The following is a 57,539-nucleotide window of genomic DNA, read 5'->3' as shown; positions in this document are numbered from 1 at the left end:
ACTATTCAGACATAATTACACTGTCAACATTTTACTGTCTTCGGACGCAGCAGCTAAAATCGGCCACAGCTTGACCAACAAACAAGAAAACGAGGGGCGATCTCTTTATAGTTGAGATCGCCCTAAAGCTAGGATTCTACTGTGAGGAGAGAAAAAACCGCTGCCCGACTCCATTAATCGTCATAAACGCGACACTCGGCCGCATCGGGATTATCATCACAATACTTTTCGAAGTAGGTTTTTTGGGGGTGGTCTTGACGTTGGTGAGCTGCTTCTGCTTGTAATTCTTCCACCGCATCCCAAGCGGCGGCACATTCACCAGAGGTAGCACCTTCCGTACTACAGACGGCTCTGGCATTTTCTAGCTCTTCTTGAATTTTGTCTTGGATATTGCTCATGATTCCTCTGGAATTGATCTATTGACACTCTAACAATTATACAGTCACCTTCTCAAGCCACAGGATCGGTTATCCCACTCGATCGCCTTTCCTGTGCTATGAAGCCGATCCTAGCGCAATTTTTGGGGAATTTAACATCAAGATTTCCTGACCGGGCCAATTTTTAGCCTACATTCCGCACTGGAGAAACGCCACAGGGATTTCTCCCCGGCATAGACAGCGAGCAGAACCATATATCGACTTATTTAGGCCGTCTTAGCGGTCTCGATGCTTCCTTAGACAGGGTGGCGCAGATCGAATAAGTTATTCTAGGGACTAGGGGAAAAAGACTGTTTTGCTGGCAATAGTCAGCATTCCTGTCACCAAAATGCCGACAATGCTAAGGAATCCAATGGTGGTAATGTTGACTCGTGCGTTGAGATCGTCAACCCGCTTTTCTAGTCGCGTAACTTTGGCATCTAAGGCCTTAATATCCCCTTTAATTTCTCCTAAACTGTTTTTGATCGCCTTCTGTCCATTTTCTAGGTTTGTCAGTCGGGACTCGATCGCTGTCAGTCGGGATTCGATCGCTTTCTGTCCGCTAACGATTAAATCTTCTAACCTTTTCAGATCATTCTCGGTAACTGCTGTCATCAGTGACAATCCTCTTAAAGTTGAATTTTTCCCAGTCTCCTATCAATACTCTATCAATATTTTCTCGGTCGAGCATTTCTACTCTAGAATAAAAGATATTGCAATCCCTGTTAGGGAATTTATTAGAAACTTGAGGTATGTAAATGTGACATAATCACAGTATGGAATAAGTACCTAAGCAAAATTAATTACACATATCTAACCACCTCTTGCCTCTTGCCTCTTGCCTCTTGCCTCTTGCCTATCTTCACTAGGAAATTAATTTTGCACGACTACTTATGAATATCATTGACGCTTTAAATCTCAAAAACCCCCAAGATTACCCTTCTAGAGAAGCTTATCAGCAAGACGTTGTCAAAGCGGTACAGGTATTGATGCGTCTAGGTATTATGGATAGTCCCTCGGCCGATTTAACCGCTTCCCTAGACTCTATCCTTGAGAAATTACAAGAGGATGAACTGGCTATCTACGGTAGAAAACGCAGTAAACAAGAAATTATCGCCGATTTAAAGCAAGTTAATAGTGAAATTGTTGAACTCGAGCGAGAAATAGCCGACTTAGAATGGCAAATTGCCCTCAAAAAAGCTGAAATATCTGTTAATGAGGCATCTTAGGGTTTTTTATCTTGATTCTGGTTCGGTTTCTCCAAACTGAGCGTAATAATCATCCGCACTAATAAACTTCATCGTGAGTCCCAATTGACTCCAAAAGAATTGCCTGTTTCTGCTCATATTCAACGAATTTAAAGACAATTCTTAAATCATAGCCCATACTACAAGCATAAGAGTCTTTAAGCTCCCCTTTTAATTTGTGTGTTCTTAATCGAGGTTGAAATGGATCTACGGATAATAAAGCTAAAGTTTCTTGGATATTTTGAACTAAAAAAGCCTGTTTTTTCACAACTTTTCGAGCATTTATAATAAGTATATTCGAGCGTAATAAAACAAAATTCACGAAAGGATTTCCTCCATGATTTGTTCAGGTGTCATGGGTTGACATTGACCTTGTGCAAATTCTTGTTGAGCTTCTTGAACATCTCTAAACAACTCTGTTCTTTTTTGATCTCGAAGACGATTCTGTAAAATATGAATGAGATTTTCTTGATCTTCAAGGGGAAGTTGCTCGGCTGCTTCTAGAATCTCTGCAAAGGTTGTTTGTATTGCCATTTTCTTAAGGGGCGATCGCTTAAACTATCTAGAATTTACAATCAAGGCTAAAAATGATGTTGGGTTTCGTTGCGAGTACCCAACCCGGGAGATTGGTGATCGCACTAAGTTAAATTAGGTTGAGGTCTATTGAATTGTTTGCTCAACTTCAACAATATCAAAAGCTGGAGCCACATAATAATCTATGTGTCCAGGCTTAACATCAAACCAAACAGATAAAGTTAAAATTTGTTTCCCATTGGGAGAAATAAAGGTAGCACTACATAATCTGTTTCCACAAATAATTTCAGGCCAACCTGGTACATAATCTGGAACAATACTTGGTTTTGGCTTCCAACCTAAATTGAGAATTTCTTGACGATATTCACCATAGGGAGATAAACCCTTAGTGGGGACTAGCTGTGCCTTAACCGCCTCTCCCCACAAGAAAACCCCAAAAAATAATATCCCGATATTTAACTTAATACTCATTATCCTTATTCAGCGAGAGTTACCGCATAACCATTCATTATATGGACATTTTTTGTCTAGTCAACTATTTATAACTAACTATATTATGCCCAAGCTTATATATACAATCAATATATACATAACCTATATGTATAATACATACATAACGAACGCCTGTTCCCCAGTTTTAAGAAGTGCCTAGGAGACAATTCATACTCTTTCAAGTCAGGAGATAGGAGATGGGGGAATGGGGAGATAGGGAAGTGGGGAAATTTCAACTAATACTCCAAAACCCCAAAACCTCAAAACCCCAAAACCTCAACTATCTGTTTTTTTACTTTATTACTTCCCTCAAATGTCCTTGTTCAATTTTCCAGTGACGGTCAGCAATAGGCAATAATTCCCCAGCATCGTGACTAACTACTAATAAAGTCCAGTGTTGTTTGAGACTAGCGAGAAGTTTAGCCAATTGACGACGCATAGACCAATCTAAACCGGCCGTAGGTTCATCGAGAAGTAACAGATTAGGCTGCCGGATTAACTGGACAGCGAGGGATAAACGACGCTGTTGACCACCACTAAGATTGTGGGGAGAAGTATCCAGGGGAATGTTTTCTAATCCTACCTCCTTTAAGGCCGCCGTCAGGCGATCGCTTTTAATCTCCGGATGACCGAGACGCAACTCCTCAAGGATGGTTTTACCGCAAAAATGACGTTCAGGAAACTGAAAAACGATTCCTCCTAATTGTTGCAGGTGCAGCACCGTTAATTCTTGGTCGCGCCAGTGAATCGTCCCTGCCGTTTTATCGGCAAAGCCTGCTAAAATTTCCAAAAGAGTCGTTTTTCCGGAACCACTGGGCCCGACAATCAGACCTAATTCTTGGGATGCTAATTCGAGATTAATCCCCTGTAAAATGGGATTGAGGGCAGCGGGAGGATGATAAACCACATCTTTGAGATAAAGCATTGACAGGAAAATAACTGGAAATTAAGTCTAGAAACCCGTTTCTATTGTGACAGATTTTTTCATTCGCTCAAGGAGACTTTTGACCATGGTGCTGAGGTTAGGTTTAACGAAAAAAATGGCGATCGGTGCTTCGCTGGCTGTTATGGTAGTGGTTAACTGGATTAGTCCAGGGTTAGCTGGAGATCCTTTCCGCAAAACCAATCCCCGACCGATTGGTGATAAGACCGAGGCCGCTTTTAACGCTATTTTTAAACAAGGTAATTATCTAGAGGCAAAAAAATTAATTGTTGAGGCCACAGAAAAGGAACCCCAAGAACCTTTGTCCCATGCTATGCGTGCCTCTCTTGCTTTTACCGACCAGGATTGGAACACCCTCAAAACCTACTCCGAGAAAACTAAGGCAGCGGCCAAACAAATGCAGGACAGTGACCCTTTAAGGGGAAATTTGTATCTCGCGGTGGGGAGTTTTTTGGAGGGAACCTACGTTTTTCAAACCGAAGGAGCAGTATCGGCCATCCCCAGATTACAACAGGTGTTTCAGTATTTGGAAACCGCAGAAAAGGTTAATCCTACGGATCCGGAATTGAACCTGTTAAAGGGTTATATGGATTTGATTTTAGCGGTTAATTTGCCCTTTTCTAGTCCTCAAGAGGCAATTCAACGGCTAGAAACCTATGGGAGTCCTGATTACTTGGTCGATCGAGGTATCGCTCTAGCTTACCGGGATTTAAAGCAGTATGATCAGGCTTTGCGGTTTATCGATAACGCTCTGAAAGCGACCCCCGAGAATCCGGAATTAATGTATCTGAAGGGTCAAATCCTGAGAATTCAAGGCAATACGGATAAAAATACTGGCTCTTTGAAACTGGCACTAGATTACTTTAATAATGCCCTGAAAAAACAGGAACAACTCCCCGAATCGGTCAAAAAACAGTTAAATCGCGAACACCGTAAGGTACAGGAGGAGATTAAATCCCTAGAAAACACAGCTAGTCGTTAAAAAACGTCTAAAAATAGTCAATATTTGGGCTTTTTATCGGTTATCAGCTTCTGAAGGCAAAAGGCAAGAGGCAAAAGGCAAATTTTGCCAAAACAGAAAATCCCCTCTTATGTTATATAAAGTAAAGGATTATTAAGCTTCGCGGAAGTTTATTAATTAAAGTTAAAAATATATTGACAAAAAAATTGGCTTGTGGTATAGAGCAGAATTTGGCTAAACCTCCTAGCTGATTTATTGTCAAGGGTTCACCTAAGTGTAATTGGAGATTTCATGACGGCAACGACGGATAAATTGCATGGGGAGTTGATCACCTCGATCGAGCCAGACTTTAAACTGAAAGATATTATTCAAAGCATTCCCAAAGAATATTTCCAGAAAGACCCGCTTAAAGCTTGGTTTGGTGTAATTACGAATATTTTGGCGGTCATTGCCGGTTATGCAATGCTAGTTTATTCTCCCTGGTATTTACTGCCTTTAGCTTGGATTTTCACGGGTACAGCTTTAACGGGATTCTTTGTGATCGCCCATGATGGCGGTCATCGGTCTTTTTCTAATCGACCCTGGGTTAATGATCTTGTCGGTCATATTTTCCTCTTACCCCTTATCTATCCCTTCCACTGCTGGCGTTTCCTCCATGATCGCCATCATGCTAAAACTAACATGGTAACGATAGATAATGCTTGGGATCCGTGGGAATTAGAAGCTTTTAACTCGGCCAATCCCCTAGTGCGTCTCTTTTATCGCGGCATTCGCGGACGTTTCTGGTGGCTCGGTTCGATCGCCCACTGGGCTATTCTACACTTCAATATCGAACAATTCAAGGAGAACGAACGGGAAAAAGCCCGCTTTTCGATGATTGTCGTCCTAGTTTTTGCCGCTATTTTTTTCCCAACCCTCATTTTCTACACTGGTGTCTGGGGATTGGTTAAATTTTGGGTGGTACCTTGGTTTGTCTATCATTTTTGGATGAGTACCTTTACCCTTGTCCATCACACGGACCCCGATATTCAATTTTTCCATCCTGAAGACTGGAATCAAGCTTTAGCGCAACTAGAAGGAACAGTTCACTGTAGCTATCCCCGTTGGGTAGAAATTCTCTGTCACGATATTAATGTCCATATCCCCCATCATATCTCGACGGCGATTCCTTCCTATAACCTCCGCAAAGTTCACGCTAGTCTCCAAGAAAATTGGGGTAGTCACCTGAAAGAAACCCAGTTTTCTTGGGCATTAATGAAGCGAATCGTTGATTATTGCCATATTTTCGACTCCGAAACCGCCTACAAAACCTTTAAGGAAAGCCGCGGTTAAATCAGTGATCAGTGATCAGTTATCAGTGGGTAAGTTATCAGCTATCAGATTTGAGTTTTAAGTGACAGTATTAAATCGAAGTTTCCTTGTCTTTTTACTGATTGCTGATTATTGATCACTGAAAAAAGATTACCAGCAACCGCGTTTACCATTGGGCATAACTGTTAACCAATTGGTTTTTGCCATAGCGATTTGTTCTCGAGTTACTTGGGCATCAGAGAGATTAGCCCCGCAAAGATTAGCATCTTTGAGATTAGCGTGGCGAAGACGGGCGCAGGTGAGATTAGCCCCGCGTAAATCGGACTCTTCCAGGTCTGCATAACCGAGATAGGCATTATCTAAATTGGTATTTTTGAGAATCGCTTGACTGAGATTGGCCCGGCCCAGATCCGCATGGGACAGATCCGCCCCTTGTAAATTAGTTCCTGTTAATTTGCATTGAAAGAAATTTACCCGCAAAAGTTGTACTTTAGACAGATTGAGATTCGATAATTCCTCCTGGGCGAAATTGCGCCGGCCGTTATTGTAAGCATAGAGAATCGCTTTTTCATCTAAGCGGCGTTTTCTCTTCGGTGAGGTTATATCTGGGCTGCTGTGGTCTTTGTTTTTAGATGGTATATTTGTATTAGTTATTGAAAAGGCCATCTGCGCCCCCGGCAGATTATCTGGAGAGGTCTCTGGATTTTTATTTTTGGAGCGAAATTTAGAGTTGAGAGAGCTAGAAACGGAAGAAGTGGCTATTTGACCTGAATCTTGTGGTAGTTTCGGGGAAGTAACCATTGGAGCCGCGATTAAACTTTGGGCTAGACTATCGGCATAAGCGGTCATGTCTAAAGCATCCATTACCTCTTGGGCGGATTTGTAGCGATGACGGATGGAGACTTGCAGCATTGTTTTCAGGACTTTAGCAAACTGAGGACTCACCTTGACTAATTTTTCCCAGAGTAATTCACCTGTATTGACATCAACTTCGATAGTCTTAGAAGATATGCCCGTGAGTAGATAGATACAGGTAACTCCCACGGCATAGATATCACTGGCATAGACCGGACGCATGGCCATCTGTTCGGGAGGGGCATAACCTTGGGTACCCACGGCAAAATTAGTCAAAGCGTCTTGAGAATTGACATTGGCAATAACAGTGTTAACTTGATTTTTGACAGCCCCAAAGTCAATCAGAACCAATTTTCGATCCGTTTCCCGAAGAATTAGGTTAGCGGGTTTGATATCCCGATGAATTACCTTTTGTTTGTGGATATATTTCAAAATCGGCAACAGTTCACTTAAAAACTGTTTGACTCCCGCTTCGCTAAACGGTCCGCGTTTTTTTACCTCTTGGTGCAGGTTATGACCTTTAACGTATTCTTGAACTAGATAAAACTGTTGATTATCTTCAAAATAGTCCAATAATCGGGGAACCTGCGGATGAACCCCCAGTTTTCCTAGGGTTTCCGCTTCTCGCTCAAAAAGTTCCCTGGCCATCTGAAAAACATTAGGATCGTCAGTGGAAGGTCGCAGTTGTTTAACCACACATAGGGGGGTACCTGGTAGAGACAAATCCGATGAGACAAAGGTTGCCCCAAACCCTCCTTTTCCCAAAATGCCTAGGATCTGATAGCGGTTGTGGAGAAGAAGTTTTGAACCGCAACTCTCGCAGATTAACGCTGTTGCGGCGTTTTTCGGTTGAGGACAGTCGGGATTAAGACAGTAGGTCATATAGAGTCACCAGTTGACCGATACTTTTTTGCTAAGACAGTTCAACAATGCACCCTCAGAGATTCTCCTCAAGAGGAGGTATCTCCGAAAGTCCAAAACCAGAGATATGAGACATTCAAAGCGCCTGTAACGCTTTTTTGTGTCATTGCTTAGTTAACGCAGGGGCAACTTATCAAGATGGCGTTTGCTTGTTAACTGGGATTTTTTCCTTAACTCTTTTAGCTTACCACAGATTTTAAAATTGGCTACCTCTGCTAATTGTCAACTAATCTTAGCTTTTCTTGATAATTCAACACCCCTAATCACTTTTTCCCTTTCATCAAAGCAGCCCGGGCCTGTTCGCGGTCATCGAAATGGATTTTTTCCGTCCCCAAAATTTGATAATCTTCGTGACCTTTACCCGCAATAATTACTCCGTCTCCCGGTTGTGCTGCTTGAATAGCCGTGTCAATGGCCAAAGCGCGATCGCTAATTACCTGAACAGTAATTTCTGGGGGAATGCCAGCGATAATATCCTCAAGGATTCGTTCGGGAGCTTCTGTGCGGGGATTATCGGAGGTAACTATGGCTAAATCTGCTAATTCTGCCGCTATTTTCCCCATTAACGGCCGTTTTGTCCGATCTCGATCGCCGCCACAACCAAAAACACAAATCATCCGACCAGAAATAAAGGGACGTGTTGCTTTTAAAACATTCTCTAAACTGTCGGGAGTATGGGCATAATCGACAATGACGCTGATATCTTGGTCGGGAGCGATGCTAACCCGTTCCATCCGCCCCGGTACTCCTGAAAACTGGGGAATTTGACCGATTACTGTCTCTAAATCTACACCACATTCTAACACTGCCGCCACCGCCGCTAAGAGGTTAGCTAGATTATATTGACCCACCAGAGGAGAAGCAAAGGCTATTTCCCCTTGGGGAGTCACCATCACCCCTTCCACTCCCGTGGGTTGATAGTGTAAATCCTTAGTATAAAAATCGGCACGAGCATCGCACACACTATAGGTTAAAACCTGTTGAGGAGAGAGGGAGGCCGCTAAACGTTGACCGTAGGCATCATCAAGGTTAATAATCGCCTTACCTTGCAGATAATCGGGACTAAATAATTTAGCTTTAGCGGCAAAATAATCCTCCATGTCGAGGTGATAATCGAGATGGTCCCGGGTGAGATTGGTAAACACCGTCACAGGAAAAGTACAACCCTGTACCCGTCCCTGATCCAGTGCATGGGAACTAACTTCCATGACGGCGATTTCATTGCCGGCGCTCACTGCTTTGGCTAAACTCGCTTGTAACTCGTTAGCGAAAGGGGTGGTATGATTAGCAGTTTCTTGGAATCCTTGCCAACGGGTATAAAGAGTCCCGAATAACGCGGTGGGAATCCCTGCTTGGCTGAGAAAATATTCAATTAGATGGGTGGTGGTGGTTTTGCCGTTGGTTCCCGTCACACCGATTAATTTTAGGGTAAGGGCCGGATAATGATAGAATTTAGCAGCGATCGCGGCAGTGGCAGTAACTAAATCTGCCACAACGATTACGCAAGCATCCTCCGGGGGGGGAAATTTAGCTGCGGCTGCTGGGGAGATAAGCGCCGCTAGGGCCCCGCTTTCCAAAGCGGAACGCCAAAATTCCCCCCCATCGACGCGAGTACCGGGTAAACCGATAAATAAATCTCCCGGTTGACAAGCATGGGAATTAGTAGAAATTCCTGTAATCTCGGTAATAGAAGCGATAGGAGAAGAAATCGGGGAAACCAGAGGGATAGTTGTTAAAAGCTCTTGTAGTTTCATAGTCAGGATTGAATCTAGGGATTGCTGCTTTTAGATTAGCCGATTATCAAAGAGGTTCCTAGGCCGAAGTGGGGGTGTGGGGTGTGGGGTGTGGGGTGTGGGGTGTGGGGTGTGGGGTGTGGGGTGTGGGGTGTGGGGAGAATAAAGCTGCCCTTTGCCTTTTGCCTATTGCCTTTTGCCTTTTGCCTTTTGCCTCCTGATATCTGCGATAAGCTAAAAAAAACAAGGCTATAGCTTGTCAACTATTGAAGATTTTCTGCTGACTATTTTCGGGATATTTATATGCAATTCGTCGATTTTCTGGCTCTCATTCATCCTGTCCTAGCGATAGTGGTCGTTTTCCCCATTATCGGCCTCGTAGTTAACTTTGCTTGGCAAACCCGTCAACGTCGCTTAGAAACCGCTGCAGGAAATAAAAGTAAAATTCCGCCAGTGGTCGGGCCAGAACATCTACGCTTAGGCCGCTGGTTAACGGGTACAGTGGTAGGGGTTAACCTGTTAGCACTAGCTTACTCGGTCGTTTACGGTTTTAATGGTTTTGTCGATAAACAAAAAGACGGAAAATTAGACTCCTTTCAGGCCTTTTTTGTGATTTTGATGTTTTTTGTCACCATTGCCTCTTTGGTCTGTCTCTACCGCGCTAGACAAGCTCTCTGGCGCGGAATTTTTGCCACCTTGACCGGCATCGGTTTAATTATTATCGGTTCTCAGGATGGGGTCTGGCGACTCTCGGCCCAATGGTACTGGTCCCACTACTATATCGGCATGGCCGCATCATTACTGATGATTTTCTCTCTGGCCATTGTTGAAGATATCTATAAAGACCGTTCCCATCGTTGGCGCATCGCCCATACAATTCTCAATTGTATCGCTCTGGCTCTCTTTCTGGGACAAGCCATGACCGGTTCGAGGGATTTGCTGGAAATTCCCCTCAGTTGGCAAAAACCGGCAATTTATCGCTGTGATTTCACCAATAAAACCTGTCCTGAACCGAAATCCTCAACCCCCCTCATCAACCCGATAAGTTAAACTTTTTTAGGGACTGGGAGAGGGAGAGGGTGAAGGAGTTGGGAAAGTGGGTACACACTTAGATGGCTCCGTGGGGGTATCACCATCGTCCGGTATGGGTTCCTCACACCAATTGGCAATCTTACCAAGTTGGGGCAAATACCTCGCCGCTTCATCTAAGTCACTGTCATCGGGTTTCAGGTTTGTGATTAATTCAGTCCATTCTACCCCTTGGGTTACAGCAACAGCATTGTTACCTGAGACACAGCCTGAATTTTTGCCCCAATTTTTACCCCAGGCAGCACCGACGAAAGCACCGTTACCGCTTTTACCGAGGGAATAGTCAGGAGCAAAGATAAACGCTTCTAGTCTTTGGTTTGGACCGACTCTTAGACAAACTTGCGGCGCGGTGGAACCTGAGCCATCGGCATAAATTTGTAGATTGCCCGGTTTACAAACCGTAGGTGGGATAACGCCGCTGCAGTCGTGTTCGATCGCACCATCAATATTACCTTTAACATAGAAAACTACCCGTTGCCCTGGAGTAATGGTAATCCTCTGGCTACTACCCAATTCGATCTTATCAACGATATACTCGTACACTCCGTTAGGAGATGGGGTGTCTCCCAGTCGGGGAAAAGTTTCAGAACTGGTAAGTGCCAGGTTTTGCTGACCAAGGGGAGGGGGAGGGCTGGTGGGAGGCTCCGGTAAATTGGGGAAAGGCACAATAGTGTTATCAATAAATTGCGCTTTGTAGGGGGGATTGAGTGCAGGGGTGGGCTGTTTAATGTCATTCCTCTTAACATCACATTCTAGGTTCACCACATCCCCTTGAAAGTCAGCACTATCTTCGCCACTTACCATGGCTCCCTCGCTCACCCACAAAGCGGGAACCGTGGTACGAGTGAATGCGAGGGGACGGGAAGGCAGAATCGGGATAGTTACCACCACGCGGTTACGCGAGGCGGCATTATCGCCACTATCTCTATCGATATCAGTATTAGTTAGGTCTGTTTCGGCACTGGTGCGAGAACGTCCTTCTAGGGTGAGAACTCCCCAACCCAAAATATTGGGGTCAGAGCTTGGGGTAAAATTGTATCCAACCACGCGATCCACGCGATAATAACGATTATTACCGAGATCAAACCATTGACCACTAGCCAAATCGCTTAATCCTGGATTTACTGCTCGTTGTTCTGTGGGTGCGAGGATTTTGTTCTCAATTTCGTTATTACGACTGGGATCAGCACAGGTGGTAGCAATGTCTAATTCTTTTAAATCTCTTTGTAAATTGGGACTGAGATTAGTAACCACTTCGGCCCTCTCCCAACAATCGCCGGAATCACAATTACTATCAACCGTTGCCATAACTCGAACGCTATTAAGTAAATCCTGCACCCGCGTTACCCCAGCTTCGGAACTTCTTAAAGCATCAGCCCGGGCTTTTTGGGCAATTACTTTCGATTGGTCTCCTTGGGCGCGCATCATCATAGTTATTCCTGTCACCATGAGGATAAGTCCAATCAACACGGCAAGAGGCAAGGCAAACCCTTTTTCCCTATTAGCCATCAGGTGAAGGTATAAACGATTTTTCATAAGCCAGTCCATCTAAGAATGGTTACTTTTATTATAATAACAAGTAGCTGGTTATAATTAAATTGAAGATGGACCCCCCCTGCCCCCCTTGATAAGGGGGGGGGCAGATTCTCCCTTATTAAGGGGTGTATCTGACATTTTTTAACACCTAACTACTAATCAATTTTTGGTCAAGTGACAACTGTGATAATACAGGGATAGCACTGTGAGTAAAATCACAGACAAAGACCAGTTGATAGGATAGTCAGCCAATAGTTTTTTGATAATTATTTTCGACTTTTGACTTAACTAAAGGGCTGTTTTTTCATTCAAAAATGCCCGCCAAATCAAGCTTATACCCCGACAAAAGCTGATAATTAACAACCAAAGGGATTGTAATTCTCCTGCCGTATTTTTCGGTTGCCAGCGCTGGGGACGACAGAATAAAAAAGTAATTAGCTTTCTCTGCTCTGATAGGGTAAGTGGCTGGAATTTAAGGGCTGCTTGCCAGATTTTGCCTCGTTTTTCTAGATTGACTAGATGAGCATATAGACGCAAATCTTCGCCTAAAATATCTAGGAGTAACTTTTCTGAGTAGATGGGTTCCCTTAGGTTAATTTCTGCTCCTATTTCCGAAAGTTTTTTCAGATTGCCCTGTATAATTATATCCGATTCTGTTATCAATTTAACAGGAGATTCCAGCACTTGGTATTCAGTTTCTAGGGTGAGGGGAGCTTCCAATAAAGCCACCAGAGCAGTCATGATAATAACCACGTTATATATAGCCAAAATTAAGCCAAAATTTAGGGGACTTTCTTGATAATTATGATGGTGTAAATTAAAGAAAATACTAATTAAGGTAATGGTGAGAAAAAACAGCAATGGGTAAGATAAGTGCCAATTATATTGATAATTTTGGCGAGCAATTCCCTTGGGTGTCACCTGAAATCCTTTGTCAAAGGGTTTCCAAAGAACATGGAGAACTGTTAGGGATGTAGGTACACAAATAATCATCGATAGTACCTCAGAAAAAACAATTGAGCGCGAGCGAGAATTTAACCAGTGATAAGTGGCTAACTGCAGCATCATGTAGGGTAAAAAGATATATATTGTCTCATTGATGGTAATGTTCAAAGGTACGATATATCCAAAGATATAAAGGAGAGGAATAAGCAAAGAAAATAAACGAGCTAAGGGAGAAAACCAAAATAATATTCCTTCTAAGTGTGCCAATCTTTGAGGTAGAGTTAATCCCGCAATTTTTAGGGGATTAGCTTTGATAAAAAATGCCTGTAAAGTTCCCCTTGCCCAGCGCAATCTTTGCAGTAAATAAGCTGATAAACTTTCAGCAGATAAACCAGCACTGAGTTTTTCATTTAAGTAAATAACTTCATAACCTTTGGCAGAGATAGCAATCCCAGTGAAATAGTCTTCACTAATAGATTCTATATTAAAATATCCCACTTCCTCTAAGGCTTTTCTTCTGACAATAAAAGAAGTGCCAGCACAAACAGGACTACCCACACCATCTTTAGCTGGTTGGATATGACGATAAAATAATTCTTCGTCGGGAGTAACGATATTTTCTAAACCTAAGTTATGGGCGATAGGATCGGTATTATAAAAGCTTTGAGGAGTTTGCACTAAGGCAATTTTGGGGTTTTGAAACCAGCCAACAGTTCTTTCTAGAAAGTTCTGACAAGGAATAAAATCTGCATCAAAAACCACCACTAATTCCCCTTGGGTTTGTTTGAGAGCATGGTTTAAATTACCTGCTTTAGCATTTTTTCTATCCTCACGAGTCAGATAATGACAATTTAATTTTTCTGCTAATTCATAAATTTCTGATCTCTGGGTATCATCGAGAATATAAATATTTTTATGAGGATAATTAAGGGCTTGACAACCGATAATAGTTCTTTTTAAGATAAAGGCTGGCTCATTATAGGTGGGAATCAGAATATCTACCGTGGGCAAATACTGTTTATTGATCACTGCTTGGCTATAAAAATCAGCTTCTTTGCGTCTATCCTTCGTGGTTAAGACTAAAACTAACTGAATTATGCTACTACTTAAAACTATCATCTCAATACCTAAAAGCAGTAAACTAAAAAAGCCATTGAGAGGAGTAGAAAGATTTAAGGTTTCCAGAATCCTCCAGAGTAGATAGCGCAGGGTGATAGCGAGAGTGATAGAAATAATGACTAATCTTGACCAAACTTGCGGATGCGGAGACAAGAACATGATTAACTGCGTAAAAATTAGCAGAATAACCGTGGGTAATAATAATTGATAGCTATGAGCAACCGTGGGAACTTTAATCCAAGCAAAGGGATTAAAAAAATCTTCTACTAAACCAAGGAGTAATCGATAAATATTGTGTTCTGGCCAAGATAATGATAAACTGATCATCATTAGTCCGCCGATCACTGCTAACATAATTAAGATAACTGATATTATCGCTAAAATCGACTTGAATGGGGAGGAATACACTGGTTTTTGAGGGAATGGAAAAATCGATTCTTGGTTAGACATGAATCCTCTTCTGATCAAATAAATCTAACTACATTTTACAATTCTTAACAAAAAACCGGGCATTTTTGGCAATGACAGGAGCGCTCTCCACCAAAATGCTAAATTTTGTATCAAACCCAAGATGAAACTAGCCAGAAAAAGTCTGGAAATAGTATAATTCGGTTAACCGTGAGGAAAAATTAGTCTATGATAGCCGTCAAAATCGCCGTTGTTAGCGCTCTCGTTTTGGTTGTGGTCAAATTCGTCGCTTCTGTTCTAGGCAAAGGCAATATACCCCTACTTAATCAGGCTGTCACTGTGATTTTAAGCCTTTTTATCGGTTTTGAGTTGATTCAACTAGGACAAACGGTGATTGAAAAGATTAACTAAGAGCTAAACGGGCCAGATAGAAGCTAGTAATAGTTTTAGCATCGATCGATTCTCCCCTGGCGATCGCTGATTCCATTTCCTCAAAACTCATAAAAACCACTTCTATATCCTCATCGGCATCTTGAGCGGGGGGCAAGCTTAATTTTTCCAGATCTTGCGCCAGAAAAGCATAGATATATTCATCGGAATAACCCGGTGCCAGGGCAAATTTACCCAGAGATTGCCAATTATGGGCCCGATAGCCTGCTTCTTCCTCTAATTCTCGTTTTACCGTCGTAGCGGGGTCTTCTCCTTCATCAATCGTTCCGGCGGGAAATTCCAGAATTCGAGCTTGCAAACTAAATCGATACTGACGTACTAAAACTAATTGACCTTCCTTGGTGATTGGAACTGCTAAAGCACCCCCTGGATGACGCACACATTCCCATTCTCCCTCGACACCGTTAGGTAAACGCAGTTTCGAGACTTCAAATTGAAAGACCCGACCTTGATAAAAAAGACGTTGTTGGAGCAATTGAGGCGATTCAGACATAGAAAATTTTCAACTAGGACTTTCAGAATTAATATCAACAAATGTCACCTTTGTCACCGGTGTTTCAGGTTATAATAGGAAATGCTGTCTTTACAGGTTAAATCTTTTTCGAGAAACCCCATGGCAAAAAAATCGATGGTAGAACGCGAGAAAAAACGCGCTCGTCTCAGACAAAAATACGAAGCTAAAAGAGCGGAACTAAAAGAACAATTCCGCACCGCCGAAGATTTTGAAGAAAAACTGGCAATTCACCAAAAATTACAGGAATTACCCCGCAATAGCGCTCCTAGTCGTCACCGTAACCGTTGTTTAACGACCGGCAGACCTAGAGGATACTATCGCGATTTTGGTTTATCCCGCAACGTTTTACGCGAATGGGCCCACCAAGGTCTTTTACCCGGTGTGGTCAAGTCTAGCTGGTAGTCAGAAACAATATCTAGGGAAAATACCGGGATAGAGGCGTGGTTTTTGCGTCTCTATTGCCGTTTTTAGGCAATTTTTTCGATAAAAAAAACTCTCGATCGAGCGATCGAGAGTTAACCATGAACAAAAAATTCACCTAGACTACAGTAGCAGCCTTACGGGCAGCAGCGGCCTCATCGGGATGAATACCGAGACGAGTGAGATTGAGACGACCTTTACTATCGATCTCGCGTACCTTGACTAACACCTCATCCCCCACGGCCACTTCATCTTCGACCTTACCGACGCGTCCCTCGGCCAATTGGGAAATATGGATCATTCCCTCTTTCCCCGGCAAAACTTCCACAAAAGCGCCGATTTGGATAATGCGAGTCACGCGACCGAGATAGACCTCACCCTCATTGAGTTTGCGGGTCATATTGTAGATCAGTCGTTTAGCTTTTTCGGCCTGTTCCCCATCGGTGGAGGAAATAGTCACAGTCCCATCGTCATCGATATCGATTTTCGTGCCGGTCTGTTCAGTAATCCCTTTAACCGTCTTACCACCTGGCCCGATGACTAACCCGATCAGATCCGGATCGATCTTGATCGTCAATAACCGGGGTGCGTGGGGAGATAATTCCGTGCGGGGTTTTTCTAGGGTCGCTAACATCTTCTCGAGGATATGTTTGCGGGCCGGTAAAGCTTGTTCGATCGCCTTGGCCACCACTTCCATGGTTAAACCGGGGATTTTCATATCCATCTGGAGAGCGGTGATGCCAGAATCAGTACCAGCCACCTTAAAGTCCATATCTCCCAGAAAATCCTCAATACCCTGAATATCGGTCAAAATCCGCACTTCTTCCCCTTCTTTAATTAAACCCATGGCCGCACCGCTAACGGGTTTTTTCAGGGGAACACCGGCATCCATCAGCGCTAGGGTGGAACCGCACACGGAACCCATGGAGGTGGAACCATTAGAAGAGAGGACTTCCGACACCACCCGCAGCACATAGGGAAATTCCTCCTGGGGGGGAAGGACAGGCACGATCGCCCTTTCCGCTAAAGCACCGTGACCGATTTCTCGACGGCCGGGAGAACGCATGGGACGGGTTTCACCGACGGAAAAGGGTGGGAAATTGTAGTGATGAAGATAGCGTTTTTCATCTTCGGGATGGAGATCGTCCCCCAAATCCTGAGCATCACCGGGGGTGCCAAGGGTGGCGATCGAAAGCACCTGGGTTAAACCGCGATTAAACAAACCGCTACCGTGAACCCGACGGGGTAAAACTCCCACCCGGCAAGAAATCGGCCGTACTTCGTCCAGTTTGCGACCATCAACCCGCACCCCATCCTCGATAATTTGGGCACGCATCAGTTTTTTGGTCAGATCCTTAAAGAGATTACCGATTAACTTCGGCTCTTCCAGAGTTGGAGCTTTTAAGGTATCTTCGTCGGGGAGAGCGGTTATAGTTTCCTTGATCCGATTTTCGATCGCCTCTAATTTCTCATCCCGTTCGGTTTTGCTGAGGGTAAACTGACAGAGAATCTGTTTAATTTCCTCTTTAGCTTGTTCTCTCAGGAAATTCTGCACGGTTTCGTTTACTACTGGTGCTTCTCGGGTGACGAGGGGAATACCCAACTGATCGATCAATTCCCGTTGAGCGGTGATCAGGTCGCGCACTGCTTCATAACCAAAATCGATCGCCTCAATAATATCCCGTTCCGGTAACTGATTGGCTCCCGCTTCGATCATCACCACCCCTTCAGGACTACCGGCCACCACTAAATCCAATTCTCCGTTATGGATTTCTTTGTAGGTGGGATTGATGATAAATTCATCCCCCAGTAAACCGACGCGCACCGCTGCCATCGGTCCTTGGAAGGGAATACCTGCCAACAAAACCGCCACAGAAGCCCCGGTAACGGCCAAAACATCCGGGGGTACCTCCTCATCCATTGAGAGGGTCGTAGCGACCACCTGAATATCATCCCGCATCCAATTGGGGAAGAGGGGCCGCAGGGGGCGATCAATCAAACGACCGGTCAGAATTGCTTTTTCCGGGGGACGACCTTCACGACGCAAAAATCCTCCCGGGATGCGCCCGGCGGCGTATAATCTTTCTTCGTAATCAACGGTTAAGGGCAGGAAATCTACTCCTTCTCTGGCTTTGGCTGTGGTTGCTGTCACTAAAACCGCCGTTTCTCCCGATTGGATCAGAACACTACCGCCAGCTTGGGGGGCTAAAAGCCCTATTTTTAGTCGAATATCCCTGCCATCAAAGGATATTGACTTGTCAAACTCTTCCATGTAAAGCTATATTCCTTTCTTTCACTTTTCTCTGTGCTGTCGCCATCCTAGCATTTTTTGTCCCCCTTTCCGACAGGTTTAGTATTCAGTGATCAGTTATCAGTGATCAGTTATCAGTGATCAGTTATCAGTTATCAGTGATCAGTTATCAGTTATCAGCTTTTTTCTCCCTGCTTCCATCTCCGATCTCCCCACTTCCCCAATTTCCCACACCCCACACCCTACTCCCCACACCCCACTTCCCCAATTTCCCACACCCCACACCCCAATTCCCCACCTTTAAACAGAATTTAAGATTACTTGCTCAAAACGGCCAAAAAATGATAGCTTCAGATATAGGAATAATCTGGTTAAGAAAAAAATGTCTTCCCTTGCCGCTTGCTGGCCTAAAAATATTTCTAAGTATTAGCAAAACTGACTTACTGTCAGCAGTTGAGCGGGATTTTTCCTAGCTCGAAGAACTCCAGACAAAGAAAATTAAGAAAATTAAAAGGATTGTGTCTCTATTATCTCTCAGACGCTTCTAATCCAAAGAATTTGCGGGTTATCTTCAAATTAACCCCGTTTAACCCTATTTGTGGCTATCGATTATGGCTGAAAGTTATTTACTCAACAAACTGCAATCTGTAGAACAGACCTACACAGAATTAACCCGTCGTCTAGCGGATCCCGATGTCACCAGTAATCCGGGTGAATTGCATCGTCTGGCCAAATCCCGCGCTTCCCTAGAGGAAACGGTCAACACCTACGAAATTTGGCAAAAAAGTCAAGAGGATTTAATCGGTGCGAAACAAATCTTCAAAGAATCCGCCAGCGATCCCGAATTACGCGAAATGGCCGCCCTAGAAGTGGCAGCATTAGAGGCAAAAATCGCCACTTTGGAAGACCAATTAACAATTCTGCTGCTGCCCCGGGATCCCCTCGATGAAAAGAATATCATGCTGGAAATTCGCGCCGGGACCGGAGGTGATGAGGCCAGTATTTGGGCGGGGGATTTAGTTCGCTTGTACTCAAAATATGCCGAAACTCAAAAATGGAAAGTTAGCCTTTTGAGTGAATCTCCGGCGGATATGGGGGGATTTAAAGAGGCAATTTTAGAGATTAAAGGCGATAACGTCTATAGTAAGCTGAAATTTGAGGCGGGAGTCCATCGGGTGCAGCGGGTTCCTCTGACGGAAGCAAGTGGTCGCGTCCACACTTCCACTGCTACCGTGGCAATTATGCCAGAAGTGGACGATGTGGAAGTGCATATCGATCCCAAGGATATTGAGTTAACCACGGCTAGATCTGGGGGAGCAGGCGGTCAAAATGTCAATAAAGTGGAAACTGCCGTCGATTTAATCCATAAACCCACGGGAATCCGGGTTTTCTGCACCGAAGAGCGATCGCAATTGCAAAACCGGGAACGAGCTATGCAGATTCTCCGGGCGAAATTGTACGATATAAAGTTACAGGAACAACAGGAAGCAGTCAGTTCCATGCGGCGCTCTCAGGTGGGAACCGGTTCCCGTTCGGAAAAAATTCGCACCTATAACTATAAGGATAATCGTCTCACCGATCATCGCTTAAATGAGAATTTTTCCCTCGATCGCATTTTAGATGGCGATATCGAAGAGGTGATTCAATCCTGTATCGCCAAGGATCAACAGGGAAAACTGGAGGAATTAGCCGCTGCCCAAGAGACAGCTTAATCAGTGATCAGTGATCAGTTACCAGTGAACAGTAAAAAGCTCCCCACTTCCGGCACTTTCCCCACTGGTGGGGGTGAGTGCGGGTGGGGACTGATGCCGGTTCCTTCAACTCACAACTAATTCTAAGCTTCCACTAAACGAAAAGCCGCACCCAAACCGACAGCGATCTCATCGGGAGAAATTTTCCCATCATGGTTAATATCGATCGCATCGAATACCGCATCGGTTCCCGCCCATTCTTCCCGGGTGATGAAACCATCCCCATCATGATCATAGACTCGGAAAATATCTTCGGCGGCGTGTTCTAGGGTTGACTGACCTTCCAACTGGGTTAAACGTTGAATCAGCAATTGTTCCAATAATTCTAAAGCTTTGGTAAAACCTTGAATACCTTCCGCTAGTTTTTCAGAAGCCATGGCATCTTCGGCGTGCATTTTCTCAAAAGTCGCTTGATCCATGGCAATTTTGACAATATCAAGGGTTGCAGCCTGATCTGGATCGAGCTTACGGGGTAAATCGGCTTCTGTCTCTTGCAATTGTTCGAGAAGTTTCGGAGAAATGGTTAAAAGATCACAGCCGGCTAACTCGCAAATTTCACCGATATTGCGGAAACTTGCCCCCATAACTTCGGTTTTATAACCAAACTTTTTATAGTAGTTATAGATCTGGGTAACGGATTGGACTCCGGGATCTTCAGCACCAACGTAGTCTTTACCGGTTTCTTTTTTATACCAATCGAGAATCCGACCGACAAAGGGAGAAATTAAGGTTACTCCCGCTTCCGCACAGGCGATCGCCTGGTGAAAACCGAATAATAGGGTTAAATTACAGTGAATTCCCTCTTTTTCGAGGACTTCTGCGGCTTTAATCCCTTCCCAAGTCGAAGCAATTTTAATTAAGACTCTTTCTCTAGAGATACCTGCTTGTTCATACTGAGAAATGAGATAACGGGCCTTGTCGATAGTAGCTTGGGTATCGTAGGAAAGACGAGCATCTACTTCGGTGGAGACGCGGCCGGGGACGATTTGCAGGATTTGCAGACCAAAACCGATCGCTAGGCGATCAAAAGCTAATTTGGCCACATCTTCTGGGGTGGCCTGCTCTCCTAATTCTTTTCTGGCCGCTTGTAGGGTTTGATCGACAATCGGCTGATATTGGGGCATTTGGGCCGCGGCCGTGATCAGGGAGGGGTTAGTGGTGGTATCTTGGGGGGTAAAAGCTTCGATCGCTTGGATATCGCCGGTATCGGCAACAACCACTGTAAATTGGCGTAATTGTTCTAGTAGGGTTTTAGCCATAACTTCTCCAGATGCGTGTTAACGCGAGACATTATCTGGATCTTAGCGATTCGATCAAGAGGCAGGGGAAAATTCCCGATTGATTTAATTCCCAAGCACAGACCTGGCCAAAGTAAGGATGAGCCGGGGAATCTTTTGGCCACTCCTTGCCTAAAGTCCTCTATTTGTGATAGTATTAGTGATTGTGTCGATTTAATAAAAGGGAGTTTATGCCCAAGCTAAAAACGCGAAAGGCGGCGGCCAAACGATTCGAGGCCACGGGAAGCGGCAAAAAAATCAAACGTCGCAAAGCCTTCAAAAATCACCTACTCGATCATAAAAGTGCCGAACGCAAGCGCCGTCGTTTGTCCCAGATTACCCTGGTAAACGAGCGCGACGAGAAGGAAGTGCGCTTAATGTTGCCCTATTTGTAAGTTTTCCAGAAAAATTGTCTAAAGGATTATCATGTCTAGAGTAAAACGGGGGAATGTCGCCCGCAAGCGACGCAAAAAAGTTCTCAAATTAGCCAAAGGTTTTCGCGGTTCCCACTCGCGCTTATTCCGTACCGCTAACCAACAGGTAATGAAGGCCTTGCGGAATGCCTATAGAGACCGTCGCAAACGGAAACGCGATTTTCGTCGTCTTTGGATTACCCGCATTAACGCGGCTGCTCGTCAACAGGGCATCAGTTACAGCCAACTGACCGGACAATTAAAGAAAGCTAATATCCTCCTCAATCGGAAAATGTTGGCCCAATTAGCCGTCCTCGATCCCGTCGCTTTTGCTAAAGTGGTAGAAACAGCCAAAGGATAATTTAGCCCCAAGCATGACGGAAACTTGGCAAACGATTCAATTCCCCAGTTCAGAAAGTGCGATCGCTTTAGCGGGTCATCAAGAAGCTAACCTCAAATTGATAGCCAGGCAAACTGGGGCGAATTTAGTCCTCAGAGGCCTGGAATTGCGGATTGCGGGACAACCAACCCCGGTGGAGCGTGCCACAGCGATTGTACGCTCCTTAAGTATTTTATGGCAAGAGGCCAAGTTAATCGCCGAAGCCGATATTATGACCGCTATCCATGCCCTCGATACGGGGCGTTCTAGCGAGTATAAAGAACTACAGCAGGATATTCTCGCTCGTACCCGTCGCGGGGAGCTAATTCGGGCAAAAACCTTCCGTCAGCGTCAATATATCCAAGCGATTCAAAGTCACGATATCACCTTTTGTATTGGACCTGCTGGCACGGGGAAAACCTTTTTAGCCGCCGTTTTAGCCGTACAAGCTCTATTAGAAGATAAAGTAGAACGGATTATCCTCACCCGGCCGGCCGTGGAAGCGGGGGAAAAATTAGGTTTTCTCCCAGGGGATTTACAGCAAAAAGTCGATCCTTTTTTGCGTCCCCTCTACGATGCTTTATACGAATTTATCGAAGCGGCCAAAATTCCCGACCTGATGGAACGGGGTAAAATCGAAATCGCTCCCTTAGCTTATATGCGGGGACGAACCCTAGCTAATGCTTTTGTTATCGTTGATGAAGCCCAAAATACCACCCCAGCACAGTTAAAAATGGTCTTAACTCGCTTGGGATTCGGTTCGCGCATGGTAGTAACTGGAGATGTCACCCAAACCGATTTACCGCAACAACAGGAATCGGGGTTAATTGCCGCTCAAAAAATCCTCAAATCAGTAGAAGGGATTGCTTTTTGTTACCTATCCCGGGCCGATGTGGTGCGTCATCCCTTAGTACAAAAAATCGTCTCAGCTTACGAACAGCACGAAAGATAACAGATTGTTGAGATAGTCCCACATCTACCATTGGGTTAGAAGCTGACAGGGGGACAAGCGAGCTAGAAAACTTGCCAACAAAGGCTTCTGGCTTCTCTCGCTAGAAATAGATCTAGCGATTCTAGGCAAAAAGCTAACGAAAGAATTAGGGATAGGAGCGAGCTTACTAGGAATTATTATTAATAAGTGAGAGATGGTGCGGCGAACTTTTTCGAGCCAAAACCATGAAAAGCTTATGCTATATGGATTTCAGCCTTCTTGTCCCCCTGTCAGGGTTAGAAGTCATTATTGAGGAGACAGAATTCAGGAGTCAGCTTTTTTCTCCCCTCTCCCCACTACCCCACCCCCTGCTCATAGACAGTCTTAACAAGTAATTTAGATACACCAACAGCCGCTCAGTTATTAGTATTCTCCCCCATCATTTTTTTCCTAGTCCAAAAGATGATTATAGATCACACTTTTGAGAGATTGCCAAAAAGGAACTAATAAAATATTCAGAAGTACAAAAACAGTAATCATACCATAGGAAAACATCGCCATTTGTCGGAAAAAAAGAGGATTTTCCGCGAGCGTTTGCCAGTCCTCTACCGATTCCAAACTACTATAAAAAGAGGAAAAATTAACCCAAAAGGGAATTGAAGCCAAAGCCCCTGACAGAATATAAACTGGAATAATTAATAAACTGGCAATAAATACCACTCCCACAATTCTCCAAGCCGAGTTTTTAGTTAAATGCCAACCTCTCTTGATTGCTTGCCAACTGCCTAAATTATCTTCAATTACTAAGGGCAATTCGGCAATGTAAATGCGAGCAGATAACCAAAGGAAGAAAAAAGGAAGACAGAAAAAAGCTGCTAAAATAAGCAATACACCAAGGATGGGGATAAAACTGACTAGCATCAGAGGCAGCGTTATCGGCAAGATTATTGCCGCTCCCAACAAACCGAGCAAAACCTGCATCCACCACAAGCGCCACATTTTCGGCTTAACTTTTTTTTCCGCTTGTCCGGCAGTTTCTGGCTGATAAATGATGTCTTGAAAAGCTAATCGTGAGATAACCGCATTATTGAAAAGAGACTTAGCGGCCGAGAAAATTTGTACTGGGAAAAGAAATAAACGTAAACCAATATCGCTGCCTTGTTCGGGGGTAATTGTTTGATAAAGTAATTGACTGAGAATTAATTGCAAAACTAAGGGGAGAAGCGACCACAAACAGGCGCGGACAGCAAAGAATACATAAGTTTGGAAGCGATCACGATAAAGACGGAAGGCAGTATTAATCGTATTGCCAATATTCAAAGGCTCGATGGAATTGTTAGTCACGGCGGGACTCCTTACAGAACGCCACCACTATATTAGGTTAAGTAACTAATAACAGCTAAAAACTTCCAATTTAATCAATATTTCCAGCTAAGACAACAATTTTGCTAAAGTGGTAGAAATTGGCCAACGATTCAATTCCCCAGTGGAGAAAGGGCGATCGCATTGATGGTCTTAACTCCCTTGGGATTCGGTTCGCGCATGGTAGTAACCGGAGATGTCACCCAAACCGATTTACCGCAACAACAGGAATCGGGGTTAATTGCCGCTCAAAAAATCCTAAAATCAGTAGAAGGGATCGCTTTTTGTTACCTATCGCGGGCCGATGTGGTGCGTCATCCCTTGGTACAAAAAATCGTCTCAGCCTAGGAACAGCACGAAAAATAACAGATTATGGATATTAAAAATGGTTTCGTCGATGCGGTGGGTAATACTCCCCTAATTCGTCTCAATAGTTTTAGCGAGGAAACCGGCTGCGAGATTCTCGGTAAGGCCGAATTTCTTAACCCCGGTGGTTCGGTCAAGGATCGGGCCGCTTTATATATTATTCAAGAAGCGGAAAAAGCCGGTACTCTCCAACCGGGGGGAACCGTTGTCGAAGGAACCGCCGGCAATACTGGCATCGGTTTGGCCCATATCTGCAATGCTAAAGGTTATAAATGCCTGATTATCATTCCCGATACCCAATCCCAAGAGAAAATCGACCTATTGAGAACATTGGGTGCAGAAGTGCGTACTGTTCCCGCCGTTCCCTACCGAGATGCCAATAATTACGTTAAATTATCGGGGAGATTGGCCAGTGAGATGGAAAATGCTATCTGGGCTAATCAATTCGATAATCTGGCTAATCGTCGCGCTCACTACGAAACCACCGGCCGGGAAATCTGGGAACAAACCGACGGTAAAATTGACGCTTGGGTGGCTGCCACGGGAACCGGGGGAACCTACGCGGGGGTGGCGATGTTTTTAAAAGACCAAAATCCCCAGGTGCGTTGTGTGGTGGCGGATCCGATGGGTAGCGGTTTATATAGTTATGTGAAAACCGGGACAATTACCCTGGAAGGTAGTTCAATTACTGAAGGGATTGGTAATAGTCGTATTACGGCTAATATGGAAGGCGCACCCATAGATGATGCCATTCAAATTGATGATCCCACTGCCATTAAAGTTGTTTATCAACTATTACAAAAAGATGGTTTATTTATGGGGGGTTCTGTGGGTATTAATGTTGGTGCTGCGGTAGCTTTAGGTAAACAAATGGGACCAGGCCACACCATCGTTACTGTTCTTTGTGATGGTGGGTCCCGTTATCAATCTCGTTTATATAATCCTCAATGGTTGGCTGAGAAAGGATTGGCTTAAATTGTACTGATAACTGATAACTGATAACTGAATTAATGATCCTTCCTGAATTATTTGACCTTTGGCAAGAAACCCTAGAATGGCAACCCGATGGGGCCCAACAAGCGCGATTTCAACAACTTTATGAGTTGATTTTAGAGGGTAATCAACGTTTTAATCTCACCCGAATTACCCAACCGGAGGAGTTTTGGGAAAAACATCTTTGGGATTCTTTATCGGGTTTAGCTTGGTTACAAAAATCCCAGCCAGATCTATTGACAAAATCCCTATCAGTCATCGATTTGGGGACCGGGGCCGGGTTTCCGGGGCTGCCAATTGCGATCGCATATTCCCATTGGTCGGTGACTCTCTTAGATTCCACCCAAAAAAAGATTAATTTTCTTGAAGAAGTTATTGACAAATTAGAGTTAAATAACACGAAAACTCGTTTAGGTCGGGCGGAAATCGTCGGGAAAAACCTTAAACATAACTGTGCTTATGATATCGTCTGTTTGCGAGCGGTAGGTAATGTGGATATCTGTGTTAACTATGCTTTGCCTTTCCTGAAAAAGACCGGAATCGCTATTCTCTATCGTGGTCAGTGGTCCGCGCAGGATAGTTTAAGTTTAGAGGAGAATCTAGGGAAAGCTGGCGGTAAAATCCTCGAAATTGCCAGTTTTACCACTCCCTTAAGCCAAAGCGTCCGTCATTGTCTATATATCTCCAAGAAATAACTTTAAGCGGTGAGAGGATGGAAAAAGAAAGCCAAGGCCAGGATAGCATAGGTAGCTAAGAGTAACATTCCTTCTAACCAATTCGATCGCCCATCACTACTAATCGAATTAGCTAACCACACCGCCACAGCCACTGCCACCAACTCAAAGGGATTAAAATTTAGATCCATGGGCTGACCGATAATATAACCCATGATAACCAAAACCGGAGCCACAAACAGGGCGATCTGCATACTGGAACCGACAGCCACAGATACCGATAGATCCATTTTATTCTTAAGGGCGACGGTGACAGCCGTAGCGTGTTCGGCCGCATTACCGATAATAGGCAAAAGAATCACCCCGGTAAACAGCGCCGTTAAACCTAGCTGTTCCGTAGCCTCCTCTAGGGATGCCACCAATAACTCCGATTCTACGGCCACAGCGATGGTAACGATCAATAAAATCAAAGCCCAAAACCAGATTTTCGGCCTTGCGGTGCTTTCTCCAGTGCTTTCCTCCTCAATACCGGCAACCCCGACATCGTAGAGATAGGTGTGGGTTTTCATGGAAAATAAGAGACTTAAACCATAGACGAAAATTAACACCGCTGCCACGGCCACGGATAGACGCTGTAGGACTATTTCCCCGACTCCCGTGGAGGTAAATTGCACGGCAGTGGGTAAAAGGAGCGCCACCACCGCTAAATTCATAGCTGAAGCATTTAAACGAGCGGTTATCGGTTGAAATTCCTGTTCTTTGAAGCGTAAACCGCCTAAAAACATCGATAATCCCATAACTAAGAGTAAATTACCGATAATTGAGCCAGTAATCGTCGCTTTTACCACATCTATAAAACCTTCCCGCAAAGCGACATAGGCGAGAATTAATTCTGTGGCATTGCCAAAGGTGGCATTCATCAAACCGCCAATATTTGGCCCAACCACCACCGCAATCGCTTCCGTGGCTTCCCCCATGTAGGCTGCTAGGGGGATAATGGCTAGACAAGCGGTGATAAAAACTACCGTTCCGCCCCAGTGTAACAGGGAACCGGCGATCGATAGCGGCACAAAAATTAATAAGATGGCGAAAATGGTGTTTTTGCTTAACATAAAGTGGTTAATTTTGTCAAGATAATTTTATTTTGATCGGGTTGGGAACTGAGGGGGACTAGAATCGGATTCTAGCCAAAATTCCCCGGTGGAACCGCTTATTACCCATAATATTGCCCTAAAACCGTCTCTGAGGGACTTTTCTAGGGGTTCGGGGGGTGATTGGGAGGGAACAGTCACCGGTTTAATCACGATTCCGCGACTACCAAAAATAATTTCTCCCACTAATCGCGCCCTTCTCATGTGATTATCAGAAGTGACTAGATAGACGCTATCAATACCTTGGGCTTTCAGTTGATCGGCTAGGCTAGTAAAGTTAGTGACAGTATCTCGCGCATTGTAATCGAGATGGAGACGTTCTGGGGGAATTCCCGCTTTTTTAAAAATCTTTTGCACATATCGTCGCGGACTACCGGAAGATACCCAAATCGGTAGATCGGGATATTCCTTAGCTAATTTTGCCGCAAAACGTTCTCGATCGGCATGACCTCCCAAAACAAAAATCGCTTCCGGTTTTAGCCACTGCTGACGTAAATCGAGGTACAACCAGCCTAAACCCGCTAAAATTAGCGGAATAGCCAGCAATTTTAACCTAAATTTGCCTAACTTCCCTTGCGGAGAAACTCGCTTTTTTCTCTGAGAATTAGCCTTGAGAACCATATAACAGTGATCGGTGAGCGGTTGTCAACCTTCAGCTTTGTGGATTAAAGTGATCGAGGGTGAGGATCATCGAACTCACATTGACGTAGGAGATGGGGATTTTATTCCCTAACTGACCGATAATTTTCCCAGAACTCAGGTTGATTGATGCGGTCGCTTACATACCCCACCAACGGGCCACCGCTTCGGGAAGGGGGAGCAAAATACTTAATAATAAAGCTAGGGAAAATAAACCTAATAAATCTCGTTTATTATCCAATTCGGTGACATCATTTAAAGCAGGTTGATCGCTGACTGGCATTAATAAAAGAATAATCGCCCAGAGTAAAAAATCTGGCTGCACTAGGGCTAAAATAAACATGAATAATCGAGTTAATTGACCGATAATTATGGCGGTTTTCTGCCCATACATGGCGTGAACAATATGACCACCATCCAATTGACCCACGGGCATTAAATTCAAGGCCGTAACGATAATTCCCACATAACCAGCTACCGCTAAAGGATGTAAATGGATGGCTTTTCCTGCGATTAAATTACTGCCGAGAGCTAGTTTAGCTACGATAGACAAGAAAAAAGAAAACTGCGGATTTAAGGCCTGAAAATTTAATAAACTGCTTTGATTAGTTAGGGGAACTATTTCCGAGAGGGACAATCCCCAAAATAGTAGAGGAATAGCGATAATTATACCCCCCAAAGGACCAGCCACCGCCACATCAAATAAAGCTTTGCGGGTGGGTACAGGGGATCGCATTTGAATAAAAGCCCCGAAGGTGCCGAGGAAGAAAGGAATGGGGATAAAATAGGGCAAAGTAGTTTTAATTTTATATTTAACTGCTGTAGAATAATGACTGAATTCGTGCAGTCCTAAAATAGCAATTAAGCCCAAACTGTAGGGTAAACCTTGCAATAATAAACTAGAATTATTTTCTAATTGTTGGGCGTTAATGCCACTTAATCCCGCACCGACCACTGTGGTGGTTAAGATAGTTAATAACAATAAACCCAGGGCAAGAAAGGGGCGAGTAACTTTTTCAGTTTCTATGGTTTCTGTTTTTTGCTGCCAGGGATTAGCCACAAGAGCGAAAAAAGGTTGTCCCTGAAAACTTTCTTGGAAAAGCAATAAAAAGCGATCTCCAAAAACCTTTTCCACATTGCTTTTAATCACTTGATAAGCTTCTTCGGGAACTGCTCGCAATTTGCCCCGACAGAGAATTGCTTGGGGACGATAATCGATATTTTGCAGATAATAAATACCCCAAGGAAAACAATCTCGTAGGGATTTTTCCTCTTCAGCAGTGATCGGTTTTAAATCATTTTTAGGTGCAGGATTATCAATATTTTCTAGGACTAAATTCGCTTTTTCTAGCGGTGATGGGGAGCTTTCTTGGGGAGTAACCCGACCCTTTTGTACTAACCACCAGTACAAAAAAGGGCAGATCACAAAGGGGCCGATCAGCAAAAATGCCGGCATGGGGGTATCCTGTCCATAGATTAACGTCCAGCCGGTCCAAATTAGAGCCGGAGTCATCAGGACTAACCAAATTAACCAAACTGGTGTTGTCGTGATTTTGGCCACGCTACGCTTGACCATAAAATAAGTGAAACCGCCAAGAATCCCTAATAACAACCACATTTCCATATCGGCTCTTTTCTCTTGAATAAAAAGCGGCTAATTTCAGCCGGCCCGGTCATCGATCGTGCTAAATTGTAAACCGCATTGATTGTGATTTGGATAGGCAAACCATGCGATCGGAAACCGAATCGTCTCCTTTAGAGGTTAGCAAAACCACAAAACCCCCTCGATTAATTCTAGAAGGTTTATACGCTTTCTCGCCTAATCGGGAAACCCTAGGGGGAACCTCTTATCTTATTGTAGAAAATACCGGCAATATTCTGGTGGATTGTCCTAGCTGCGACGAGAGCGAGCGGGATTTTCTCCGAGAAAAAGGCGTCCGTTACTTATTTTTTACCCATCGCGGGGGTCAGGGTAAGCAGAGCGATTCTCTGCAAAGTTTACTTAATTGTGAGATTATTCTACAGGAACAGGAAGCCTATCTGCTTCCTCACCGTCAAATTACCGTTTTTCAGCAGCAAATCCAGTTATCTCCCACTTGTAGCGGTTTTTGGACTCCTGGCCATTCTCCCGGTTCCTCCTGTCTCTACTGGAACCGTCACGGGGGGGTTTTATTTACCGGTCGTCATCTTCTCCCCGACACCAAGGGTCAACCGCAACCCCTACAGACCGCGAAAACTTTCCACTGGCTGCGGCAATTGCGATCGCAAAGGGCTATTTTAGACCGTTTTAGCCCAGAAACCCTCTCCTATCTTTGTCCGGGGGCTAATACCGGCTTTTTGCGCGGTCGGGGAATTATCGATCGCGCCTACGAAAAAATCAGCGCCAATCCTCTTAACTAGGGTCTGCTGAATAAATCTAAAAACCTTGTTGGATAACGCTTTTAGACTTTTTTTCCCTCAAAAAGTGCCGACCATTGGAGTGATTGGGGGGAAATTTTAGGGACTTTTTCCCTGAAAATTAGGTAATTGACCACCTGAAAATGGATAAAACCCTACACCCCACACCCCACACCCCACACCCTACCCCCACGAAAAACTTTTTGCCGCAAACCTTAACTAAAGACTTTTTAGAAGCTGCATCGTTCAATTCCCAGAAATTATGAATTTAACCGTTAAAGATTTGGGTGAACAGGGATTGCTACCGATTCTGCAAAAATATTGTCCTGCGGAGATTATCGGTGATGATGGGGCGATTTTATCGATCAAAGAGGGTTACTCTCTCGTCGTCACCACTGATGTTTTAGTTAATAACGTCCACTTTAGCGATATTACCACCTCTCCGGAAGATGTGGGCTGGCGAGCGGCGGCGGCTAATTTATCCGATTTAGCGGCTATGGGGGCAGAACCCCTGGGAATTACGGTAGGATTGGCTTTAACTCCCGATCTAGCCATCGATTGGCTAGAAGGACTCTATCGGGGTCTTAGCTCTTGTCTGCAAGTATATCAGACGGCGATCGTTGGTGGCGATGTCTGTCGGGCCACGGAGATTAACATCAGCATCACTGCCCTGGGACAAGTGGCAAAAAATGAAGAAATTAGACGTTTTAATGCAAAAGTTGGCGATAGTATCGTTATTACTGGTTATCACGGTTTATCGCGGGCTGGATTAGAGTTACTCTTGCACCCTGAAACCGGCAGGAATTTAAATTCCGCCCAAAAAAAGCGATTAATCCAAGCCCATCAACGGCCGCGGCCGAGACTCGATTGCATACCACATTTACAAAAAATTGTCAAGCAATTTCCCATCGCCGGCATGGATAGCAGTGACGGGTTAGCAGATGCCATAATTCAAATTTGTCGCTGTAGTGGGGTTGGTGCTGAAATCGAGAGGATTCCCCTGCATCCAACCCTGAAAGAATATGTAGGAGCCGAAAAAGCTCTAGAATGGGCTTTATACGGCGGTGAAGACTTTGAGTTAGTTTTGTGTTTACCCCCGGACAGTGCCAGAGAATTGCTGGAGAAAGTGGGGGAAGAGGGGGCGATAATCGGTCAAATCGTCCCCGGGAGAGAGATAAAATTAGCCGACGGTAGAAACCTCAGTTTAAGCTCTGGATTTCAACATTTTTAGCCTCTATAAATCGCCAAAACCTTTCTTTTTCTTGATTTTCTTCGGTTTTTTCGGGCTGCCACCTTGACCGCGGAACCCCGGTTGATTGCCACCCCCAAACATTCCGCCACCCATCCCGGGCATCCCCGGCATAGCGGGCATTTGTCCCCGTCCCATCTGTTGCATCATCGTTCGCATTCTGGTGAAATTAGCAATTAGTTTGGTCACTTCCGTTTCCGGATGTCCCGAACCCTTGGCAATGCGACGACGACGATTAGGAGACTTAGCCAATAAATCGGGGTTAGCGCGTTCCTCCGTGGTCATGGAATTAATCATCGCTTCCGTGCGTTTTAACTCTTTTTCGCCCTTTTCGATGTCTGTCCCGCTCAGTTTGCCCAGACCGGGGATTAACTTGAGGACTCCCCCCAGGGAACCCATATTTTTTAACAGCCGCATCTGTTTGAGGAAGTCATTAAAATCAAACTTAGCCTCTAAAATCTTGGCCTGCATTTTGGCCGCGTCTTCTAGGTCTAACTGTTCCTGGGCTTTTTCCACTAGCGTCAGGACATCACCCATATTGAGGATGCGACTGGCAAGGCGATCGGGATAAAATGGCTCTAAAGCCTCGACTTTTTCCCCAACCCCAACAAATTTAATCGGTTGTCCCGATATTTGCCGCACTGATAGGGCAGCCCCACCGCGAGTATCGCCATCGAGTTTAGTGAGAATTGCCCCCGTGATGCCGATTTGTTGGTGAAAAGTGTTGGTAAGACTGGCCGCTTCCTGACCGGTCATGGCATCCACCACTAATAAAGTGTCGTCGGGGTTGACAATTTTCTTGATTTGTGCTAGTTCGCCCATCATCTGGGTGTCTATCTGCAAACGACCGGCGGTGTCGATGATAACCGTATCTACGCCCAATTCTTTGGCTTTTTCCACACCTTGACGGGCGATATCGACGGGATTAGCCTGAGAACCCATCTCGAAGACGGGAACATTTATCTGTTTACCGAGGGTGATTAATTGGTCAATGGCCGCCGGACGGTAAACATCGGTAGCCACCATCAGGCAGCTTTTGGACTGTTTGCGGAGATATAGGGCTAATTTGGCGGTGGCGGTGGTTTTTCCCGTCCCTTGCAACCCAGCCATTAAAATTACGGTGGGGGGTTTATCGGCCTGAGCTAGGGGAACGTTACTTTCCCCCATAATTTTGACCAATTCATCATAGACAATTTTGATAAATTGCTGGCCGGGATTGACTCCGGAAATAACTTCAGCACCGAGGGCTTGTTTCTCGACCTCAGCAATAAATCCCTTGACTACCTGTAGGTTAACATCTGCTTCTAATAAAGCCCGCCGGACTTCTTTGAGGGTTTCTTGTATATTGGCCGAGGAGATTTTATCTTGACCTCGTAATTTTTTCCATGCGTCTTCTAAGCGGTCGGCCAGTGCGTCGAACATAGTTTCGGAATTAAATTTTTAACTAGATCGATTTTATCTCAAATGTCGGGGGAAGACCCCCGTTCTTACCCTGTCATTGGTCAGGGATCGGCGGCAAAGTTCGATCAAATGTTAAACTGAGTCTGTCTTAGCTTCGGAAGTATTCGATCGCTGCAGGAATCGATTCAAGAGAAAACCGAGGAGCAGAGCCTTAAATTCCAGGTCGTCAGTGAACTGTTTGTAGAAGCTGAAAGGTTCATCTGATTAGCTGGAAACCCTATCCGGCAAAGGATTAATTCAATTTAGATCTGGAAAAAAACACAAAAGACTTATCTGGAAGGTGTTTCAATCCTTTAAGCTCCTGATAAACCGCCGAGAAGCATACCAAACTCAGAAGAGCCATAATTATTCTCAATTATAAAAATTGAGATAGTTTGTGCCGCTTAAATAAAGAGGTTTTGATAACCAAATTAAAGCATATCTCAAGAGTTTTGAGTTAAAAGTAAAACTTCAGGTTTTCATTTATGACAAATGTACCTATTAACTAATTTTCCCCAAAAATTAGTTAGCCTATAATCATAACATATAACTAATTTGCAAGAGTTCTAATATCCGAATTAATTATCGAAGCTGGGGGTTCTTCTAAGTTCTGTGTGATAAGTTTAACTTACATAGGATCGATCTTTGTGTCCTCTGTGTCTGGAGTGGTTCCTTCCACTCCCGCGCCAGCAGGGCTGTATCTTAGAATACATTTTACCCACCAAATCCAAGAGAGCCATCTCTCTCCCCAATCCTTTTACTGTTGCCTTTTCCAAGAGTGCGAGAGTGCCTCATATCAACAAGCAATTTAAATTCGCAGGCAGCTTATCATCTAACCCTGACATTAGCCAATTTTGTTAGATCAGAACTTTTTTAAGAATTATGATCGGCCTATAATAGTAACTATAGTCACCCCTATCCTTTAGGGATAATTCTTGGTTTAGGGTTGATGTCCTTCAGCGCAAGCGAGATAGGTTATGAAAATTAGCGAACTAGAAAACTACTTGGCTCAGATTAAGTCAGAGATTGGTGACATCGATATCGTCTATCAATGTCGTAACCAGCACTATAGTTGGTTGGACAAAATTAGAAGCCATCAACTGAAAGTGTTAAAAAATACCGCAGACACTAAATTATTGATTTCTCTGCAATAGCCATTTTCTCTTGCTAGATGCCAGCAATGCCATAGAATCCGCCTAATCTGCTTAACAGTTTATCTTTTCTTCCCTGTCGATAGGTTCTTAAACCAGCCGCGTCGCCAAAAGAAAATGATTAAACTGAAAGCAACGGTTAGCATCAACACCCAGACGAACACATAGCCCCAATACCATTCTAATTCGGGCATATTATAGGGGGATTTATCAGTATTAAAGTTCATGCCATAAATACCGACAATGAAGGTGAGCGGGATAAAAATCGTCGAGATTACCGTTAAAGTTTTCATAATCTCGTTCATTTTATTACTCACGGAAGACAGGTAAAAATCCATTAAACCATTGGCAAATTCCCGGTAATTTTCGATAACATCGAGGATTTGTACTACATGGTCATAACAGTCCCTTAGATAGGGTTTAATGGTTGTATCGATGACAATATACTCATCGCGTAAAAGCGCATTGAGGGTGTCCCTTTGCGGCCAAATTGCTCGTCGCAGGGAGAGTAATTCCTGACGCAGTTGGTAAATTTTTGATAAAATTTGTTCCGTGGGACTAGCTAAAATTTCGTTTTCTAACTCCTCGATTCTTTCTCCGTAGGACTCTAAAACAGGAAAATAACCGTCAATAATTGCATCCCAAATCGAGTAGGCTAAATAACCCGATTTTTGCTGCCGGATGGAACCTTTATTTAAACGGATTCTTTCCCTAACTCCTTCTAAAGAATCGTATTGTCCTTCTTCCTGCACGGTTAAAACATAATTCTTCCCGACTATTAAACTGATTTGTTCTAACAAAAAACCCTGATGATCGGTCAGGATGGCCATTGGCACTATAATTAAAAGATAATTATCGCATTCTTCCACTTTTGGTCTTTGGGGAATACTGACTATATCCTCAAGGGTTAAGGGATGCAAATGAAAAATTTCCCCCAACTCTTGCAGTTTATCTTCATTACCCAAACCGACGATATCAATCCAAGAGATGGAATCATTGGATAAATATTTAAGACAGTCTTGAGGTAAAAGATTATTAACTCTAGTGGCTTGTTGGGAGTTATAATTAACTAAAAATATCTCGGTAGCAACGGCATTTTCATCGATGGTGATTAACCCCGGCATCGTCCCGGGTTGATTATAGTGATAATCGTAAAGGTGGGGTTTTGTCTGGGAGGATTTTCGCCCTTTTTTATACCTAGTTAATCTTTTGTTATTGCTCATAGTTGAGATCGATCGCTGTTTGCCTTTTTCTTAGCATTGATCGCTCAAACATTCCTCAATTTTTAGCTAACTTTAAGATTGTCCCAGACTCTTAAAAAACGAAGATTAAACGTAAATGCCAATTATTAGCCGTTTCCCTCTCGATTTCGATGCGACGGATAAACTCACGAAAATAAAAACGGCGCTCTATTTCCGATAAATCTCGCCAAAATTGCGGAAAAGCAACGGCACGAGCGATAATAGTCAGGTTATCGGGGGGTAATTGGTCTAAACGTCCTTGAATCTGCGCGATCTCGTTTTTCAGTTTATAGGCCCGTAGATTAGCCGTTTCTTGATCTAAAATTCCCGCCGCTTCTAGGGAGGGCAATTGCGACAAAATATCGTTTTTTTGCCCTATTTCCTCGCTCATTCCCCGTTTGATCCCCTCTAAATCCGGTAAAGATATCTGAGCGATCGTCGGTGGTAGGTCTTGACAAATGCGCTCGATTGTGCTATCGAGAATTTTCTCATAAGCGATCGCCGAACATTTTTTTGTCCGGGGACATTGCAAAGGTCGCAAATAGAGGTATTCTAGACCCTTTCCTCGCGCCGTCACTTTGGTAATCGTCATCCCCGATTGACATTGACTACAGACGACTAAACCCGCTAAGGAACGCGGGGCGCTGGCACTGCGGGGGGGTAATTTGCGATTATTTCTCAGGATGCGATCGATCTGGGCCGCTTCTTCCCGGGAGATAATCGGGGTGTGGGTATCGGGGATAATATCTTGACCGAGATAGCACAAATCGCCGCGATAAACGGGATTAGTCAGCCATTTATGGGCAGTAGCTACCGATATCTTTTTACCGTAGCGTTTTTCTAGATAGCGCACCGTGGAACGCAGGGAAGCGGAAATCAAAAAGCGATCAAAAAAGTCTTTGACTACTGGCGCGGTACTGCGATCGAGTATATAACGCTCCTTGCCACGACGATAACCGTAGGGTGCTTTTCCGGGGGGAGGTAAAGCTTGCAGACGATTGCGAGCGTGACCTGCTTTTAAACGATTACTTAGTTCGTTTTTTGATATTTCTTGCAGAATCTTGGCAAAATTCAGCTTATAATCTGGGTCTTCCAGGGCAATTATATCTATGTCGAGGGCTTCTAAGGATTGTAAAATTTTGCTAACTTCCGTGCCATTGTCTCCCAATTCTGCTAGGCGATGCAGGATCAGCAGTCGGGGGGGAGTCCCTTGACAATCGCAGAGTAGTTGCTGCCGCTGTGAGCGATCGCCAAAATCCTGATACACTTGTTCGGGAGAATAGTCCCAAATCGAGGCATCGGGAGGACTATCGATCAGGGGGTTAGTATAGGTGTAGGCGATAATTTTCATGTTTTGCCGAAATCCTCCTATAGATAAACTGTACTATATTTAAACCGCGTCCTGAAAAGTTTAGTACAAATGATCGAACTGCCTCGACCCAGCCTCCTTCTCACCGATCATAGACAGTCTTAACCAATAATTTAGATAGTCAACAGCTTATAAGTAGTGGGACTTAAAATCTTGAAACCTGTTGTTAGTAAGTAGTCGTGCAAAATTAATTTCCTAGTCGAGACAGGAGACTCCGAGACAGGAGACTCCGAGACGGGAGACAGCTATTAGGGATCGGATTTGAGTTTTCAGTTCTCTGTTTGCTCACATCAGCAGAAGTCTCACGGAGTAGTGGCTTAGATGTGTAATTAATTTTGCTTAGATACTTAGAAGGAAAATTCTTTCACCACTTCGCTGGTAAATAGCAGAGCGGTGGTTATCTTTTCACCCCCTTGCCTCGCGCGTCTTTAACTGGTACTTTTGGATCAGTGGCGATGATGTGAAGATCGATATTTTTCTGCCAGATCAGGCGCATAAGTTTTTGGGTGAAAGAACCTTTGATGAAATGCTTCCAGCGCGATTGACGGCTCTCCCCAATTACAATCTGGGTGATTCGTTCCCGCTCGGCTACCTCTGCGATCGCTTCAGCCACCTGATAGCTTTTAACCCGTAAGAATTTCCCCTCGAATTCCCCACATAAACGTTCGCAGGTTTCGATATGTAAAGCCTCCTCTCTGGTGAGAAAGCGATCGGGGTTATCGACGAAAATCACGAAAAATTCCGCGTTCATATACCCTGCTACCCGCGCTCCTCGACGTAATAATCGTAAAGAGTTGGGATAGGTGGAAACACAAACTAATACCCGTTCGTGAACGGGACAGGATTGACCGATAAATGTCGAATTACTCGCTTCTTCTTCTACTGTATCGGCCACTTCGCGCAGGGCGAGTTCCCGTAGGGCGATTAAATTACGCCGTTGAAAGAAATTATTTAAAGATGGTTGGATCTTTTCCGGAGCGTAGATTTTTCCTGCTAATAATCTTTCCTCTAGGGTTTCGGCGGTGACATCTACCACAATCACTTCATCAGCTTCCTCCAAAATTCGATCGGGTATTCTCTCCCGCACCACCACCCCGGTGATCCTAGCAACCAGATCGTTTAAACTCTCGATATGCTGGATATTCACGGTAGAGTAAACATCGATTCCCTGGGACAAAATTATCTCTACGTCCTGAAAGCGTTTCTCTCGCTCCGAACCGGGTACATTCGTGTGGGCCAATTCATCAATCAGACACAGCTGCGGCGAGCGGGCGATAATCGCTTCCGTATCCATTTCCGAGAGAGTGAATCCCTCTTTCTCTAGGATTTTTCTTGGTACGATTTCCAATCCCTCGGCTTTTTCGGCGGTCTCTTTTCTGCCGTGGGTTTCGAGAAGTCCAATCACCACGTCGGTTCCCTGCTTTCTGAGGCTATGTCCCTCCTCCAGCATTTTGTAGGTTTTCCCGACTCCAGGGGCCATCCCGATAAAAATTTTATGTCTTCCCCGTCGCACAATTGTCTCCTTTTTGGCAACTTACCTTACAGATTAAGATAATTCGATCGTAGCCGGGGGGATTGAGTATCATTAATCCTTTTAATAGTGACGTGGAGTATAAACCCATTGTTTTGTTTTACCTTGCCCAATAAGGCGAGTTTTACTCGATCCGACCAAAATTATAGTCCGCATATCCGCATCTTTAATAGTCATATCCTCTAGGAATTTCACCGTCACTGTTTCCCCTTTTCGCCCTAAATTACGCGCTAGTACCACGGGAGTTTGCGGCGATCGCCATTGTAATAAAATCTCTTTTGCCTTCTCCAATTGCCAAGTGCGCTCTTGAGACACAGGATTATAAAATGCGATCGCTAAATCTGCCCGGGCCGCTAACTCAATACGCTGAGAAATCACTTGCCAAGATTTGAGAATATCCGATAGGGAAATCGCACAAAAATCATGGCCTAAAGGTGCGCCAACCCTAGCAGCCGCCGCTTGCATGGCCGAAATCCCCGGACAGACCTGAATGGCCACCTGCTGCCATGCCGGTTTTGCTTTTTTTTCTAATACCTCAAACACGGCCGCGGCCATGGCATAAATGCCAGGATCTCCGGAGGAAACTAAGACAACCGATCGCCCCTTAGCCGCTAAATCTAGGGCTATTTCTGCGCGATCGAGTTCCACCCGATTATCCGATTCATGGCGGACAATTTCTGGTTTTTTCAGGAATTCTACCAAATCCAAATAGGTTTTATAACCCACCCAATCCGTGGCTTTTTCCAACACTTCTCGAACTTCCGGCGACATCCAATTTAGCGCACCCGGTCCAGTTCCGACTATGGCTAATTTACCTTGACTTTCTTGATCGAAATCCCCCGGGGACAAACCAGATTTTTCCTTAATTTGCTGGCTTTCTTCACAGAGATAAACTAAACAGTTACTGCTAGGTTTTGCCAAGTTTAAGTTATTTTTATCGATAATCTCAATGCTCAATTTTGCTGCTGATGAAATTGGTAAATTACTATTTTTTAACCAGTCCGCTTCACCGATTAATTTTACTTTTTCACCCGCCAATAAATCGGACAAAAACTTCTTAGCATCATCGGGATTAACTAACTGATAACCCGGGGGTGGCGATAATAAAGTCGTTTTAAATCTAATATCACCAGTGGTAGTAATTGCGGGGGAAATTTGCAAAACCGAGGCAATTTGACGAGCGAGATCATTAACCCCTTGTAAACCCCCCAACAAAGGCACTACGGCGCTGCCATCTTCTGCGATTGCTAATACAGGTGGTTCTTGCCATTTATTAGTTAATAAAGGTGCTAAAGTGCGAATTAAAATACCCGCCGCACAAATGCCAATAATTGGCGTTCCCGTCTGGAAAAATTCTCGCACCGTTTCGCCAAAATTAGTATAGGTAAAATCAGCCGAATGGGTACGATCTATTAACCCATAAACCACTGCTTCCGGTAGGGCCATTTGCACTTGACGAGCCACGGGGATACTGGTTTCTCCTAAAATCAGAATAGCTGGAGGTTTCATTTGGCTTCCCCCGACTGCGCTGCGGTTAACTTTTGGATAAATTCTTGATGTTCTACCGAGTTAATTCCAGCTTTTAAGATGTCTAACACCCGTGACATATTGCCGTTGAGCATGGCTGAAATATCTAACCACAAACCCGGAAATACTAGAGAGCAAATCACTCCTTCTTGGTTGGGTAACAAAGAAATATAATCGCCATCTTGTAAACTAAACCAATCAATTTTTTGATCAAATACCTGCCAAATAAGGTATTCTTGAATGCCACCGCGTCGATAAGCACGTTTTTTATCCCCTAAATCTATGGCGGCACTACTAGCGGCAATTTCTACCACTAATTCTGGCGATCCTTCTAGGTATCCCTCTACACTTAGGGTTGATTTTCCCCCGCTTTCTTGACTGATTAATAACACCCCATCCGGCTGTAGTTCGTTGTCGATATCCAAGCGAACTGTTGGCTCAATACCCATTTGTACTTGGGGGGTAGCAACTTTGTATGTCCATAGCCAACCAACAAGATTGCCGTGGGGTTCAGCATGAAATTTAAACCTTAATGGGGATGCCATATACACAACTCCTTCGATAAGTTCGGCTTTTTTTAATCCTGGCATAGCTTGATAACGGCGCTCGAATTCGGGACGAATTAAGCGGTCCCCATTTTCTAAAGGGGGTAAATGTTGAGTGGTTACAATCTGAGAAGTTAAGGATTTAACCGGAGAAGAAGTCATGGTGGCAGTCTTTGGGAACAAAACAGCATTGATTTTATTATAGATTGTTTCATCGGACTTCTTAAGGGATTTAATTTTTAACTGAAATTTTCCCGGAAGTCCTGAGCTTTTAGCGATGGAATGAATGGCGACCAACAGATAGACAATTACTCAAAACTATACCATTTATCTTAGTGATGAGGTACAAAATTTTCCTTTTGGGAAGTCGGTAGTCGATACCAAATTAGGTTACACTTCATCTAGTTATGAGAAATGCTGTCATAACTGATATAGCGCGCCTAAATGAAAGGTAAACGTCCTCTTCTAGAGCCTACCCATTCACGAATAACCGATAACTGATAATGTTGGTTCCCCTTACCCGTCAATCGATCGAGCAAATTGTCCCAATTATCGCCACAGGTCCCCAGTACGCTCACTATTGGGGTAAATGGTCTGATTTTCTGCGCCGTTTATTCATTTCTATCATCGCTCTCACCGCAGCCTGGTTAATCGGTAATTTATTCGGTCCCGGTGGTTTAACAATTAAACTGATATTCGACATTATCGCCGGTTTATATTGGCTCTGGGGTCCGGTTTATTGGGCCAGTGTTCGCAATAATACCTATCGTCGTCTTCCCTACGGGGGATTTTGGCGCGGTCGCGTTTTCGATGCTTTTGTTACCGAGGAATTAATCGGGGAAGAAGAAAGGGTCAATAAACGCGGGGAATTAGAGATTATCGAAAATCGCCAACGCTGTATTAATCTAGAAATCGGTGATCAAACTGGCTTTTCGGCGATCGTTCGCGCTCCCCTCAAACGCATCCATAAATCGATCCGTCCCGGGATGGTGGCCGAAGCTTTGTTAATGTCTCGAGACCCGGATTTAGGGGATATCAATCAGCTTTCTGATGTCCATCTTCCCCAACTCGACCAGTGGATAGGGGAATATCCTGTGCTGCGACGGGATATTTTTCAGCAAGTTAGTCGCGAATTGGGAGGGGGAAAAGAACCCCGGCCAAAACCTTCTCGTTATTCTAATAATGTCATCCGAAGACGCAAAACCCGTTAATTTGTCGGCGATCTTTGAAAAGATACCAGTTTCCCGGTCATGAATTAATCATAATTTACAGATTTTGGCTAATTTAATCCTTGTTTTTGCTGTTTTTGAACCATCAAAAATTAATTATGCAAGAGGTTTAATATAATGTTAATTGAGCTTAGAAGGAGATAAATTGATGACGGCATCCTATGAGCAAGACTTTGGACTTTGGGCCGAACAAATGGCCGATTTATTAGCTTCCGGTCGGTTTTCCGAGTTAGATATTGAGAATTTAGTCGAAGAGGTGCGGGATTTGTCGAAACGGGAGCGCGATCGCTTACTCGCTAGTCTAAGATTAATTTTGCATCATTTATTAAAGTGGGACTATCAACCTCAACGGCGATCCAGGGGTTGGTTGGGAACTATTCAACAAGAAAGAGCTAATATTAGGCTTTATTTGGACGATAGCCCCAGTTTAAAGCGATATTTAACCGATGAAAGCCTATTTAAACTCTATGCTGTTGCTTGTTGCGATGCCTTTAGAGAGACGGGATTAGAGTTTCCCCCAGTTTGTCCCTACGGTATTGAGGATATTTTAAATCGTTCTCTTCATTTGTCGGAACGATAGACGAATCTCCTCACCTAACGACTGTATCTTAGAATACATTGTGCCTACCAAAACCAGCCGAAACCCCTAGTCATTTTCTTCTTCTCTATTTTCAATATTTATTGCTGACATTTCTGAAGGCAAGGGAGTTGCTAAACGAATATTAACATCAATCATCAATTGATTTTTTTCAATCTTTATATTCGCTCTTTTCACAACAATGAAAGCAGAAATAGAATCACTGGCATCGTATTCAAGAGAAAAATCTTTTTTATAACCAGCATCCTCTAACCATTCAGCAATATTACGCCAATTCTCTACCTTGCCATTATTATTACCAACCAGTTCTTTAACGTATTGATAGAGCGTAGTGCATAAATCTACCTCAACTCCTTTACGACTCTTCTTGAGTTTTTCAGCAATTTCTGTGGGACTATAACCGCAGAGTAATCCTTGTAAATGTTTTTTTTCAGTAGGAGTCAGTCGCTTTCCCTTAACAGAAGCAAGATCAAGATAAAGAGTTTCTAAGTCCCATTGACTCATAGCTCGGGAAAAAGGGTCATTATTGGTATCCATAAATTTTTGCCTAAAAATTTCCTAGTCAGATTCTAGCATAATTCCTAGTGTTGACTAATTGAATGATGTAGAACTATAACTTATTGTAAATGATTAGTAAACAACCACTTTTTAATTGAGGTAATTAAATATGCCTAGTTATACTCCTCCTACCAGTTATACTGGTACTAAAAATGGCGATAGAATCTACGGATCTGCTCAAAATGATTATATTTTTGGGGCTGGTGGGGATGATAAATTATATGGCGGTCGTGGAAATGATACTCTTGCGGGAGGTGAAGGAAATGACTATCTTGATGGAGGCGATGGTGACGATATTTTGCAAGGATCGGACACTCTTAATTATTACTACGGCATCCCCGGTCTAACTGTCCCAGAATATGATACTTTAGTTGGAGGTGCGGGTCGTGATACATTTGTAATTGGGAATAATCGAGGTAATCTTAATATGGGACCAGGTTATGCAGTAATAGCTGATTTTATCTCTTTTGTTGATCGCATTCAAGTTAAACGAAGTGGAGTATCTGCAGTAACTGGTATTACTCTTAAAAAACAAAATATGGTTGGAGGAGGTGCTTCAGATACACTTATTTATAATGGTACAGATTTGATAGCAGTTGTTCAAGATAATAGTAGTTTACAATTAAATAGTAGTTATTTTAACTTTGTTTAATGCAACTATCAGATTTTGTAGGGTGCGTGTTTGCGGCTACTAATTCTGATCAAAAACCAAAATCAATAATCCGCTCCCCACGCAGCAAATTTATTATTAAATTGGTGCATTATGCTTTCGCACTTCACACCCTAAGAGTGGTAAGAAGTTGAAGGGTGATCGTTCTTGTCGGTGGGGTGGAGTGCGATCTCTGTCATCGAATAAGATATAATTGGGAAGGTAAAAATAGTTAAAGCATTATGAGTTACCAAAACATTATTACCATTGAACCTGGAAAACGAAGCGGAAAACCCTGCATTCGAGGAATGCGTATAACTGTGTACGATATTCTAGAATATTTAGCAGGAGGAATGACAGAAGCAGAAATTCTTGAGGATTTTTCAGAATTAACTTCCGAGGATATCAAAGCTTGTTTGGCTTTTGCTGCTGATCGAGAGAAAAAATTATTTATCACCTCTTTATGAAACTGTTATTAGATGAAAATTTGTCAGATCGGATTATTGATAAAATAATTGATTTATATTCTGATTCTCAGCGCGTCAAGACTTTAGGACTGATCAATACTGATGATGCACTTATCTGGGAATTTGCCAAATTCAACGATTTTGTAATTGTCTCTAAAGATGCCGATTTTCATCAGCGCAGTCTATTATATGGTCATCCACCCAAATTTATCTATCTTCGTATTGGCAATAGTCCCACTGCAAAGATTATCGAAATTTTAAGAGTTTATTTTTTAATTATTGTTGAATTTTTTGATAGTGAAACAGAAAGTCTGTTGATATTAAGTTAAGTGCGATCGCTGATCTTGTAGGGTGCGTGTTTGCGGCTACCAATTCTGTTAAAAAACCAAAATCAATAATCCGCTCCCCACGCAGCAAATTTATTATTAAATTGGTGTGTTACTACGATTAATTTTCTCACTGGATTGACCCAAGGAAACCCAACACACATTAGATAGGGTTTGCCGAAAAAGCTTTTCGTGGGGTTAGGAGTCAGTCCCGATGAAAAAATTTTCACCACCACAGATGAAAGAGGTTTCTTTCCCTACACCCCACACCCGTTCAGACCTCGGCCATCTATATATATAGGGTTTGCCGAAAAAGTGGGGTTAGGAGTGAGTATTCAGTATTCAGATGCGGGTTTTCAGTTCACTGTTCACAGCAAAATACTCCCCACTTCCCCACTTCCCCACTTCCCTATCCCTTTTAAACAGGATTTATTATTAGCCTGTATCAGCATTTCTGATTACGTTGTTAAGTTTGGCTAATAACACCTTGTTTTTAGTTCCTTGTCAAGCCCCTATTATAATTTTTAATCTTTGATCCTTAGTCCGATTTAACATTGATCTTAAAAATCTGGTTTTTTGTAGCGAAGAAAACAGTTTTATTAACCATTATCTGCAGCTATAGAGGGAAATCGGGGGGGGCTGATAATCCTTGAAAGCCTTGTCAATACTAGCGTTATTACCTTTCGAAATTTCACTAATTCCCTAAGTTTTCCTAACCTTGACCCCCTCTAGGAGACAAAAAATTCAAAACCTATTATCTTAACTTGGTTCTTAGCGCAAGTCAACCCTTTATTTAAATTTTTGATTCTCTTGCCCGATAACGATATAAATTCTCGTAATGACCAACCAATTTTCCGTGATAGGGTTGAACAGAACGCAACCAAGTTAGCTTTGCAAGCAAAAAGGAATGTTAGCAAATTCCTTCAGCTTTGCATTGGGAACTTGCTAACGCACAATAAGAAGGTCTATGAATAAACAACTGATCAACAAACTACAAGCTGTAACCGCCCTTACGGTAGTGGGGACTACAGCCTCGATAATTTGTTCCCAGACAGCAGGACACAGCAACAGCTTGACGAATATTAGCGTAGGTCGTCAAACTGTTATCGAGTCAACTACTCAAACCGTTCTGTCCGCTTTTTCTAATAGTCGAACATTCGATTCAGATATTAAAGTATCACGTTCGGTTCAAGATAATGCTAACGAAATTCTAAAAACTTTGGAGTCCCTAGTGGACAAAGAAAATACCGTCCCGGCAAGCGTTACACCCCGAACCCAAGAGGCCATTCCTTCGACCATACAACCCCAATCACAACCCAATCAAGTCAAACCGGCCCCGGCCAGCAATCCTGCCTCAGTGACACCAGCAGAGAAGCCAAAAACAACCCAGGGGACAAAAACCAGCAGTCGCCCCCGTAAACGGGGAATGGCCTCTTGGTATGGTCCTGGTTTCCACGGTCGTCGCACCGCTAGTGGTGAGACTTTTAACTCTGGTGGTTTAACTGCCGCTCATCGCTATCTACCTTTCGGCACTAGGGTTAGGGTAACTAATCTGCGTAATGGGCGCTCGGTGGTGGTCAGAATTAACGATCGCGGTCCGTTTACTGGTGGTCGCGTCATCGACCTCTCCAGAGGTGCTGCAGCGATTATCGGTGTCTTCCAGTCGGGAGTTGCCCCAGTGGTCTTGGAAGTTTTAGGCAGATAATCAGTTATCAGTTATCAGTAAACAGTTATCAGTAAACAGTAAGCAGTGAAAAGACAGCACTGTTAATGCTACTCAATACCCCTCACTCAATAATGCGTCTTGGAAAATTCAGTACAAATGATCGGGATTCCTCCTTATCCCTGACTTGAAAGAGGGTGTAGGGTGTAGGGTGTAGGGTGTGGGGTGTAGGGAAGGAAACCTCTTTCATCTGTGGGGGTGAAAATTTTTTCATCGGGACTGACCAAAAACTCACATCTGATCAGTGGTAACTGGTAACTGGTAACTGATCAGTGATCACTGATAACTGATCACTGATCACTGGTAACTGATCACTGATAACTGGTAACTGATCACTGCTATAGTGATCCTACTGGGATTTGACGGGGTTTATGTTAGAAATTAACGATTTATCGGTTAATTATGGCGGAATAAAGGCATTACAGCAGGTCAGCTTAAGGGTAGAAACGGGGGAAATTGTCACCCTCATTGGAGCGAACGGAGCAGGAAAAACGACGACTCTAAAGACGATATCTCGGCTTTTAACGGCAAAGACCGGGCGAATAATTTATCAGGGTCAAGATATTACCCATTTACCGCCCCATGAAATCGTTAAACGGGGAATTGCCCATAGTCCGGAAGGTAGAAGAATCTTAGCTCGTCAAACAGTCTTGACAAATTTGCAGTTAGGTGCCTATACGAGGAGCGATCGCCTAGGAGTAAAAAGCGATATCGAAGAGCAGTGGCAACTTTTTCCCCGACTATCGGAGCGCCGAGAGCAGTTAGCGGGAACCCTAAGCGGTGGGGAACAACAGATGCTGGCGATCGCCAGAGCTTTAATGAGTCGTCCCAAGTTATTGTTACTAGACGAACCCAGTTTAGGACTAGCGCCGCAGATAGTGCGAGAAATCTTCAGTATTATCCGTAAATTAAATGAATCGGGAGTAACTATCCTGTTAGTGGAACAAAACGCCAATTTAGCCCTAGAAACTGCCAATCGCGGCTATGTTTTGGAAGCGGGACGCTTGACTATGGCGGGAAAAGCTGGGGATTTACTCAGGGATGAGCGGGTCAAACAAGCTTATTTAGGTTAATCGATGATGATACGGCAACTATAGATAAAATTCTATGGTAAAGGTAGGCCAAAAAATATTCACAAAATTTTACAAAGTCGCATAAAATGAACACATAACGAAATAGGTATTTTTTCTTACTGCCATGCTAACGGCTAACTTCCCCTGGCTCACCGCCATCATTTTGCTCCCCCTGCTTGCCTCCTTCCTAATCCCTGTAATCCCCGACAAGGAAGGAAAAACCGTTCGTTGGTTCGCGCTTGGAGTCGGACTAGCAGACTTTATATTAATGTGTTACGTCTTTTTACAAAAATATGATTTAAGCAACCCCAACCTACAATTAGTAGAAAAAATCGATTGGGTTCCCCAAATTGGTTTAAGTTGGGCGGTGTCGGTGGATGGTATCTCGGCACCGTTAGTTTTATTAGCAGGATTGGTGACAACCCTTTCTATCTTGGCCGCGTGGCAAGTGGACCGTAAACCCCGTTTATTCTACTTCCTGATGCTGTTGCTCTACGCCGCTCAGATTGGTGTTTTCGTCGCCCAAGACTTATTATTATTCTTTTTAATGTGGGAAATCGAGTTAATTCCCGTTTATCTACTCGTTTCCATCTGGGGTGGTCAAAAACGTCGTTATGCCGCCACTAAATTCTTACTCTACACCGCCGCCGCTTCTATCTTCATCCTCGTTGCCGGTCTAGCCATGGCTCTTTACGGTGGTGGTACGATGACCTTTGACATGGCGGAATTAGGATTTAAAGATTATCCCCTCGCTTTAGAATTAGTCCTTTACGCTGGTTTATTAATCGCTTTCGGGGTCAAACTCGCCATCTTCCCCCTCCATACTTGGCTCCCCGATGCTCACGGTGAAGCTTCTGCACCTGTATCGATGATTCTCGCTGGTGTTCTCCTCAAAATGGGTGGTTATGGTTTAATCCGTCTTAATATGGGGCTTCTACCCGATGCACACATCTACTTTGCCCCGATTCTAGCGATTCTCGGTGTCGTCAATATTATCTACGGTGCTTTCGCTTCCTTCGGTCAACAAAACATGAAACGCCGTCTCGCTTATTCCTCGGTTTCACACATGGGATTCGTCCTTTTAGGGATTGCTTCCTTTACTGATGTGGGTATTAGCGGCGCTATGTTACAAATGCTCTCCCATGGTTTAATTGCCGCCGTCTTATTCTTCCTTGCTGGTGTCACCTACGACCGCACCCATACCTTAGCTTTAAACGAGATGGGTGGGATTGCCCAAGCGATGCCGAAAGTCTTCGCTCTCTTTACTGCCGGCGCCATGGCTTCCCTAGCGTTACCCGGAATGAGCGGTTTTGCCAGTGAAATTACTGTGTTTATCGGTGTCACTAGCAGTGACGTTTATAGCCAAACCTTCCGGGTTGTGACTGTTTTCCTCGCTTCCGTTGGTTTAATCCTCACCCCGATTTATCTACTCTCCATGCTTCGTCAAGTTTTCTACGGAGATGGTTCTTCCTGCGATATTACTAACATTACCCTCAACAAAAGTAACGAACAGGCAGTTTGTTTTGGTACTAGCTGTGTCCTTCCTGACGAATCAGAATATATTGACGCTAAACCCAGAGAAATCTTTATCGCTGTCTCTTTCCTCGCTTTGATTGTCGCTATCGGTTTTTATCCCCAACTCGCTACCCGTATCTACGATGTGAAAACGGTGGCAGTTAACTCGGAAGTGCGTCAAGCTTACACAGAAATCGCCGCTACTCGTCAAAATATCTACGCTGAAACTCAACCGGACGTAAGCGCCAAAGTTGCCAGTATATTCCAATAAATTGGCAAGTCTAAAGTGAATAGGTTATCAGGAGTAGAAATTCTGCTCCTGATTTTTTTGGCGAGGAAAAAGATGCGAGCATTTATACTAAAATCTAAGATAGCCAGTTTAATATCGTCTCTGGGATCAAAACGGAAGCTTAGAATAGATAAAATATGTGGACTTTTATTGATTTATTTGCCGGTATAGGAGGATTTAGAATCGCTCTAGAGAATCTCGGTTGTCAATGCGTTTTTTCCTCGGAAATCGATCCTCACTCCCAAAAGGTTTACTTGGCTAACTATGGTCATTTACCCGATAATCAAGACATCAGAAAATTAGAGGTAAAAACTGTCCCCGATCATGATATACTCTGCGGCGGTTTTCCCTGTCAAGCGTTTAGTATCGCTGGCAGAAAACACGGTTTTGAAGATGCACGCGGAACCTTATTTTTTGAAGTTGCCCGGATATTACACGAAAAGAAACCGAAAGCTTTTATCTTAGAAAATGTCCAGGGTTTAGTCCATCATGATCGAGGTAAAACTTTAAAAACTATTTTAGATATATTAGAAAAGGATTTGCATTATTTTGTCCCTAGTCCCCAGATTTTAAATGCCAGATATTTTGGGGTTCCTCAAAACCGTCCCCGAATTTTTATCGTCGGTTTTCGAGAAGATTTAAATATTTACCATTTTTCCTATCCCCAACCAACCCATCAAGAAACTTGTCTCAAAGATATTCTAGAAGAAAAGGAAGTCAGCGTTAAATATTATCTCTCTAATCAGTATTTAGAAACCTTGTTTAAACACAGGGCCAGACACCAAAATAAAGGTAATGGGTTCGGTTATGAGATTATTTCTCCCGATGGTATCGCTAATGCTATTGTGGTGGGAGGTATGGGAAAAGAAAGAAATTTAGTTATCGATCAAAGACTGACTAATTTTACTCCGGTTACTCGCATTAAGGGAGAGGTAAATAAATTATTCGTCCGCAGAATGACCCCCAGGGAATGGGCAAGATTACAGGGATTTCCCGATAGTTTTCAGATTGTTGTTAGCGATGTCCAAGCTTATAAACAGTTCGGCAATTCTGTGGCTATTCCCGTGGTAAAAGCAGTGGCAAAAGAGGTGATTAAAGCTTTAGATTTATCCAGAAATTCTCAAGAAAATATCAGGGTTAAAGACCTAGAGGGGAGACAATTAGAGTTATTGTCAATCTGAGGAACAATAACAATTTTTTCTAGGGGTTTGGGTATAGGACAGCGTTTCTTATCAAGATGAAGTATAACCTAATTTGCTATGGACGACCGACGACAGGCTCCCCAAAACCAAAACTTCCTATCTCACCGTTAAGATAACTGCTATAATAATGGTTAATTATTTAATCAATGCGATTGCTGTTTATGCTGAAGTCTGACTGGATTAAATTAATCAATGCTATTCGTCTCCGAAAAAAAGAATATAATGGCACGGATGGAGATATTCATTATAGCTTCTATTACAAGAAAACTTCTAACAATAGAGGCTATGGAGAGGGGGGAGATATGGTTGATTTAAGTTATGATGAATGTTCCTTGGGATTGAGATATAAAGGAGATAGATTTTATTTAACGTCTGTCTATGGTCATACCGTATGTTGTTGTCGTCCTAAATACGATAGTTATGTGTTAGAAAAAATACAAAAATATCATTCTAGAGAAGAATTTATACCTCATATATGTCCTGGTCATCCCACTACAGCTTCTGGTTGCAGTTTTAGCAATGATAATGACTTTTTATATTATGCGGGTTTTTATACCGCCGCTTTTTTATACGCTTTTGATGTCAAAGATCCTAAGCTACAATTAATTGACAAAGAATGGATTGTTTTTGATTCTAAATTCGGCTATTTTGATTTTGCCACCTATTTTTCTAATCATCAAGTTATCCCAATTAAATTACCGATCCCAAAATTTATTGATCCCAATCATACATCAGTATTAAAACTAGCAGAAGGGGTAGAAATAAACGATAAAGATCATACTAATTATCAGCAATCTTCCCAATACTTAGATGAGATCAGAAGGGAAATTAAAGATGGTTTACTTGACCAATAATAGAGTAAATCGGGATAATAAATGCCTCTCTTGTCCTTTGTCTAATAATTTTTACTCATTAAATATCCGTTCCTTAACAAGAGCTTGATTTTTTTCCTACAAATGAGAGATTACCTAACGCACTCTACCTAAAATTTTCTTAATAAATAGGCTATAAGCAATGTTTTTTCTAGCAGCAAAATAGGATTCTGACTAGACGCGGTTTTTCCTTAGAGGTAACAATAAAAGAGCAGTAGAGGTGATGGTTTCGCCGGTTGTGCTTGTTAAAGGTATCTTTCTTATACTACACTTGTAACATCAATAGGTTTTAGTATTTGGGAGAGAAAAATTATGCGGACAATCACACGCACCACCACTACCGATATGGAAGTCACCAGCATTCGTCTGGAAAGAGTCCTCAAAGACAAGCTGAAAGAGATTTCTGGCAATCAAGGTTATCAAGCACTCATTCGTGATGTCCTATGGAATTTCGTTCAGCAGAAATCAGGAGATTATCGACCTCAGTTTTGTGCTGGTGATATAAGGGCAGTATTTAACGCTACAGCTAGAAAAAATGAGATTTGCGCTCTTACAGGCAATTTAATCCCCGCTAATGCAACAATGTTGTTAGGTTTGACCATCCATGGCGATTTAGTCCCGTTGAGTATGGATAGTTATACCAATTAAATTAAAATAAGTTTGACTAGGGTGGGGCAGAATCTAGTATAGTTAGTCCTCACCCAAGGGAGATGGGAAGTGGGAATTATAAATTTAAATTATGAATTATGAATTGAGAGGTGGGGGGTTTTTTGCCGTGAACAGTAAACTGATAACCGATAACCGATAACCGATAACTGATTACTGATGACTGAAGCGATTTTACGAGTGGTTTTAATCAATCCGCAAATTCCGCCAAATACGGGGAATATTGCCCGTACTTGCGCTGCAACCAAGACAGAATTGCATTTAGTCGGTCCCTTGGGTTTTGAAATTAGCGATCGCTATCTGAAGCGGGCCGGCTTAGATTATTGGCCCTATGTAAAACTTATGTACCACTTGACAATAGATGATTTCTGTGCATATCAACAAAAGAGCGGCGGAAGGGCGATCGGGTTTACCGTGCGCGGCAGCAGCAGTTATCTGGAATACAGCTATCAAAGCGGAGATTGGCTACTTTTTGGCAGTGAAACCGACGGTATTCCAGCAGATTTATTAAATAAGTGCGATGACACGGTTTATATTCCCATGGCAGAACCGGGGGTGAGAAGTTTAAATCTTTCCGTTAGTGTGGCGATCGGATTATTTGAGGCCAGACGACAATTGGGATTTATTCGTTAGCGGGATATTTGGCTATATAAACAGAGCAAATAAACTTAATTGAGCAAAAAATCAGAAAATTGCTTTTATTTAGCTCATTTTTGACCATATCAGGAAAAATAGAGATCGCAGTCAATTTTGTCCGTAATAACAGCAAGAAATTATGTGGATTATCCTAGAGCAAATTAATTGTTGCTCCTTGTTAATTACATAATTTATTGAAAATAAAAAGGCAAGATGAGGCTCATGAATATCTTCGACCTTTCTCGAAAACATTTTGGCAATCTACAGCTTTTTAATCGGCAAAAATCCACCTCTGGCTTAACTCAAGTCGAGATGTTAGTTACCCTAATTTTATTAGGAATTCTCTTAACCATTGCCCTTTCTGCTTATCATCGTTTAATGGCTTGGATTCGCTTAAATATCGCCACCTTTGAAATATCACAACATTGGAAACATACCCGTTATCAAGCCACGGGAGAAGGTTCTGATCCCCTATCTTTGTGCATGGCAGAAAATGAAACCGAACAGATTAAAGTGGCAAAAGTGCAAGGAAACGAATGTGAGAATGTCACCGATTGGACTCCCATCACTCGCGGTGTTAGCATCGATACTAATAATTCTAGCCTACGCCGAGTTAGTGGACCTGTGGGTAATCAAGGTACAATTTATCGCGCTAGTTGGGCCGATACAAGGGGGGGTTTAGGAGGTTCTTGGGGACAGTTAGGCAGAATTACTTTAGTTGCTTCCGGCACACCCGACAAACGCTGTTTATTTTTATTCCGTGTTGATGGTAGTTGGGATATTCGCCAAGATAATAGCTGTGTGCTTTAAAGGCTGATTTAAAACTAGGGAATCAGACGATCAATTTGTTGAGCTAAATCAAAATCTAAGTTACTCAAACCTCCCACGTCATGGGTAGTGAGGGAAAGAGTAACGCGATTATAATTGATAGTAATATCAGGATGATGGCCTAGTAATTCAGCCGGAGTAACTAAGCGATTAACAAAAGCGATGGCTTCGATAAAATTGTTAAATTTAAAAGTTTTTTCAATCCGTTGATCTCGTAACTGCCAGCCGGGGATAGTCTGTAATTGTTGGGAGATTTCTCGATCGGATAAACGAGTAGCGGGTAAAGAGAGGACTAATTCCCCAGTTAACCCAATCATGAAAGCGATCGCTATTGCTAAGAATTGCTTCAACATTGAAGACTCTCCCGTAGTTGTGGTGAGCGGAAAAAGTGATCGATCAGGAGAGCATAGGCCCAAAATCTAACATAAAATCTAACATTAAGAAACACATTACACCAAAATATCGAGAGAGCCACGCTCAAAAATCTAGAATCCCGACTGATAGCCTTTCTGGGGGAAACTTAAACGGTTTTCAGTCCGTCTGGGATTACACTAGAAAATACTCACTTATTCGATCGAGCCGTTCATGATTATTTCCGTCGTAGCACTGAAGGGAGGGGTCGGGAAAACCACCACATCGATTCATTTGGCCGCCTATTTTCAAGAAAAAGCGCCCACCTTATTGATCGATGCGGATAAAAATCGTTCGGCTCTCCATTGGTCCCGGGAAGATACCCTTCCTTTTATGGTAGCGTCCCAAGCTGGAGCGACGGGACTGGTGAAACAATACACTCATATTATCGTCGATACCCAGGCCCGGCCGGAGCCAGACGAGTTAAAAGATTTGGCCCAGGGCAGCGATTTATTAATTTTACCCACCACTCCCAATCATCTCGATATCGATGTCACCATTAAAGCGGCAGAATTGCTGTCCACGATGACCGATAATTATCGAGTTCTGTTAACCCAAGTGGATTCACGGACAAAAACAGGACGGGAAGCGCGGAAAGCTCTAGAAGAAGCAAAATTACCGCTATTTAAGCGAGAAATTCCCCGTTTAGTTGCTTTTGAACGAGCGGCCGAAAAGGGAGTCATCGTCAAAGATTATCCCGACCCCCGGTCGAATTTCGGTTGGCTTTGTTACCAAGCGGTCGGTAAAGAAATTTTTGCCCTAATGACATAAATTGTTAAAAAAGTTAATATTAACATTTGTGTCATTTTTCCCCGAAAAGATACTTAATCTGCATGGGGACTTTTTGTAATCTTCCGTTAAGTGTTCACCCCTAAATCGGTAAAGTCTGAGACAATCAAAAAAGTCTGACTGTAGGAGAACCCTCTATGAAATTGGCCTATTGGATGTATGCGGGTCCCGCTCATATTGGCACGTTAAGGATCGCCAGTTCCTTTAAAAATGTTCATGCTATCATGCACGCTCCTCTGGGAGACGATTATTTTAACGTCATGCGCTCGATGTTGGAAAGGGAGCGTAATTTTACCCCCGTCACTGCTAGTATTGTCGATCGTAATGTTTTAGCCCGGGGTTCCCAAGAAAAAGTCGTCGATAATATTGTTCGCAAAGATCGCGAAGAAAGTCCCGATTTAATCGTTTTAACCCCCACCTGTACCTCCAGTATTCTCCAAGAGGATTTACAAAACTTTGTCGAAAGAGCGCGACAGGATGCCCAAGGAGATGTGCTGCTGGCCGATGTCAACCACTATCGCTATAATGAACTACAAGCGGCCGATAAAACCCTCTATCAAATTATCAAGTATTATCTCGATAAGGCCCAGAGAAAAGGGGAAATTATCTCCCAGAAAACTCCTAAACCTTCGGTTAATATTATTGGTATTACCACCCTCGGTTTTCATAACCAACATGATCGCACAGAATTAAAGCGGTTAATGGCAGATTTGGACATTGAAGTTAACGAAATTATCCCCGAAGCTGCCTCGGTGGACAACTTAAAAAATCTGCCCCGCGCTTGGTTTAATCTGGTTCCCTATCGAGAAGTGGGATTAATGACAGCCAAATATCTCGAAAATGAATTTGCTATGCCTTACGTTGATATTACCCCCATGGGAGTGGTGGAAACAGCACGCTGTATTCGCCAAATTCAAGAGGTAATTAATGCTCAAGGTGCGGCAGTAGATTACGAAGATTTTATCAATGAACAAACTCTGCATATCTCCCAAGCTGCTTGGTTTTCTCGTTCCATCGACTGTCAGAATTTAACCGGGAAAAAAGCGGTGGTTTTTGGTGATAATACCCACGCAGCCGCTATGACAAAAATTCTCGCCAGGGAGATGGGAATTCATGTGGTTTTAGCGGGTACTTATTGCAAGTATGATGCGGATTGGTTCCGGGAACAAGTGAGTGAATATTGCGACGAAGTGTTAATTAGTGATGATAATGGGGCGATAGGGGATGCTATTGCTCGATTAGAACCAGCGGCGATATTTGGTACTCAAATGGAACGTCATGTGGGCAAACGTTTAGATATTCCCTGTGGAGTAATTGCCGCACCTATTCATATCCAAAATTTCCCCCTCGGTTATAAACCTTTCTTAGGTTACGAAGGCACTAATCAGATCGCCGATTTGGTCTATAATTCCTTTACTTTGGGTATGGAAGATCACCTATTAGAGATATTCGGTGGTCATGATACCAAAGAGGTAATTACTAAAGGTATTTCGGCAGATTCTGACCTAAATTGGAATAAGGAAGCTACGGTAGAATTGCAGAAAATACCCGGTTTTGTGCGGGGGAAAGTCAAACGAAATACCGAAAAATTTGCCCGGGAGCGAGGTATTGGTGAAATAACTTTAGAGGTAATGTATGCCGCTAAAGAATCCGTAGGAGCTTAATCATTTCTTGGGGCTGAAAGTTAACAGCATTCAGCCCTATTTTTTAGTTATCTACTTAATCCCTTAAGTATTCTTTCTTCTACTCCTTTCCCCTGAATTAACACTCCAAATCCTCCTAAACCGGTGGGATTGATTAATTGATGTAGGGCATCTCGACGCTGAAATATAGTTAATATATCGCTCTTTCCTTGAGAAAGTTGATTTAATCTATCCCCTAATCCCAAAGCCATTAAAAATAATCCTTGCTGAGTAAAACCGAGATTTTTTAAGCCTAATTTCTCCCCTTGACGTTGTAAAGCAGTAAAATCCACATGAGTGGTAATATCTTGTTCTCCCACCCACAAATAAGGATGATCATGACGCTGGTGTTGTCGATAACATTGTAGGGTTCCTTGACTTCTTTGGGGATGATAATATTTTTCGGCAGTGTAACCGTAATCTATGGTTAAGATATAACCTCGATCGAGTTTCCGATTAACCGTTTCTAACCAGTCTAAAGCTAATAAATTTACCTCGGTTTGATAACCCTCCGGATAAAGTGGGGAGGGAATATTTATCCCCACTAAATCAAAATAGTCTTTGATTCTGTCGGTGGATAAATCGGCGATAATCTCCTGAAAAGGTTCCCCCAATCCCAGATAAATTTCTCGTAATTCTCCCGACTCGATCACAACTCGATGGACAGGAAAAGCATCGATTAACTCATTACTAAACACACAACCCACAAGGGAATTATCAGCTAAATTCGGCCAACTTTGCCAAGATACCGGGGAATATCCCGCTAAAGTTGCCCTTTGTCTTTCCCTGAGTTTCTGAGATTGTTCGATAATTATATAACTGAGATTTTGATAAAAATCAGCATAGCTATCACTCAAATAATCAAGGATATCCTTCGCTAAAATTCCCGAACCTGCTCCCACTTCCACTAAAGTAAATCCAGGCGAATTGCCCAAAAATTCCGCCATCTCGACAAATTGCTCTGCCAACAATTGGCCAAAATCTGCCCCTAGGGACGAGGAAGTAAAAAAATCTCCTTTTGAGCCAATTTCTACTTTTCCAGAGGTGTAATAGCCATAATCAGGGTGATAGAGAGCTAAATCCATCCAGCGCTCGAACCTAATTCGACCCGCTGCTGATTGTTTAATTTCCTCTAGGATGATTGTCTCTAAATTCATCTTGATCGGGGAAGTGGGTAAGATTTTTCAGTGTTGCCAAAGGCACGGCGTAGCCGTCCAGTAAACAGTAATCAGTAAACAGGTATAAAGATAAAGATAACTAATACTAAATCCGTTGAATATAGGCTACATAAAGGGAATAAATAATCAGTCTTTAATAACCAGATTTAGTATAACTAACTAATTAACTTAAAACTTAAGTAGGTAGGCGTTAAAAGTTGTCAGATGCCCCCCTTATTAAGGGGGGATTAAAGGGGGGACTAAGGGGGGATCGGCACCCCCCTTATCAAGGGGGGCAGGGGGGATCGAACCTAAAATCCATTTTTAATTTAATTATA

The 57,539-nt window shown here is 43.3% G+C and carries 57 protein-coding genes and 1 pseudogene; 32 read left to right on the top strand and 26 right to left on the bottom strand.

The window, feature by feature from the left end; genetic code table 11:
* Window positions 1–173: 173 nt before the first annotated feature.
* Window positions 174–398 carry a Calvin cycle protein CP12 gene (locus IM507_RS04850; RefSeq protein ID WP_002739926.1) on the bottom strand — a complete coding sequence of 75 codons (225 nt, stop codon included), beginning with the start codon at window positions 396–398 and terminating at the stop codon, window positions 174–176.
* 315 nt (window positions 399–713) lie between these two features.
* Complete coding sequence (locus IM507_RS04845; RefSeq protein ID WP_002740179.1) at window positions 714–1,031, bottom strand: hypothetical protein; 318 nt, start codon at window positions 1,029–1,031, stop codon at window positions 714–716.
* A gap of 278 nt (window positions 1,032–1,309) precedes the next feature.
* Between IM507_RS04845 and IM507_RS04840 the strand changes: the two genes are divergently transcribed.
* The gene (locus IM507_RS04840) at window positions 1,310–1,645 is read left to right on the top strand and encodes a hypothetical protein (protein ID WP_002740066.1); all 336 of its coding nucleotides are present in this window, start codon (window positions 1,310–1,312) and stop codon (window positions 1,643–1,645) included.
* A 58-nt stretch (window positions 1,646–1,703) separates the two neighbouring features.
* Here the strand turns inward: IM507_RS04840 and IM507_RS04835 are convergent, their stop codons facing one another.
* The 4 genes from IM507_RS04835 to IM507_RS04820 all read right to left on the bottom strand — a co-directional run bounded on the left by IM507_RS04835 (window position 1,704) and on the right by IM507_RS04820 (window position 3,614).
* Window positions 1,704–1,985, bottom strand: coding sequence for a type II toxin-antitoxin system RelE/ParE family toxin (locus IM507_RS04835; protein ID WP_002776663.1), 282 nt, complete (start codon window positions 1,983–1,985; stop codon window positions 1,704–1,706).
* Window positions 1,982–2,197, bottom strand: a complete 216-nt coding sequence (locus IM507_RS04830; RefSeq protein ID WP_002739613.1) for a hypothetical protein — start codon at window positions 2,195–2,197, stop codon at window positions 1,982–1,984. The genes IM507_RS04835 and IM507_RS04830 overlap by 4 nt, the downstream gene beginning before the upstream one ends.
* A gap of 126 nt (window positions 2,198–2,323) precedes the next feature.
* Window positions 2,324–2,668, bottom strand: coding sequence for a hypothetical protein (locus IM507_RS04825; RefSeq protein WP_002739681.1), 345 nt, complete (start codon window positions 2,666–2,668; stop codon window positions 2,324–2,326).
* Between the two features lie 313 nt (window positions 2,669–2,981).
* Window positions 2,982–3,614 (bottom strand): ABC transporter ATP-binding protein, encoded by a 633-nt coding sequence (locus tag IM507_RS04820; RefSeq protein WP_002755019.1) that lies wholly within the window; start codon window positions 3,612–3,614, stop codon window positions 2,982–2,984.
* 85 nt (window positions 3,615–3,699) lie between these two features.
* Here IM507_RS04820 and IM507_RS04815 point away from each other — a divergent pair, with 85 nt between their 5' ends.
* The gene (locus tag IM507_RS04815; RefSeq protein WP_002739989.1) at window positions 3,700–4,614 is read left to right on the top strand and encodes a Sll0314/Alr1548 family TPR repeat-containing protein; all 915 of its coding nucleotides are present in this window, start codon (window positions 3,700–3,702) and stop codon (window positions 4,612–4,614) included.
* 270 nt (window positions 4,615–4,884) lie between these two features.
* Window positions 4,885–5,925 (top strand): fatty acid desaturase, encoded by a 1,041-nt coding sequence (locus tag IM507_RS04810; RefSeq protein WP_002739807.1) that lies wholly within the window; start codon window positions 4,885–4,887, stop codon window positions 5,923–5,925.
* Window positions 5,926–6,054: 129 nt separating this feature from the next.
* Here IM507_RS04810 and IM507_RS04805 read toward each other — a convergent pair whose 3' ends face one another.
* Together IM507_RS04805 and IM507_RS04800 are read right to left on the bottom strand one after the other, a co-directional pair.
* Window positions 6,055–7,641 (bottom strand): serine/threonine-protein kinase, encoded by a 1,587-nt coding sequence (locus IM507_RS04805; RefSeq protein WP_287636729.1) that lies wholly within the window; start codon window positions 7,639–7,641, stop codon window positions 6,055–6,057.
* Between the two features lie 302 nt (window positions 7,642–7,943).
* Window positions 7,944–9,434 carry a UDP-N-acetylmuramoyl-L-alanyl-D-glutamate--2,6-diaminopimelate ligase gene (locus tag IM507_RS04800; RefSeq protein ID WP_002739837.1) on the bottom strand — a complete coding sequence of 497 codons (1,491 nt, stop codon included), beginning with the start codon at window positions 9,432–9,434 and terminating at the stop codon, window positions 7,944–7,946.
* Window positions 9,435–9,716: 282 nt separating this feature from the next.
* On the opposite strand from IM507_RS04800, the gene IM507_RS04795 reads away from it, so the two are divergent.
* Window positions 9,717–10,463, top strand: a complete 747-nt coding sequence (locus IM507_RS04795) for a DUF4079 domain-containing protein (protein ID WP_002739986.1) — start codon at window positions 9,717–9,719, stop codon at window positions 10,461–10,463.
* A gap of 6 nt (window positions 10,464–10,469) precedes the next feature.
* Here the strand turns inward: IM507_RS04795 and IM507_RS04790 are convergent, their stop codons facing one another.
* Window positions 10,470–12,038, bottom strand: a complete 1,569-nt coding sequence (locus IM507_RS04790) for a hypothetical protein (RefSeq protein ID WP_069475390.1) — start codon at window positions 12,036–12,038, stop codon at window positions 10,470–10,472.
* A gap of 288 nt (window positions 12,039–12,326) precedes the next feature.
* On the bottom strand, window positions 12,327–14,552 hold the full coding sequence (locus IM507_RS04785; protein ID WP_353847146.1) for a glycosyltransferase: 2,226 nt from the start codon (window positions 14,550–14,552) through the stop codon (window positions 12,327–12,329).
* Window positions 14,553–14,738: 186 nt separating this feature from the next.
* On the opposite strand from IM507_RS04785, the gene IM507_RS04780 reads away from it, so the two are divergent.
* Window positions 14,739–14,921, top strand: a complete 183-nt coding sequence (locus IM507_RS04780) for a hypothetical protein (protein WP_002739991.1) — start codon at window positions 14,739–14,741, stop codon at window positions 14,919–14,921.
* Here the strand turns inward: IM507_RS04780 and IM507_RS04775 are convergent.
* Window positions 14,914–15,453 carry an NUDIX hydrolase gene (locus IM507_RS04775; RefSeq protein WP_002739488.1) on the bottom strand — a complete coding sequence of 180 codons (540 nt, stop codon included), beginning with the start codon at window positions 15,451–15,453 and terminating at the stop codon, window positions 14,914–14,916. The genes IM507_RS04780 and IM507_RS04775 overlap by 8 nt on opposite strands.
* 120 nt (window positions 15,454–15,573) lie before the next feature.
* Here IM507_RS04775 and rpsN point away from each other — a divergent pair, with 120 nt between their 5' ends.
* Window positions 15,574–15,876 (top strand): 30S ribosomal protein S14, encoded by a 303-nt coding sequence (rpsN, locus tag IM507_RS04770; RefSeq protein ID WP_002740009.1) that lies wholly within the window; start codon window positions 15,574–15,576, stop codon window positions 15,874–15,876.
* 136 nt (window positions 15,877–16,012) lie between these two features.
* On the opposite strand, the gene IM507_RS04765 is transcribed toward rpsN, so the two are convergent.
* Window positions 16,013–18,166, bottom strand: coding sequence for a polyribonucleotide nucleotidyltransferase (locus tag IM507_RS04765; protein ID WP_002755036.1), 2,154 nt, complete (start codon window positions 18,164–18,166; stop codon window positions 16,013–16,015).
* 432 nt (window positions 18,167–18,598) lie between these two features.
* Between IM507_RS04765 and IM507_RS23435 the strand changes: the two genes are divergently transcribed.
* Both IM507_RS23435 and prfA read left to right on the top strand, forming a co-directional pair.
* Window positions 18,599–18,796 (top strand): hypothetical protein, encoded by a 198-nt coding sequence (locus IM507_RS23435; protein ID WP_353847145.1) that lies wholly within the window; start codon window positions 18,599–18,601, stop codon window positions 18,794–18,796.
* Complete coding sequence (gene prfA / locus IM507_RS04760) at window positions 18,757–19,857, top strand: peptide chain release factor 1 (protein ID WP_287636724.1); 1,101 nt, start codon at window positions 18,757–18,759, stop codon at window positions 19,855–19,857. Before IM507_RS23435 ends, prfA begins: the two co-directional genes overlap by 40 nt.
* Window positions 19,858–19,979: 122 nt before the next feature.
* Here the strand turns inward: prfA and IM507_RS04755 are convergent, their stop codons facing one another.
* Complete coding sequence (locus tag IM507_RS04755; protein WP_002739596.1) at window positions 19,980–21,155, bottom strand: transaldolase; 1,176 nt, start codon at window positions 21,153–21,155, stop codon at window positions 19,980–19,982.
* Window positions 21,156–21,364: 209 nt separating this feature from the next.
* Between IM507_RS04755 and rpmI the strand changes: the two genes are divergently transcribed.
* The 3 genes from rpmI to IM507_RS04740 are packed head-to-tail and all read left to right on the top strand — an operon-like array spanning window position 21,365 to window position 22,917.
* On the top strand, window positions 21,365–21,568 hold the full coding sequence (gene rpmI / locus IM507_RS04750; RefSeq protein WP_002755041.1) for a 50S ribosomal protein L35: 204 nt from the start codon (window positions 21,365–21,367) through the stop codon (window positions 21,566–21,568).
* Between the two features lie 31 nt (window positions 21,569–21,599).
* Entirely contained in the window at window positions 21,600–21,947 is a 348-nt protein-coding gene (rplT, locus tag IM507_RS04745; RefSeq protein ID WP_002739593.1) for a 50S ribosomal protein L20, read from the top strand.
* Window positions 21,948–21,960: 13 nt separating this feature from the next.
* The gene (locus IM507_RS04740) at window positions 21,961–22,917 is read left to right on the top strand and encodes a PhoH family protein (protein ID WP_069475387.1); all 957 of its coding nucleotides are present in this window, start codon (window positions 21,961–21,963) and stop codon (window positions 22,915–22,917) included.
* Window positions 22,918–23,346: 429 nt separating this feature from the next.
* Here the strand turns inward: IM507_RS04740 and IM507_RS04735 are convergent, their stop codons facing one another.
* Window positions 23,347–24,240 carry a hypothetical protein gene (locus IM507_RS04735; protein ID WP_123231073.1) on the bottom strand — a complete coding sequence of 298 codons (894 nt, stop codon included), beginning with the start codon at window positions 24,238–24,240 and terminating at the stop codon, window positions 23,347–23,349.
* A 165-nt stretch (window positions 24,241–24,405) separates the two neighbouring features.
* On the opposite strand from IM507_RS04735, the pseudogene IM507_RS04730 reads away from it, so the two are divergent.
* The 3 genes and pseudogenes from IM507_RS04730 to rsmG all read left to right on the top strand — a co-directional run.
* Window positions 24,406–24,606, top strand: a pseudogene (locus IM507_RS04730) (PhoH family protein); the annotation flags it as partial.
* Between the two features lie 24 nt (window positions 24,607–24,630).
* Window positions 24,631–25,599, top strand: a complete 969-nt coding sequence (locus IM507_RS04725) for a cysteine synthase A (RefSeq protein WP_123231074.1) — start codon at window positions 24,631–24,633, stop codon at window positions 25,597–25,599.
* 35 nt (window positions 25,600–25,634) lie between these two features.
* On the top strand, window positions 25,635–26,312 hold the full coding sequence (rsmG, locus tag IM507_RS04720) for a 16S rRNA (guanine(527)-N(7))-methyltransferase RsmG (protein ID WP_103111419.1): 678 nt from the start codon (window positions 25,635–25,637) through the stop codon (window positions 26,310–26,312).
* 2 nt (window positions 26,313–26,314) lie between these two features.
* On the opposite strand, the gene cax is transcribed toward rsmG, so the two are convergent.
* From cax to IM507_RS04705, 3 genes are all read right to left on the bottom strand, one after another.
* The gene (gene cax / locus IM507_RS04715) at window positions 26,315–27,403 is read right to left on the bottom strand and encodes a calcium/proton exchanger (RefSeq protein ID WP_287636723.1); all 1,089 of its coding nucleotides are present in this window, start codon (window positions 27,401–27,403) and stop codon (window positions 26,315–26,317) included.
* Window positions 27,404–27,430: 27 nt separating this feature from the next.
* Window positions 27,431–28,063 (bottom strand): YdcF family protein, encoded by a 633-nt coding sequence (locus IM507_RS04710; protein ID WP_287636722.1) that lies wholly within the window; start codon window positions 28,061–28,063, stop codon window positions 27,431–27,433.
* Window positions 28,064–28,220: 157 nt separating this feature from the next.
* A complete protein-coding gene (locus IM507_RS04705; protein ID WP_287636721.1) occupies window positions 28,221–29,705 on the bottom strand; it encodes a site-2 protease family protein in 1,485 nt (494 codons plus the stop codon).
* A 104-nt stretch (window positions 29,706–29,809) separates the two neighbouring features.
* Between IM507_RS04705 and IM507_RS04700 the strand changes: the two genes are divergently transcribed.
* Complete coding sequence (locus tag IM507_RS04700) at window positions 29,810–30,481, top strand: MBL fold metallo-hydrolase (protein ID WP_002776724.1); 672 nt, start codon at window positions 29,810–29,812, stop codon at window positions 30,479–30,481.
* 259 nt (window positions 30,482–30,740) lie between these two features.
* On the top strand, window positions 30,741–31,709 hold the full coding sequence (gene thiL / locus IM507_RS04695; protein WP_287636720.1) for a thiamine-phosphate kinase: 969 nt from the start codon (window positions 30,741–30,743) through the stop codon (window positions 31,707–31,709).
* Window positions 31,710–31,712: 3 nt separating this feature from the next.
* Here the strand turns inward: thiL and ffh are convergent, their stop codons facing one another.
* Window positions 31,713–33,149, bottom strand: coding sequence for a signal recognition particle protein (ffh, locus tag IM507_RS04690; protein WP_002769994.1), 1,437 nt, complete (start codon window positions 33,147–33,149; stop codon window positions 31,713–31,715).
* Window positions 33,150–34,144: 995 nt separating this feature from the next.
* Between ffh and IM507_RS04685 the strand changes: the two genes are divergently transcribed.
* Window positions 34,145–34,321, top strand: a complete 177-nt coding sequence (locus tag IM507_RS04685) for a hypothetical protein (protein WP_002739752.1) — start codon at window positions 34,145–34,147, stop codon at window positions 34,319–34,321.
* A 59-nt stretch (window positions 34,322–34,380) separates the two neighbouring features.
* Here the strand turns inward: IM507_RS04685 and corA are convergent, their stop codons facing one another.
* From corA to IM507_RS04660, 5 genes are all read right to left on the bottom strand, one after another.
* A complete protein-coding gene (corA, locus tag IM507_RS04680) occupies window positions 34,381–35,541 on the bottom strand; it encodes a magnesium/cobalt transporter CorA (RefSeq protein ID WP_123231079.1) in 1,161 nt (386 codons plus the stop codon).
* 91 nt (window positions 35,542–35,632) lie between these two features.
* The gene (locus tag IM507_RS04675) at window positions 35,633–36,910 is read right to left on the bottom strand and encodes a recombinase family protein (protein WP_004162342.1); all 1,278 of its coding nucleotides are present in this window, start codon (window positions 36,908–36,910) and stop codon (window positions 35,633–35,635) included.
* A gap of 415 nt (window positions 36,911–37,325) precedes the next feature.
* Complete coding sequence (locus IM507_RS04670) at window positions 37,326–38,441, bottom strand: universal stress protein (protein ID WP_123231080.1); 1,116 nt, start codon at window positions 38,439–38,441, stop codon at window positions 37,326–37,328.
* Between the two features lie 81 nt (window positions 38,442–38,522).
* Window positions 38,523–39,968, bottom strand: coding sequence for a precorrin-3B C(17)-methyltransferase (gene cobJ, locus IM507_RS04665; protein ID WP_123231081.1), 1,446 nt, complete (start codon window positions 39,966–39,968; stop codon window positions 38,523–38,525).
* Complete coding sequence (locus IM507_RS04660; protein ID WP_002740170.1) at window positions 39,965–40,693, bottom strand: Uma2 family endonuclease; 729 nt, start codon at window positions 40,691–40,693, stop codon at window positions 39,965–39,967. Before IM507_RS04660 ends, cobJ begins: the two co-directional genes overlap by 4 nt.
* 341 nt (window positions 40,694–41,034) lie before the next feature.
* On the opposite strand from IM507_RS04660, the gene IM507_RS04655 reads away from it, so the two are divergent.
* Together IM507_RS04655 and IM507_RS04650 are read left to right on the top strand one after the other, a co-directional pair.
* Entirely contained in the window at window positions 41,035–41,742 is a 708-nt protein-coding gene (locus IM507_RS04655; protein ID WP_002740014.1) for a hypothetical protein, read from the top strand.
* A 166-nt stretch (window positions 41,743–41,908) separates the two neighbouring features.
* Entirely contained in the window at window positions 41,909–42,340 is a 432-nt protein-coding gene (locus tag IM507_RS04650) for a DUF29 domain-containing protein (protein WP_287234464.1), read from the top strand.
* A 66-nt stretch (window positions 42,341–42,406) separates the two neighbouring features.
* Here the strand turns inward: IM507_RS04650 and IM507_RS04645 are convergent, their stop codons facing one another.
* Complete coding sequence (locus IM507_RS04645) at window positions 42,407–42,895, bottom strand: helix-turn-helix transcriptional regulator (RefSeq protein ID WP_194015219.1); 489 nt, start codon at window positions 42,893–42,895, stop codon at window positions 42,407–42,409.
* 130 nt (window positions 42,896–43,025) lie between these two features.
* Here IM507_RS04645 and IM507_RS04640 point away from each other — a divergent pair, with 130 nt between their 5' ends.
* The 11 genes from IM507_RS04640 (at window position 43,026) to IM507_RS04590 (ending at window position 53,144) form a co-directional block, all read left to right on the top strand.
* On the top strand, window positions 43,026–43,568 hold the full coding sequence (locus IM507_RS04640) for a hemolysin-type calcium-binding repeat family protein (RefSeq protein ID WP_002739712.1): 543 nt from the start codon (window positions 43,026–43,028) through the stop codon (window positions 43,566–43,568).
* A gap of 239 nt (window positions 43,569–43,807) precedes the next feature.
* Window positions 43,808–44,032: a DUF433 domain-containing protein gene (locus IM507_RS04635; RefSeq protein WP_002804005.1), complete on the top strand. Its 225-nt coding sequence runs from the start codon at window positions 43,808–43,810 to the stop codon at window positions 44,030–44,032.
* The gene (locus IM507_RS04630; RefSeq protein ID WP_069475376.1) at window positions 44,029–44,361 is read left to right on the top strand and encodes a DUF5615 family PIN-like protein; all 333 of its coding nucleotides are present in this window, start codon (window positions 44,029–44,031) and stop codon (window positions 44,359–44,361) included. The genes IM507_RS04635 and IM507_RS04630 overlap by 4 nt, the downstream gene beginning before the upstream one ends.
* Before the next feature lie 964 nt (window positions 44,362–45,325).
* Window positions 45,326–46,063, top strand: coding sequence for a septal ring lytic transglycosylase RlpA family protein (locus IM507_RS04625; protein WP_042791113.1), 738 nt, complete (start codon window positions 45,326–45,328; stop codon window positions 46,061–46,063).
* Window positions 46,064–46,452: 389 nt separating this feature from the next.
* Entirely contained in the window at window positions 46,453–47,154 is a 702-nt protein-coding gene (locus tag IM507_RS04620) for an ABC transporter ATP-binding protein (protein ID WP_069475375.1), read from the top strand.
* Window positions 47,155–47,278: 124 nt separating this feature from the next.
* The gene (locus IM507_RS04615; RefSeq protein WP_069475374.1) at window positions 47,279–48,940 is read left to right on the top strand and encodes an NAD(P)H-quinone oxidoreductase subunit 4; all 1,662 of its coding nucleotides are present in this window, start codon (window positions 47,279–47,281) and stop codon (window positions 48,938–48,940) included.
* A 155-nt stretch (window positions 48,941–49,095) separates the two neighbouring features.
* Window positions 49,096–50,139 (top strand): DNA cytosine methyltransferase, encoded by a 1,044-nt coding sequence (locus IM507_RS04610; RefSeq protein WP_069475373.1) that lies wholly within the window; start codon window positions 49,096–49,098, stop codon window positions 50,137–50,139.
* Between the two features lie 182 nt (window positions 50,140–50,321).
* A complete protein-coding gene (locus IM507_RS04605) occupies window positions 50,322–51,014 on the top strand; it encodes a hypothetical protein (RefSeq protein WP_016517049.1) in 693 nt (230 codons plus the stop codon).
* A 330-nt stretch (window positions 51,015–51,344) separates the two neighbouring features.
* Entirely contained in the window at window positions 51,345–51,680 is a 336-nt protein-coding gene (locus IM507_RS04600; RefSeq protein WP_002740239.1) for a hypothetical protein, read from the top strand.
* A 177-nt stretch (window positions 51,681–51,857) separates the two neighbouring features.
* Window positions 51,858–52,331 (top strand): tRNA (cytidine(34)-2'-O)-methyltransferase, encoded by a 474-nt coding sequence (locus IM507_RS04595; protein ID WP_287636707.1) that lies wholly within the window; start codon window positions 51,858–51,860, stop codon window positions 52,329–52,331.
* Between the two features lie 225 nt (window positions 52,332–52,556).
* Complete coding sequence (locus IM507_RS04590; RefSeq protein ID WP_287636705.1) at window positions 52,557–53,144, top strand: prepilin-type cleavage/methylation domain-containing protein; 588 nt, start codon at window positions 52,557–52,559, stop codon at window positions 53,142–53,144.
* A gap of 14 nt (window positions 53,145–53,158) precedes the next feature.
* On the opposite strand, the gene IM507_RS04585 is transcribed toward IM507_RS04590, so the two are convergent.
* The gene (locus IM507_RS04585; RefSeq protein ID WP_002740209.1) at window positions 53,159–53,515 is read right to left on the bottom strand and encodes a 4a-hydroxytetrahydrobiopterin dehydratase; all 357 of its coding nucleotides are present in this window, start codon (window positions 53,513–53,515) and stop codon (window positions 53,159–53,161) included.
* Window positions 53,516–53,747: 232 nt separating this feature from the next.
* Between IM507_RS04585 and IM507_RS04580 the strand changes: the two genes are divergently transcribed.
* Together IM507_RS04580 and bchB are read left to right on the top strand one after the other, a co-directional pair.
* Entirely contained in the window at window positions 53,748–54,344 is a 597-nt protein-coding gene (locus IM507_RS04580) for a ParA family protein (protein WP_002740297.1), read from the top strand.
* Between the two features lie 155 nt (window positions 54,345–54,499).
* A complete protein-coding gene (gene bchB / locus IM507_RS04575; RefSeq protein ID WP_002746000.1) occupies window positions 54,500–56,026 on the top strand; it encodes a ferredoxin:protochlorophyllide reductase (ATP-dependent) subunit B in 1,527 nt (508 codons plus the stop codon).
* Window positions 56,027–56,073: 47 nt separating this feature from the next.
* Here bchB and IM507_RS04570 read toward each other — a convergent pair whose 3' ends face one another.
* Window positions 56,074–57,201, bottom strand: a complete 1,128-nt coding sequence (locus IM507_RS04570) for a class I SAM-dependent methyltransferase (RefSeq protein ID WP_190537536.1) — start codon at window positions 57,199–57,201, stop codon at window positions 56,074–56,076.
* Between the last annotated feature and the right edge of the window lie 338 nt (window positions 57,202–57,539).

Origin of the sequence: Microcystis sp. M20BS1 (genome assembly GCF_020245305.1) — a bacterium.
GTDB classification, from domain to species: domain Bacteria; phylum Cyanobacteriota; class Cyanobacteriia; order Cyanobacteriales; family Microcystaceae; genus Microcystis; species Microcystis ichthyoblabe_A.
Note: the sequence above shows the minus strand (reverse complement) of the source record. Positions and strands in the feature narration are given on the sequence as shown.

Bases quoted from the DNA above. Each gene is read 5' to 3' on its own strand.
- IM507_RS04850 (WP_002739926.1), bottom strand. From the start codon at position 398: ATGAGCAATATCCAAGACAAAATTCAAGAAGAGCTAGAAAATGCCAGA.
- IM507_RS04845 (WP_002740179.1), bottom strand. From the start codon at position 1,031: ATGACAGCAGTTACCGAGAATGATCTGAAAAGGTTAGAAGATTTAATC.
- IM507_RS04840 (WP_002740066.1), top strand. From the start codon at position 1,310: ATGAATATCATTGACGCTTTAAATCTCAAAAACCCCCAAGATTACCCT.
- IM507_RS04830 (WP_002739613.1), bottom strand. From the start codon at position 2,197: ATGGCAATACAAACAACCTTTGCAGAGATTCTAGAAGCAGCCGAGCAA.
- IM507_RS04825 (WP_002739681.1), bottom strand. From the start codon at position 2,668: ATGAGTATTAAGTTAAATATCGGGATATTATTTTTTGGGGTTTTCTTG.
- IM507_RS04820 (WP_002755019.1), bottom strand. From the start codon at position 3,614: ATGCTTTATCTCAAAGATGTGGTTTATCATCCTCCCGCTGCCCTCAAT.
- IM507_RS04815 (WP_002739989.1), top strand. From the start codon at position 3,700: ATGGTGCTGAGGTTAGGTTTAACGAAAAAAATGGCGATCGGTGCTTCG.
- IM507_RS04810 (WP_002739807.1), top strand. From the start codon at position 4,885: ATGACGGCAACGACGGATAAATTGCATGGGGAGTTGATCACCTCGATC.
- IM507_RS04805 (WP_287636729.1), bottom strand. From the start codon at position 7,641: ATGACCTACTGTCTTAATCCCGACTGTCCTCAACCGAAAAACGCCGCA.
- IM507_RS04800 (WP_002739837.1), bottom strand. From the start codon at position 9,434: ATGAAACTACAAGAGCTTTTAACAACTATCCCTCTGGTTTCCCCGATT.
- IM507_RS04795 (WP_002739986.1), top strand. From the start codon at position 9,717: ATGCAATTCGTCGATTTTCTGGCTCTCATTCATCCTGTCCTAGCGATA.
- IM507_RS04790 (WP_069475390.1), bottom strand. From the start codon at position 12,038: ATGAAAAATCGTTTATACCTTCACCTGATGGCTAATAGGGAAAAAGGG.
- IM507_RS04785 (WP_353847146.1), bottom strand. From the start codon at position 14,552: ATGTCTAACCAAGAATCGATTTTTCCATTCCCTCAAAAACCAGTGTAT.
- IM507_RS04780 (WP_002739991.1), top strand. From the start codon at position 14,739: ATGATAGCCGTCAAAATCGCCGTTGTTAGCGCTCTCGTTTTGGTTGTG.
- IM507_RS04775 (WP_002739488.1), bottom strand. From the start codon at position 15,453: ATGTCTGAATCGCCTCAATTGCTCCAACAACGTCTTTTTTATCAAGGT.
- rpsN (WP_002740009.1), top strand. From the start codon at position 15,574: ATGGCAAAAAAATCGATGGTAGAACGCGAGAAAAAACGCGCTCGTCTC.
- IM507_RS04765 (WP_002755036.1), bottom strand. From the start codon at position 18,166: ATGGAAGAGTTTGACAAGTCAATATCCTTTGATGGCAGGGATATTCGA.
- prfA (WP_287636724.1), top strand. From the start codon at position 18,757: ATGGCTGAAAGTTATTTACTCAACAAACTGCAATCTGTAGAACAGACC.
- IM507_RS04755 (WP_002739596.1), bottom strand. From the start codon at position 21,155: ATGGCTAAAACCCTACTAGAACAATTACGCCAATTTACAGTGGTTGTT.
- rpmI (WP_002755041.1), top strand. From the start codon at position 21,365: ATGCCCAAGCTAAAAACGCGAAAGGCGGCGGCCAAACGATTCGAGGCC.
- rplT (WP_002739593.1), top strand. From the start codon at position 21,600: ATGTCTAGAGTAAAACGGGGGAATGTCGCCCGCAAGCGACGCAAAAAA.
- IM507_RS04740 (WP_069475387.1), top strand. From the start codon at position 21,961: ATGACGGAAACTTGGCAAACGATTCAATTCCCCAGTTCAGAAAGTGCG.
- IM507_RS04725 (WP_123231074.1), top strand. From the start codon at position 24,631: ATGGATATTAAAAATGGTTTCGTCGATGCGGTGGGTAATACTCCCCTA.
- rsmG (WP_103111419.1), top strand. From the start codon at position 25,635: ATGATCCTTCCTGAATTATTTGACCTTTGGCAAGAAACCCTAGAATGG.
- cax (WP_287636723.1), bottom strand. From the start codon at position 27,403: ATGTTAAGCAAAAACACCATTTTCGCCATCTTATTAATTTTTGTGCCG.
- IM507_RS04710 (WP_287636722.1), bottom strand. From the start codon at position 28,063: ATGGTTCTCAAGGCTAATTCTCAGAGAAAAAAGCGAGTTTCTCCGCAA.
- IM507_RS04705 (WP_287636721.1), bottom strand. From the start codon at position 29,705: ATGGAAATGTGGTTGTTATTAGGGATTCTTGGCGGTTTCACTTATTTT.
- IM507_RS04700 (WP_002776724.1), top strand. From the start codon at position 29,810: ATGCGATCGGAAACCGAATCGTCTCCTTTAGAGGTTAGCAAAACCACA.
- thiL (WP_287636720.1), top strand. From the start codon at position 30,741: ATGAATTTAACCGTTAAAGATTTGGGTGAACAGGGATTGCTACCGATT.
- ffh (WP_002769994.1), bottom strand. From the start codon at position 33,149: ATGTTCGACGCACTGGCCGACCGCTTAGAAGACGCATGGAAAAAATTA.
- IM507_RS04685 (WP_002739752.1), top strand. From the start codon at position 34,145: ATGAAAATTAGCGAACTAGAAAACTACTTGGCTCAGATTAAGTCAGAG.
- corA (WP_123231079.1), bottom strand. From the start codon at position 35,541: ATGAGCAATAACAAAAGATTAACTAGGTATAAAAAAGGGCGAAAATCC.
- IM507_RS04675 (WP_004162342.1), bottom strand. From the start codon at position 36,910: ATGAAAATTATCGCCTACACCTATACTAACCCCCTGATCGATAGTCCT.
- cobJ (WP_123231081.1), bottom strand. From the start codon at position 39,968: ATGAAACCTCCAGCTATTCTGATTTTAGGAGAAACCAGTATCCCCGTG.
- IM507_RS04660 (WP_002740170.1), bottom strand. From the start codon at position 40,693: ATGACTTCTTCTCCGGTTAAATCCTTAACTTCTCAGATTGTAACCACT.
- IM507_RS04655 (WP_002740014.1), top strand. From the start codon at position 41,035: ATGTTGGTTCCCCTTACCCGTCAATCGATCGAGCAAATTGTCCCAATT.
- IM507_RS04650 (WP_287234464.1), top strand. From the start codon at position 41,909: ATGACGGCATCCTATGAGCAAGACTTTGGACTTTGGGCCGAACAAATG.
- IM507_RS04645 (WP_194015219.1), bottom strand. From the start codon at position 42,895: ATGGATACCAATAATGACCCTTTTTCCCGAGCTATGAGTCAATGGGAC.
- IM507_RS04640 (WP_002739712.1), top strand. From the start codon at position 43,026: ATGCCTAGTTATACTCCTCCTACCAGTTATACTGGTACTAAAAATGGC.
- IM507_RS04635 (WP_002804005.1), top strand. From the start codon at position 43,808: ATGAGTTACCAAAACATTATTACCATTGAACCTGGAAAACGAAGCGGA.
- IM507_RS04630 (WP_069475376.1), top strand. From the start codon at position 44,029: ATGAAACTGTTATTAGATGAAAATTTGTCAGATCGGATTATTGATAAA.
- IM507_RS04625 (WP_042791113.1), top strand. From the start codon at position 45,326: ATGAATAAACAACTGATCAACAAACTACAAGCTGTAACCGCCCTTACG.
- IM507_RS04620 (WP_069475375.1), top strand. From the start codon at position 46,453: ATGTTAGAAATTAACGATTTATCGGTTAATTATGGCGGAATAAAGGCA.
- IM507_RS04615 (WP_069475374.1), top strand. From the start codon at position 47,279: ATGCTAACGGCTAACTTCCCCTGGCTCACCGCCATCATTTTGCTCCCC.
- IM507_RS04610 (WP_069475373.1), top strand. From the start codon at position 49,096: ATGTGGACTTTTATTGATTTATTTGCCGGTATAGGAGGATTTAGAATC.
- IM507_RS04605 (WP_016517049.1), top strand. From the start codon at position 50,322: ATGCTGAAGTCTGACTGGATTAAATTAATCAATGCTATTCGTCTCCGA.
- IM507_RS04600 (WP_002740239.1), top strand. From the start codon at position 51,345: ATGCGGACAATCACACGCACCACCACTACCGATATGGAAGTCACCAGC.
- IM507_RS04595 (WP_287636707.1), top strand. From the start codon at position 51,858: ATGACTGAAGCGATTTTACGAGTGGTTTTAATCAATCCGCAAATTCCG.
- IM507_RS04590 (WP_287636705.1), top strand. From the start codon at position 52,557: ATGAATATCTTCGACCTTTCTCGAAAACATTTTGGCAATCTACAGCTT.
- IM507_RS04585 (WP_002740209.1), bottom strand. From the start codon at position 53,515: ATGTTGAAGCAATTCTTAGCAATAGCGATCGCTTTCATGATTGGGTTA.
- IM507_RS04580 (WP_002740297.1), top strand. From the start codon at position 53,748: ATGATTATTTCCGTCGTAGCACTGAAGGGAGGGGTCGGGAAAACCACC.
- bchB (WP_002746000.1), top strand. From the start codon at position 54,500: ATGAAATTGGCCTATTGGATGTATGCGGGTCCCGCTCATATTGGCACG.
- IM507_RS04570 (WP_190537536.1), bottom strand. From the start codon at position 57,201: ATGAATTTAGAGACAATCATCCTAGAGGAAATTAAACAATCAGCAGCG.